Here is a 57,671-nt window from a genome sequence, read left to right on the forward strand (position 1 = left end):
GCCTCGCCGCCGGTGGTGCCGCCGGTCTGGTTCTCGTTTTCCTCGCCGCCGGTGGTGTCGCCGGTCTGGTTCTCGTTTTCCTCGTTGCCGGTGGTGTTGTTGGGCTGGTTCTTGTTTTCCTCGCCGCCGCCCTTGGTGTCGCCGAGGTAGACCATGTCATTGTTTTCGCTGTCTTCTGATGGGGGCGTGGCCGACATGGATTTGGCGGGAGATTTTGCGGGGGTGGTGCCTTCAGAAGAGCCGCCGCCGGGGGCGGGGGTATCCTCTGAGCGCTTGCCGCCCTTGATGACGATCTCGCCGTTGTCGAAAACATCTTGGCCGTCGCCTTGCTTGACCTTGGTGCCGCTTTCGTCTTTGGTGATGGTGATGTTACCATCGCCTATGTAATAGACATCCGCATACGCCGGTGCGGCCATGCCGGCCACCATTGCGGCTGTCAGCGCCAGCGCCGTCACCCGGTGAGACGCGGGTCGGGGGGGGGTCGGCACCCGCAGCGGATGCCCCAGAACGCGCATTGCAAGCTTGCGATAAGAAATCATAGAAACCTCCTCTGAAAAGTGTGAGTTTTGCACAGAAGCTCCCAACAAAGCGGCAGGAGCTTGTGGAAGAAGCATAAATGTTGAATCTGATTTATTCTACCACATTCCGGCCATAATGTGAACAAATCTGCGTGAATCGCCGTTTTTTGTGCGTGAATCGCCCCTCGGATGTCTTGAAACGCCCCGCAGATGTCTTGAAACGCCCTGACGACAGCGCTGCATGGGCCGACAGCGGGGCCGGGGGGCAGACAAAGATATTGACAAGCGGGGAGGTTTCTGGTATTCTACTAAAGTACCCTGTGCAAACGATACTCGCTGGTGTGGCGCAATGGCAGCGCAACTGATTTGTAATCAGTGGGTTGCAGGTTCAACTCCTGTCACCAGCTCCAAAAAGTCCTACGATATACCGCTGAAAGGCGGCGTGTGTCGTGGGGCTTTTGCTTTTATGTCTCCGACTGCATCGCCGCCATTCAGAAAAATCATGCCGCCCGGCGGGGCGCGGGTATTGAAATCGGCTCATCACGCGATTATAATTGGTTCAGCTAAGCAAAGAATGTCCAAATGAAAGGGGATACCATGCCCGAATTTTCCACCATGCTGGACCTGCAGGCGCAGATGATGCTTCTGCTGGCCATCGGCGTTTTTCTGGCAAAGAAAAAGCTCATCACCGACCAGGGCCGCGCCTGTCTGACCGACCTGCTGCTCTTCATCATCCTGCCTGCAAACATCATCCAGTCGTTCCGCATCGAGTTCAACGCGGAAATTTTCCGCAGTACCCGGGACATCCTCATCCTGTCGATTTTATTGCAGGTGCTCTACGGCGTCGTCTGCGCGGTGTGCTACAACCGCTACCCCTTCGCGCGGAAGGCCGTCATGCAGTACGGCACGGTCTGCTCCAACGCGGGCTTCCTCGGAAGCCCGCTGGCGGAGGGGCTCTTCGGCGGGGTAGGGCTGCTGCTGACGTCGTTCTACCTCATCCCCCAGCGCATCGTGATGTGGTCGGTGGGGGTGTCCTACTTCATGCAGGATGCCGCCCCCGCTACGCCCGAGGAAAAGAAAAAGCACCGCCTCGCAGTGCTCCGCAAGACCATCACCCACCCCTGCATCGCGTCGGTGTTCGTGGGCATGGTCATCATGCTGACCCAGTGGCAGCTGCCCACCTTCCTCGGCAAGGCCGTCCAGTGTACCAGCAACTGCAACATGACCATGTCGATGTTCCTCATCGGGGCCATCATCGGCAGCCGCGACCTTCACCCGCTGCTGGACAAGGACGCCATCATCTACTGCATCATCCGGCTCTTCCTGATGCCGCTGGTGGTGCTGGTGGGATGCCGCGCGGCCCATGTGGGCCAGCTGGCCACCGGCGTGGCCGTCGTTCTGGCCGGTATGCCGATGGGCGGCACCACCACCATCCTCGCCGAGAAGTACGGCGCAGACTCCACCTTCGCCAGCAAGTGTACGGCCATCTCCACGGTGCTGTCGCTCATCACGACGCCGCTGTGGTGTTTGGTGGTGTAATAAAAAGCAAGCGTCCTCGGAAAAAATCCCGGGGACGCTTTTGTATAATTGGCAGGCTGTCCTTTGTACAACCTCTCAGTCTGCTTCGCAGACAAGGCCGGGTTGCGGCTCCCAGCGTCTGCTGCGCTGCCGCTTGCATCCTGCTGGCCGCGGCCCCAACAGCGACTCCCTGTTTCCGCCGCTGGCGGCGGTCGTCGCCGTTGCCCCTAGTAGGGGAGCCTCTGGCGAAGAGGCGAAGCTTCACGAAATGCCAAGGCCTCCCCTCGGTAGGGGAGGTGGCATCGCGCAGCGATGACGGAGAGGTTTAATCCACTGCTACATACCCCGCCTTCTCGATGCACCTGCGTCCCTCGTCGGTATCCAGCCAGTCGTAGACCTTCCGCTGGGGGCTGTCGGGGGCGGCGTCCGCGTGGACGACTGCGTAGAACTCGTTGCAGAGCGGGTAGCTCTCATCGGCGATGGTGTCATTGCCGGGGGTCATGCCGTCCACGGCCAGCAGACGGAGGCCGGGCTTCGAGTACATCTGGTCGATGTAGTAGTAGACCGAAAAGCCAATGGCGTTGGCGGAGTTGTTGTACTCGGCGATGCTGTCCACGAGGCCGCCCATGTCGGCGGGGGCAAGCTCGGTGGGCGCGGCCATCAGCTGGCCGTCGCCCTTGTCGATGAGCAGCTTTTTGAAGAGGGTCTGACTGCCTGAGTCCACGCCCCGCTGGAACGCCACGATGGGGGAGTCCGCGCCGCCCACGTCTTTCCAGTTGGTGATGCGGCCCGCATAAATATCCCGCAGCTGCTGCTGGGTCAGGCTCTGGACGGGATTCTCTTCGTTGACGATGAACACCAGCGCGTCCCGGCCGATGGCTTTCTGCTCAAGCTTTGCGTCGGCCTCGGCCAGCTCTTCCTTGACGTACTCGGGGGCCTCGTAGACGATGAGCAGCTGTGCGCCGTAGTCCTCGCTGTCGCTGCGGGACCAGAGGCCGAAGTTCTCCCAGGCATAGGCCGTGGTGCTGACGGTGATGCTGGTCTGGGCCTCGAGAAGGTCCATGCCGGTGACATCGGCCTTCATCTGGGCCATCAGGGGGATGCAGGCCGTGGAGCCGTCGAGGCGGGGGAACTCGTCCTCGGTCAGGAAGGGGACGGGCGTGTCCGCATCGGGGACAGACGCCGCCGGAGAGTCGGCGGGGGAGTCCGCCGTGCCGGTATTGCAGGCAGTGAGCATCGCCGCCCCGAAGCCGAGGCCCATCACCCGCAGGAAGCTGCGGCGGGAAATCATCTCTTTCATATCAAAAACCTCCGTGTCAGTACAGGTAGCCCCCGCCAGCGTCGTCGCTGGGGGAGGAGAAGATGCTTTCGCGGTAGAGCCACTGGCCGGTGGAGTCCATCAGGCCGTAGTCGAAGCCCTGCCGCGCGATAAAGCAGTCGTCGGGCAGGTCGTCCGGGATGTAGCAGCTGCCGAGGCGGCGGAGAAGCACATTGCCCTCCATGTCCAGCACGTCGGAAAGGTTCGACGAGTCGCTGTTGTCCCGGTGGGCCGTGAGCAGAGGGCCGTTGGCGGTGTTGGTGAGGTAGGAAGCGTAGGTGTACTGCTGGGCCTCACCGGCGGACGACCAAAGCAGACCCTCTCCGCCATAGGTCTGGATGGCGAGGATGTCGTAGTTTTCGTCGTTGTACTGCAGCAGGGCGTAGCCGTCGGGCAGGGCCGTCACGCTGATGTACTGTGCTTCTTCAACGGGCGCTGCCTCCACGTCGGTCAGCAGCGCACCGGTGGTGCCGTCGTAGACTTTGAGGATGTTGTCCGTCGTCAGCACAGCGACGTTGCCGGAGCGGTAGTCGGTGTCGTACCGCTGGACGGCGGTCTTTTCGCCGCTGTCGAGATCGATGAGGGTGTAGGGGCTGTCCGGGTCATCGCTGCCGGAGAGGACGACGCAGCCGGGGGTGTAAGTGTTCACGGCCCGGTCGAAGCGGCCCAGCTCCACGGCCTCGCCACCGTTCAAATCGTAGAGGATGGAGCGGCTGTCCTGACGGCTCTGGAGGCAGGCGACGCCAACGCCGCAGGCAGAGACGGCGCTGTCGTCTTCGCCGGTGAGCAGTTCGCCGGTGGTGACGTTGTAGAGGGCTTCGCGGGCGATGCCCCAGTCTGCGCCGCGGAACCAGCTCAAATCGAGCCAGTCGGCAAAGCCGCCGCAGTACGATGCGAGGGAGCTGGCTGTGCAGCCGTCCTCCCGCATCAGCACATTGCCCTCCCGGTCGGTGACGAGGACGTATTGGTGGAGCGGCTGGTCGGGGTCGTCGTAGGCGTAAGTAAGGCCCTCGGGCAGGTCGTAGCAGTTGAAGACGAGGCGCTGGCCGCCCTCGTCCACCACGAGACAGTCGAGCGCTGTTTCGGGTACGGGAAGCTGGGCGCCTGTGGCGAGGTCGTACACCCGAGTGCCGCCGGTGGTGCCGTTCTCGAAAGCCCAGACGTCGGCGTCATCCCGCAGGATGAGCAGCCCGCCCGAGAGGGTGGCGTTCACGGCGTAGGGAAAGTTCATGACGGCATTGCCGTCGGCGTCGTAAAGGGTGGAAGTGCGCTCCTCCGTGCCGGGGGTGGAGTGGGCCACGAGGTAGTGGCCCGTCTCGCCGGTGAGGGTGTCCTTCAGCAGCTGGATGCTGTCGGAGCTGCTGGCTTTGTAGAGCACCCTGCCGCCCCGGAGGATGGTGCCGCCGCCGTTCCCGGCGTAAGAATAGAGGTAGTGGAGCGAGTCATCGCTGAGCCATGCGTCGCTGTAATACTGCGGAGCCTGCGAGGACGCCGTCCCCTCGTGCCGGGGCGACGCCGCAGGCAGCAGCGAACAGCTCGTCAGCAGCCCGCCCGCCAGCACGAGGCAGGCGGCGCGGCGGCTGAGTCGAAGCAGAGTGGTCTTCATAGAAACACCTCACAGTCTCCCAGAATTTGACTTTCCCATCTATAGTATATACGAAAGACCCGGACATTTCATTGCAGAAATGTGACCGGGCCTGGTTACAGTTTTATGACAAGCTTATTCTTCGTCTCCCTGTTCCTTCAATTCCTTCAGGAAGGGCAGCAGGAAAGGCACCGAGATGCAGAAGGTGAGGCCATCAGCGATGGGCTGACACAGCTCGATGCCGCTCAGGCCCCAGATGCGGGGCAGGGTGAGGATGAGCGGGATGAAGCAGACGCCCTGACGGCAGCAGGCGAGGAAGGTGGCCCGGCCCGACTTGCCGATGGACTGGAACATCATATTCGTCACGATGATGACGGGCTGTAAGAACATGGCGACGCACTGATACCGCAGGGCGGGCAGAGCCACGGCGGTGACCTCGGGGTCATCGCGGAAGAGGCGGATGAGGGGCTCGGCGTTGAACCAGCAGAGGGAGTTGAGCACCGCCATAAAGACGAAAGCCGTCGAGATGGTGAAGATGGCCGCTTTCCGCACCCGGGCAAAGCGGCGGGCGCCGTAGTTGAAGGCCGCTACAGGCTGCAGGCCCTGTCCGACGCCGATAGCCACCGACAGCACGAACTGGAAGATGCGGGACACGATGCTCATGCCGGCCACGGCAGCGTCGCCGTAGTTGCGGGCGGCGACGTTCAGCAGCATGCTGCCGATGCTGTTCAGGCCCTGACGGCCGAAGCTGGGCGCACCGTTGAAGAAGATCTGCCCGAAGTCCCGGGCGCTGCGGGTGACCTGGGTGATGCGGAATCGGCTGACGGTCTTGCCGCGCAGGAACATGGAAAGCAGGATGCAGAAGCTGATGCTCTGGCTCAGGGCGGTGGCCGTGCCTGCGCCGCCGGTCCCCATGCCGAGGCCGAAGATGAAGACGGGGTCCAGCACGATGTTGAGCACACCGCCGGTGACGAGGCCGATCATGGCGAAGCTGGCCTTGCCCTCGTAGCGGAGGATGTTGTTCATCACGAGGCTCGACATCATGAGCGGGGCCGCGATGAGGATGGGCCGCGCGTAGGCGCAGGCGTGGGGCAGGATGGTGTCGGTGCTGCCCAGCAGCATCATGAAGTCGGGCAGGGCAGCGAGACCGAGAACGGCCAGCACTGCGCCGAAGGTCAGCGCCGTGAAGAAGCTGGTGGAGGCGAACTTTGTGGCCGCATGGGTGTCCTGACTGCCGAGGCTGCGGCTGATGATGCCGCCCGCGCCGTGGCCCAGCATGAAGCCGAGGGCCTGAATGATGGCCATCAGGCTCGACACGACGCCCACCGCGCCTGATGCGCTGGTGGACAGCTGGCCCACAAAGAAGGTGTCGGCCAGATTGTAGATGCTGGTGATGAGCATACTCAGGATGGTGGGGGCCGCGAGGCCGAGAATGAGCTTCGGCACGGGGGTCTGGGTCATTTTCTCGAACTGGAGCCTGCTGCGCTCCAGCTCGGCGGCGTCGGATGCGGTGCGGGGGGAAGACGGCATGAAGTGATACCTCACTTTCGGAAATCAAAGAAAATACCGCTCTTTGTGCAAAGAACGGGTAAAATGCAGATATATAATAAGTATAGCGCAGATCGGGGGAAATGTCGAGACAGCAGTGCGGGCAGGCACGGTGGAAGCTTTCTCCTCAGATACGGTGACCGGGTTGCGGCTCCCAGCGTCTGCCGCGCTGTCGCTTGCATCCTGCTGGCCGCGGCCCCAACAGCTCCTCCCTGTTTCCGCCGCTGGCGGCGGTCGTCGCCGTTGCCTCAAAAAGTTAGGGTATTGAGTGCAAAAGCTGGAGAAAATGGAATGCCTTTTGGCAAATTTGCCAAAGAAAGGTCGAATTGCTTGTAGAAAATCACGTCAAGTGGTATAATTTACGGAAAGAAACAAAAGCGCGAAGACAAAAAACAGCGCAGAGAAGAGTTCCGGGGAGATCCTGCCCCGGGATACGGAGGGAAATCTTATGAAATCTGTGGCACAGACTATCATTGAAGCAGACCGCTTCTACACCATCGCCGCCAAGACCGGCAGCGTCATTCAGGCTGTGGAGAGCGTCAAGGACGGCGGCAACATCCGTCTGGGCAAGTACGAGCGCAAGCCCGAGCAGGAGTGGGCTTTCGTCCGCGAGGGCGACGGCGTTTACCGTATCCGCAACCGCGCTTCCGGCAAGCTCATCGACCTGATGATGACCGGCACCGCAAACGGCACCTGGCTCCACCTGTGGGAGGACGTGGGCGGCACTTCCCAGATGTGGAAGATGGAGCCCACCCCGGCCGGCACCGTCCGCCTGCGCTCCATGTGGGCTGCCGGCAAGTGCATCGACACTGTGGGCATGGGTACTGCAGACGGCGCTGTGCTCCAGATCTGGCAGGAGACTGCCGGCGAGGACCAGCTGTGGACCATCTCCGAGGTGAAGGACCGCGCAAAGCACGCCCCCAAGGCGGAGGAAAAGCCCGCTGAGGTCAAGGCTGAGGCCGCTGCTCCCGCCGAGGAAAAGCCAGTTGAGGAAAAGGCTGCACCTGCTGTGAAGAAGACCACCAGAAAGCCTGCGGCAAAGAAGACCGCCGCCAAGACTGCTGCGAAGTCCGCTGCGGCAAAGGCTGAAGCCGCACCCGCCAAGGCCGAGGAAAAGCCCGCCGAGGCCGCTCCTGCTGCAAAGCCTGCCCGTAAGACCGCCACTCGTAAGAAGACCACGAAGGCCAGCAAGTAAGCACGGCTACATAGCATCATAGCAAAAAGAGCACCCGCTCTCCACAGTGATGTGGAAAGCGGGTGCTCTTGGGTTTAGGGTCAGGTTTGCCTTCGTACAACCTCTCAGTGCCCCATCTTGCCCTTCTTGAACTTCAGCGCCGCTGCGATAAAGCCCTTGAACAGGGGATGTGCGCGGTTGGGGCGGCTCTTGAACTCGGGGTGGAACTGTGCGCCGAGGTGGAAGTCACGGCCCGGCAGCTCCACGGTCTCCACGAGGCGGCCATCGGGGCTGGTGCCGGAGATGACCAGACCGGCGTCCTGCATCTCCTGACGGTAGTCGTTGTTGAACTCGTAGCGGTGGCGGTGGCGCTCCCAGATCTCGCTCTGGCCGTAGCACTCGGCCATCTTGGTGCCGGGCAGGACGGTGCAGGGATACTTGCCCAGACGCATGGTGCCGCCCTTGGGGATGTTGCCCTGCTGGTCGGCCATCAGGTCGATGACGTTGTGATGACCCTCGGGGGTGAACTCGCTGGAGTTGGCGTCAGCGTAGCCAAGAACATGGCGGGCGAACTCCATGACCATGATCTGCATACCGAGGCAGATGCCGAAGTAGGGAACATTATTCTCGCGGGCGTACTGTGCAGCCTGTATCATGCCTTCGATGCCGCGGTCGCCGAAGCCGCCGGGGACGATGATGCCGTCCACGTCCGCAAAGGCTTCCTTGCAGGCTGCCTGGTCGGGCAGGTCCTCGCTCTCGACCCACTTGATCTCCACCTGACTGTCGTTCTCGAAGCCGGCGTGGTAGAGGCTTTCCATGACGGACAGATAGGCGTCATGCAGCTTGACGTACTTGCCCACGAGGGCGATGGTGCAGGTCTTGCTGCGGGTGGCGATCCGGGCCAGCATCTCTTTCCACTCGGTGAGGTCGGCGGGGGGAACATCCAGATGCAGCTGCTTGACCACCACGTCGTCGAGGCCGCCGGTGTGGAGCATCAGCGGACACTGGTAGAGGCTGGGCATGGTCAGGTTCTCGATGACGCACTCCGGCTTGACGTTGCAGAAGGTGCTGATCTTCCGGCGGATGTCGCTGCCCACGCTGCCGTCGGCGCGCAGGATGATGATGTCGGGGCTGACGCCCATGCCCTGCAGCTCCTTGACGGAGTGCTGTGCGGGTTTGGACTTGTACTCATCGGAGCCGGAGATGTAAGGCACCAGCACCACATGGATGAAGCAGCAGTTCTCCTTGCCCTGCTCGAGACCCACCTGACGGATGGCCTCGAGGAAGGGCTGGCTCTCGATGTCGCCGGTGGTGCCGCCGATCTCGGTAATGACCACATCGGCCTCGGTGGAAGAGGCCAGATTGTAGATATAGCTCTTGATCTCGTTGGTGATGTGGGGGATGATCTGAACGGTCTGGCCGAGGTAAGCGCCCTGACGCTCCTTGTTCAGCACGTTCCAGTAGACCTTGCCGGTGGTGAGGTTCGAATACTTATTCAGATTCTCGTCGATAAAGCGCTCGTAATGGCCCAGGTCCAGGTCGGTCTCGGTACCGTCGTCGGTGACGAAGACCTCGCCGTGCTGCAGGGGGCTCATGGTACCCGGGTCCACGTTCACGTAGGGGTCCAGCTTCTGGCTGGCCACCTTGAGGCCGCGGCACTTCAGCAGTCGGCCCAGAGAGGCGGCGGTGATGCCTTTGCCCAGACCGGAGACGACGCCGCCGGTCACGAAAATAAACTTTGCCATAATGGTTCTCCTCTAATTTACAGATATTCTTTTCCGTGAATATCACGATAAGCAAATATTTTCCCTCAGTGGGGGCGCAATACGAATTATTGCGCGGGGTCGTAGGAGTCCAGTATCTCCTGCGCGACCTCGGCGCGGTCGCGCCGGGTGTCCATCGCTTTTTTCTCGATGTAGCGGTGCGCCTCGGCCTCGGTCATATGGCCCAGCTCGATGAGGCAGCACTTGGCGCGGCTCACCAGCCGCACCTGCGCCAGCTTTTCCTGCATCCGCTGATTCTCCTGCCGCAAAAGCAGGAGGCGGTGGTTGCTGGCGGCGGCCATGTGGATGGCCTGCAAAAAGAAGGTGTTGGAGAAGGGCTTTGTGACCAGCAGAACACCTTCTTCGCTCAGCGGGGTCAGAAGCTGCTCGGCGGCTGCGGCCTTGGCCAGAAATATCACACCGGCATCCGTTTTCTCCACGGCGTCGGCGCACAGCTCGTGGCCGAACTCATCCGGCAGCGGCGAGTTGACCACGATGAGCTCAAAGCCGGATTCCAGCATCCTCCGCCGCGCCTCCGCCGCACTTGGTACGATGATAGGCCGCGCATAGCCCAGCTCCGTCAGGCGTGCGGAGATATATTCGTTGGAGCTTGCGCCCGCGCTTACGATCAGGGCACGTCCCATTCGGCTCACTCCTTTCCTATGTCATTCTGCATCAGATGGCATTGAAGTAGTGGACGCGCTCATATTCGGCGGGGTCGGAGGCGTTCTTGAGCGCCTCGCAGCGGCGCAGAGCCTCGGCATAGTAGCGGCGGCTCAGCTCGTCGGGCAGGAATTTGTGAAGGAACTCGCTGTTCTGGGCCACCTCGACGGCCTCTTCCAGCGAGGCGGGCAGGGTCTCGAGGCCGAGACCGGCGGCTTCGCCCGGGATGAAGAGGTTGCGGTTAACAGGGGCAGACAGCTCCATCCGGTTCTCGATGCCGTCGAGGCCTGCTGCCAGCACGAGGCCGATGGCGAGGTAGGGGTTGCAGGCGGGGTCGGGGCTGCGCAGCTCCATGCGGCAGTTGTCGCCCTTCACCTGCGGGATGCGGACCAGCTGGCTGCGGTTCTGGCGGCTCCAGCTCACGTAGCGGGGAGCCTCGTCGCAGCCGAAGCGGAGGTAGCTGTTGGGCAGGGGATTCGTGAAGGCCGTCAGCTCCCGGCTGTGGCGGAGGATGCCCGCCATGAAGCTGCCGGGGATGCTGTCGGGGGCGATGTCGCCCTCAAAGAGGTTCTTGCCGTCCATGGTCAGCGAGAGGTTGATGTGGAGGCCGCTGCCGGCCTGGTCGGGCAGCGGCTTCGGCAGGAAGCTGGAGTGGAAGCCGTTGCTGGCCGCCACGGCCCGGACGATCTGCTTGAACAGGAAGATGTTGTCGGCGGTCTTGAGGGGGCCGGCGTAGTGGAAGTCAATTTCATTCTGGCCGTGGCCGTTCTCGTGGTGGCTGTGCTGGGGGGCGAGGCCCATCTGCTCCATGGTCAGGCAGATGTCCCGGCGGATGTTCTCGCCGGCGTCCAACGGCGCTACGTCGAAATAGCCGCCTGCGTCGATGGGGATGCGGGTGGGACGGCCCCGGTCGTCGTTCTCGAAGAGATAAAACTCACACTCGGTGCCGACGTTGCAGCGCAGGCCCAGCTGCTTGAACCGGCGGTTGATGTCCCGCAGGAAGCCGCGGCAGTTGCCGCCGAAGGGGGTGTTGTCCGGCTTTTCCACGTCGCAGAAGAACTGCATCACCCGGCCCTCAGCCGTGCGCCAGGGCAGGATGGTCATGGTGGACAGGTCGGGCCGGAGGAGCAGGTCGCTCTCCTCCACGTGCATGAAGCCTGCGATGGCGCTGCCGTCGAAGCAGACGCCATCTTCCAGCGCCTTGGGAAGGTCGCTTGCCAGCACGGCGATGTTCTTCTGGAAGCCGAAGATGTCACAGAACGCGAAGCGGACAAATTTTACGTTGTTGTCCTCGACGAAATCGAGGATGTCCTGCTGTGTCGTATAACTCATAGGTGTGTGTCCTCTGAAAAGTATGTCTTCTTAAAAAACGCCCAAAGGCCTGCCTCTGTACAGAGGCAGGTCTTCAGGCTGGTGTAAGAAATAGGAAAAGGAGAATGGCTCAGATAAGCGCCTCAGCCTGTGGTGCTTTATTCTACGCTGGTATGTGAAGATCAGACGTAGTAGAGCATCTTGCTGTAGCTGGGCAGAGGCCAGTAGTCCTCGCCGCAGATGGTCTCGGCGTCGTCGGCGGCGGCGCGGAGGGCGTCCATCTTGGGCAGAACGTCGTCGTGGAAGGCGACGGCCTTTGCGCTCTCGTCGGAGAGGGCCTTTGCGGCATCGACGGCGGCCTGCAGCTCGTCCACAGCGTCGCTCATGGCGTCGGCGTCGGCGGACAGGCGGGTCAGTGCCTTCGTCTCGCTGCGGACGCTCAGGCTCTCGCTGACGGCCAGCTTGGAGGCGGCGGTGTTGGCGACCTCACTCATGTAGGCGTTGACGGCGGGCAGCAGCTGCTTGCGGGCCATCTCCAGCATGGTCAGGGCCTCGATGTTGATGATCTTGGAGTAGTGCTCCATCTCAACTTCGTAGCGGCTCTCCATCTCGACCTTGGTCAGGACACCGAAGTCCTCCATCAGGGCGATGTTCTTCGGCTCGATGAGGGCGGGCAGAGCGGCGGGTGTGTTCTTCTTGTTGGGCAGACCGCGCTTTGCTGCTTCCTCTTCCCACTCGGCAGTGTAGCCGTTGCCGTTGAAGATGACGCGGCGATGGTCGCGGATGGTGCGCTTGACGAGGGCGATGGCGGCGCTGGTGAAGTCGTCGGCCTTCTCCAGCTCGTCAGCGTAGCCCTTCAGCTCCTTGGCGACGGCGGTGTTCAGGATGGTGTTGCAGTCGCTCAGGTTCTCGGCGGAGCCGGGCATACGGAACTCAAACTTGTTGCCGGTGAAGGCAAAGGGAGAAGTACGGTTGCGGTCGGTGGTGTCCTTGCTGAACTTGGGCAGGACATCGACGCCGAGGTCCATCTTCATCTTGACGGGGCCGGCGTAGGGAGAATCGGAAGCGATGGCGTCGATGACGGCTTCCAGCTCTTCGCCCACGAAGATGGAGATGATGGCCGGAGGTGCCTCGTTAGCGCCCAGACGGTGGTCGTTGCCGGGGGTGGCGACGGAGGTACGGAGCAGGTCGGCGTACTCATCGACAGCCTTGATGACGGCGGCCAGGAAGACCAGGAACTGCAGGTTCTCCATGGGGGTGTCGCCCGGGTCCAGCAGGTTCTCGTGGGTGGTGGACATGGACCAGTTGTTGTGCTTGCCGCTGCCGTTGACGCCCTCGAAAGGCTTCTCGTGCTGCAGGCAGACCAGACCGTACTTGGGGGCCAGCTTCTTCATCATCTCCATCGTCAGCAGGTTGTGGTCGATGGCGACGTTGGTGGTGTCAAAGATGGGGGCCAGCTCATGCTGGCAGGGAGCTACTTCGTTGTGCTTGGTCTTGGCGGGGACGCCCAGCTTCCACAGCTCTTCGTCCAGCTCCTTCATGAAAGCGGAGACCTCGGGGCGGATGACGCCGAAGTAGTGCTCTTCCAGCTCCTGACCCTTGGCGGACGGTGCGCCGAAGAGGGTGCGGCCGGTGAGGATGAGGTCCTGACGGGCCTCGTAGTCTTCCTTTTTAATAAGGAAGTATTCCTGCTCAGGGCCGACGGTGGTGGAGACGTAATCCACGTCCTTGCCGAAGAGCTTCAGGACGCGGATGGCCTGATTGGACAGCGCGTTCATGGAGCGCAGCAGGGGAGTCTTCTTGTCCAGCGCCTCGCCGGTGTAGCTGACGAATGCAGTGGGGATGCAGAGAACGTCGTCCTTCACAAAAGCGAAGCTGGTGGGGTCCCATGCGGTGTAGCCGCGGGCCTCACAGGTGGCGCGCAGGCCGCCGGAGGGGAAGGAAGAGGCGTCGGGCTCGCCGCGCACCAGCTCCTTGCCGTTGAACTCCATGATGGCGGTGCCGTCGCCCACGGGGGAGACGAAGCCATCATGCTTCTCGCTGGTAATGCCGGTCAGCGGCTGGAACCAGTGGGTGTAGTGGGTGGCACCCAGCTCCATAGCCCAGCGCTTCATGACGCTGGCCACGACGTTTGCCACCTCGATATCCAGAGGTGCGCCCTTGTGCAGGGTCTTCTCGAGGCTCTTGTAGGTAGCGCTGGGAAGGCGCTCCTTCATGACGTGCTCGTTGAACACCTTGCTGCCGTAGATCTCCATAACATTTGCTGCCATAAATCCTACTCCTTACTTGAATTGAAATACTTCAGCTGGTCGCGGATTTTCACGCGGAAAGAGGCGGGCTCTCCCGCGAAGTATCGGGTTAAACGAAACGACGCTGCGAGTCAGGAGGTGACTCACAGCGTCGTTGCTGTCTATGCGATGATTATAGCCGAACGGGGCGAAAAACGCAATAGACAGATTTGACGATTCTGCACAAACTGACTCCCGATTTTTTGGAGTATTGCGCGGATGGTATGACTATTAGATGACCTGAAACAGGAAAAACTTCAGATAGTTCGTCTCCGGCACGCCCCAGAGGATGGGGTGGTCGGGGGCCTGCTGGCGCACTTCGATTTGGCGCAGCTGGCGGTGAGCGTCCTTTGCGGCGGAGCGCAGCATCTTGATGAACAGCTCCTCGGTGGCAAAATGAGAGCAGCTTGCCGTGGCGAGGTAGCCGCCCCGGGGCAGGAGCTTCATGGCCCGGTAGTTGATCTCCTTGTAGCCCCGCATGGCGTTTTCCACCGTGCGGCGGGCTTTGGTGAAAGCAGGCGGGTCGAGGATGATGAAATCGTAGGGATGGCCTTCTTTTTCGAGGCGGGGCAGAAGTTCGAAGGTATCCTCGCAGAGGAAGTCCATGTTGGTCAGGCCGTTGCGCTCCGCGTTCCGCTGGGCCATGGCGATGGCGTCGGCGCTGATGTCCGCTGCCGTGACCCGGGCTGCGCCGCCGCTGGCTGCGTTGAGGGCAAAGCTGCCGGTGTGGGTGAAGCAGTCCAGCACGGTGTGGCCGGCGGCGAGGCGGGCGACCGCCCGGCGGTTGTACTTCTGGTCGAGGAAGAAGCCGGTCTTCTGGCCGTTCTCGAAATCGACGTGGTAGTAGACGCCGTTCTCGCAGATCTCGGTCTGGGTGGAGGCGGGGTAGTTTTCACCCGGCAGCTCGAACCAGCCCTTGCTCTGCTCGAGGCCCTCTTTGGCACGCAGGGCCTCGTCGTTCCGCTCGTAGATGCCGTCGATGGTCTGGCCGTCGGCCCGCAGGACTTCGGCGAGGAGGGGGAAGAGGACAGGCTTCAGCTTCTCCATGCCGACGCTGAGGGTCTGGGTGACGAGGATGTTGTTGAAGCGGTCCACGGTCAGGCCGGGGAACTGGTCGGCCTCGCCGAAGATGACCCGGCAGGCCGAGAGGTCGGCAGGCTCGAGGACGGTCTTGCGGTAGGCCCAGGCGTACTCGACGCGGCGGCGCCAGAAGCTGGCGTCGAAGGTGTCGTTGGCGTTGCGGGAGATGAGGCGGACGCGGATCTTGCTCTTGAGAGAGACGAAGCCGGTGCCGAGGTAAGCGCCCTTCGGGCTCACCACGTCGGCGAGGGTTCCGTTCTCAGGCTCTGTCTCCGGGAACTCGAGGATGTCGTTCTCGTACACCCACGGATGCCCGCCCACGAGGCTGGCCTCGGCTTTTTTGTTTACTTTATAAATAGGATAGCTGCGTTCTGATTTCATGGTTGCTCCTTAATAATTGAGGATGAACCTCTCCGTCAGCGCTGACGGAGAGGTTGTCCTTTGGCTAACTCACCATTTATAATACCATAAAAATATGTTAGAATAAATACAAAAACCACCGAAAGGAAGGAAAACATCATGGAGATCGAGCGCAAGTGGATGGTGAACGGCTGGCCGGAGGGCCTGCCGCTGAAAGAGGAGTTTGCCATGCGGCAGGGCTACATCAGCGTGCGGCCCACCGTCCGCATCCGGGAAGAGGCCCTGACGGGCGGCAAGACCCACTACGTCCTCTGCTTCAAGTCGGGCAGCGGGCTGGCGAGGGAAGAAATCGAGCGGGACATCGACCCTGCGCTTTTCAATGACCTCGAGACGAAGATCATCGGCAGGCCCCTTATCCCGAAGCTCCGCCGCAGCTACCTGCTGCCGGACGGTGCGGTGCTGGAAGTGAATCATGTGGATGAGGGCCAGCCGACGGAGTTCTGGTACGCCGAGGTGGAGTACCCCACGGTAGAGGCAGCCCGCAGCTGGCAGCCTGCCGCCGTGGGCCTCGCGGACTACCTGAACGACGAAGTCACCGACCAGCCCGGCCAGAGCATGGGGGCCTATTGGGAGCAGACCCGGGGTTGAACCGACGAAAGTTGTGGAAAAACCTTGAAGATTATGATATGATGGTCGTATCACTCATACTGCGGCCCCGGACGGGCCGGGAAAGAAGGAAACAACTACGAAACGACCCAAATTCACGCTGTCTGTGCAGTACAATTCGCCGGTCATCCTGACATTTTTCCTCCTCTCACTGGGGGTGCTGTTCCTGGGCCAGTACACCGGCGGCTGGACGACCACCCATCTGTTCAGCGTTTACCGTTCCTCGCTGAAAGACCCGCTGTTTTACATCCGGCTCTTCGGCCATGTGCTGGGCCACGGCAGCTGGGACCATTTCCTGAATAATATGCTGCTTCTCCTCGTCGTCGGCCCGCCGATGGAAGAAAAGTACGGCAGCCTGCCCCTGCTCAAAGGCATCCTGCTCACGGCCCTCATCTCAGGCATTCTGCAGTGTGCGTTGTTCCCCCGCACGGCGCTGCTGGGCGCGTCGGGCATCGTCTTCATGCTCATCATGCTGGCATCCCTGTCCGGCTTCTCGGGCGGCATCCCCGTCACCATGCTGCTGGTGGCGGCGCTCTATCTGGGCCAGCAGGTCTATGACATCATCTTTGTGCGGGACAACGTGGCCAACTTCATGCACATCGTCGGCGGCGTCTGTGGCACAGTGTTCGGCTACGTCAATGCGGGGCCGCGGCGAAAGAGAAGGAAATAAACCTCTCAGTCTCGCTATCGCTCGACAGCTCCCCTATCGAGGGGAGCCTCTGGCGAAGAGATAAAGCTTTCCGAAATGCCAAAGCCTCCCCTCGTTAGGAGCAACAACGACGACCGCCGCCAGTGGCGGAAACAGGGAGTCGCTGTTGGGGCCGCGGCCAGCAAGACGCAAGCAAAGCGCTGCGGATGCTGGGTGCCGCAACCCGGGCAGTGGCACGGCGTCAGCCGTGACGGAGAGGTTAAAAGGCAAGCTGCGCCTTGGCTAAGAACAATCAAATTTTATCATTCGCGCGGTTTTGTCGCTTGCTTTTTGATGGGCAGCGCTCTATTATATCATTTGTACAAATATTTCCCTTCGAATTTTCACAAAATCACCAAATGTAGTTTATCGGACGGAGGTTGTTTATGAGACGACTGCGCAGCCCATCCCCGGGGATGAAACTGCAAAAAAATCACGACAAAGGAGGACGGACGCTTTGAACGAACACGAAAAACCACAGATAGACTTCATGCACAAGCTTGCGCGCCAGATCGTAGAACGCCGCAACCTTGTGTTCCTGTTTGTCATTCTGGCTGCAATCTTCACGGTGTTCTCGGTGCGGTGGGTCAAGGTCGAGACCGACATGACCACCTACCTGCCCAAGACCTCGGAGACCCGCATGGGCCTTGACATCATGGACGAGCAGTTCACGACCTACGGCTCTGCCGACGTCATGGTGGCCAACATCACGCCCGCTGAGGCCGATGAGCTTTCCGACAGGCTCACCGAGCTCAAGGGCGTCCAGATGCTGGACTACGACGACACGACCGACCATTATAATAAGGACGCGGTGTCGGCCCTTTACTCCATCACCTTCGACTACCCCGAGGACGATGACCAGTGCCTCGAGGCCCTCGACCGGGTGAAGGAATACCTCGCCGACTACGACATCTACGTCTCCACCTCGCTGGGTAACACCCAGCAGGAGACCATTGATGCCGAGGTGAGGGTCATCATGGTGTACGTTGCCGTCATCATCGTCATCGTCCTGCTCCTGACGTCCCAGACCTACGCCGAGGTGCCTGTCCTCATCCTCACCTTCGTGGTGGGCATGATCCTGAATATGGGTACAAACTTCATGCTCGGCACCATCTCCTTCGTGTCCAACTCAGTCACGAACATCCTGCAGCTGGCGCTGTCGCTGGACTACGCCATCATCTTCTGCAACCACTTCAAGGAAGAACACCAAACCATGCCTCTGAAGGAGGCCGTCATCGAGTCCCTGAGCAAGAGCATCCCCGAGATCAGCTCCAGCTCCCTGACCACCGTCGGCGGCCTTGTGGCTATGCTGTTCATGCAGTTCCGCATCGGCTCCGATATGGCCATCTGCCTCATCAAGTCCATCCTCTTTGCGATGCTCTCGGTGTTCGTGGTCATGCCCGGCCTGCTGATGCTCTTCGGACCCTACATGGATAAGACCAAGCACAGGAACTTCGTGCCGGAGATCCCCTTCGTGGGCCGCTTTGCATGGCGCACCCGCAAGGTCATCCCTGTCATTTTCCTGGTGGTCATCCTCATCGGTTACCACTTCTCGAACCTTTGTCCCTACGCCTACGGCTACGATGTCATCAAGGTGCCGAAGATGAACGAATCCCTCATCGCGGACCAGATGATCGAAGAAAACTTCACCAAGTCGAACCTCGTGGCACTCGTCTACCCCAAGAACGACGATTACAGCATCGAGAAAAAGATGCTGGAGGAGCTGGAAAGCTGCGATGAGATAGACTCCACCAAGGGTCTGTCCAACATCGAGGCCCAGGACGGCTATATGCTGGAAGACGAGCTCACCGCCCGCCAGTTCTCCGAGATGGCCGACCTGGACTACGAGGCCGCCCAGATGATCTACACCGCCTACGCCATCGAGAACGAGGAGTACGGCCAGGTCATCGGCAACTTCGCCTCCTATAAAGTGCCGCTCGTGGATATGTTCCTCTACGTCTGCGATGAGGCCGACACCGGCATCGTCTCCCTCTCTCAGGAAGACCTGGACGACCTCCACGACGCCCGCGACCAGATGGAGAGCGCACTGGCCCAGCTGCAGGGCGACGACTACAACCGCGTCCTCATCTACCTGAGCCCCTCTCTGGAACCCGGCCAGACTACTTATGAGTTCACCGACACCATCCGCTCCATCGCCCGGAAGTATTACCCGGACGGCGAGCTCTACATGGCCGGTGACGCCACCAACGAGTACGATTTCCAGAAGTCCTTCGCCATCGACAATGTCGTCGTCAACGTCGTGTCCATCTTCATCGTCCTGCTGGTGCTGCTGTTCACCTTCCAGTCCGTCGGTATGCCCATCCTGCTCATCGTGGTCATCCAGGGCGCTATCTGGATAAACTTCTCGTTCCCGTATTTCATGGGGACCAACCTCTACTTCATGGGCTACCTCATCGTCAGCTCCATCCAGATGGGCGCGAACATCGACTACGCGATCGTCATCGCCACCCGTTTCAACGAGCTGAAGGATAAGATGGAGCACAAGCAGGCCATGATAGAGACCATCAACTTCGCGTTCCCGACCATCCTGACTTCCGGCACCATCATGACCGTGTCCGGCATCCTCATCGGCCAGATGACTTCCGACGCCTGCATCGTGGGCATCGGCCAGTGTCTGGGCCGAGGCACCATCATCTCCATCATCCTCGTCCTCTTCGTCCTGCCTCAGATCCTGCTCATCGGCACCCGCATCGTGGACCGTACCTCCTTTGCTGTGCCGAAGCTGGTGGCCCGCAGCAGCGGCAATGGCCGTATGCGCGTCAACGGCATCGTGCAGGGCGAGATCCACGGCTCTGTGGCCGGTACGATGAACGCCATCGTGGACGGCGACGTCCAGCTGACCGTCATCTCGGGCAACGTCTCTCAGGAACTGGACGACAATAAACAACAGGAGGTGCAGAATGAAGACCAGTAACCATCTGCTGCGCCGCCTGACGGCTGCGCTTCTGGCCGCTGTGCTGGCGCTGAGCATCGCACTGCCGGTGTTCGCGTCTGACGACGGCGATACCATTTACATCAACAGCGTCTCGGACCTGCTTTCGCTGGCCAAGAGCTGTGCCTACGACCAGTGGTCGGTGGGCAAGACGGTTATTCTACAGAAAGACCTCTCCCTCGAGGGGATGCTGTGGGAGCCCATCCCGTCCTTCAGCGGACAGTTCAAGGGCAATGGCCACACCATCTCGGACCTGACCATTACGGGCCAGTATTCCCCGGCGGGCCTCTTCGGCATCGTGGAGGAACAGGGCTCCATCGAATCCCTGAGCGTGCGGGGCATCGTGTCTGTCTCTGACTCTGCCGACACCACCACCGGCGGCATCGTAGGCATCAACCACGGTACCCTCATCAACTGCCAGTTCACCGGCGTCGTCACCGGCGACAGCGAGGTGGGCGGCATCGTGGGCCGCAACGAGTCCGAAGGCACCATCGACCACAGCACTGCCCGCGCCATCGTCACCGGCAAATCTTCCACCGGCGGCATTGCAGGCTACAACCTCGGCGCCATCACCGGCTGCACCAACGTGGGCAGCATCAACACCGAATATCAGGAAGCCTCTCTCGACACCGACGGCTTCACCGCCAAGATGGTGGACCAGATCAACAACAAGATGGCCGCCGCCGATGACGACGCCACCAATTCCGTCACCAACGTCGCCACCGACACCGGCGGCATCGCAGGCCGCTCCTCCGGCATGATCCTGACCAGCGTCAACACCGGAACTGTCGGCTACGAGCATGTTGGCTACAACGTGGGCGGCATTGTGGGCCGCACCGACGGCCTCGTATCCGGCTGTGTCAATCAGGGCCATGTTCTGGGCCGCAAGGACGTGGGCGGCATCGCCGGTCAGGCGGAACCCTATCGCGAACTCGACCTCTCCAAGGACACCATCAAGCGTCTCCGTTCGGAGCTGGATGTTCTGCGCGGCCTTGTCGATGACACCACCGGCGTCGTCGAGAACTCCACCACCAGCATCTCCAATTCCTTCAGCGCCATGACCAGCCAGATGGATACCGCCATTGCAGCGGCACGCCAGCTGGACGATCAGGCCAGCGACTACGGCGACGAGGTGGCTGACGAGATCGACCGCGCCTCCACTCTGCTGGCCGATACCCTCACCAAACTCGAACCCGTCATGGACACCGGCGAAGATGCCATGACCAAGCTGACCGACGCCACCGGAAACCTCAAGTGGGCCATGCGCGAGATGGCCGCTGAGATGCTGATGGCATCCAGCGCCCTCAGCAAGACCAGCGACGGTCTGGGCAAGGTGAGCGACGCGGCCGAGGATGGCCGTGACGGTATGTCGGCTATCTCTGAGGGTATCAAACAGCTGTTGGAGTCTGTTGATACCGGCGATGACAGCGCTGCCTCGCAGGCCATCTCCGGCATCCTCTCCGCATACGACTCCCTGTCCTCGGACAAGAAGTCCGACAAGAACCTCAAGACCGGCATTGAGCTGCTGAAGGTGGCCAACTCCGTGGCCAGCGTCTTCACGCTGGGCAGCGGCATGGCCCCGGCAATGAAGGCCGTCACCGCAGGCATGGGCCTGCTGCGCACGGCGTCCCTCCTGTCCAACGACAGTGACATTGCCCGTGCTACTTCCCAAATCGCAAGTGCTATCGGCACCATCTCTACCATTGCCACCCAGATGGGCGGCATCGTGGGCAGCGCTGCCAAGTCCGTCTCGGCCTCCGACCACCCCGAGCTGGCTGCGGCTCTGACCAAAGCCTCTGACGCGCTGGACGGCATGGGCAGCATCACCGACGGCATAATGGACAACATCAAGGACTGGGTCGGCAATAACGGCGGCGGCAGCATCAAGGATGGTCTCGATCAGCTGAGCGATGCTTCCGACAAGCTGAGCGACGCCATGGATGACCTGAGCGACTCCCTCGACCTGCTCAAGACCGACGCCGCCCTCACCAGCGCAACGCTGGCGCATACCTCTGTGGCTCTGGGCCAGATGCAGGACGGCCTCGGCGGCCTGACCGATATGATGGGCCAGACCCGCGACATCCTCCACTGGCTCAACCAGCAGGACCCCATCAAGGTGCCTCGTCCCTCGGCAGAGCTGACCAACACCAAGGACTCCCTCTTTGATGCTGTCAGCTCCATCAACGACAAGATGAACGACATCAACAGCACCATGCGCACCGCCAGCAACCAGCTGACCGACAAGATGCGCGCCGTGACCGCACAGGTCAGCGTCGTGTCCAACCTGATGCTGGACGCCGTGGAAGAGATCAGCGACCCGGGCAGCAAGACCATCTACGAGGATGAGTCGGAAGACCTCATCGCTTCCCAGTCCGACGGCAAGATCGAGAACAGCATCAACCGCGGCACCATCGACGCCGACATGAACGTGGGCGGCATCGCCGGTACTATGGGCGTCGAGAACCTGCTGGACCCCGAGGAGGACAACAAGGACGAGGGTACCTCGCTGCTGCGCACCTCCTATACCGTCAGCGCCGTCCTCACCGGCAACATCAACGAGGGCAGCATCACCGCCAAGAAGGATATGGTTGGCGGCATCGTCGGCCAGGAGGAACTGGGCCTTGTGACGGCCTGCGAGTCCTACGGCGACGTCACCGGCGTCAATCAGGTGGGCGGCGTTGCCGGTGCGGCCAGCGCCAAGCTCCGCAGCAACTGGGCAAAATGCGCCCTCAGCGGTGAAAAGTACATCGGCGGCATCGTCGGTCAGGGTACCGACAGCGACCTCACCGACGGCAGCCTCATCGCCATCAACAACCGCGCCATCGTCTCTGTGCTGGAAGGCCAGCAGTACGTAGGTGCTGTCTCCGGCGGACAGGACGGCGACTTCTATGGCAACCTCTTCGTCTCCGACGATCTGCAGGGCATTGACCGCCTGAGCCGCGTCGGTCAGGCAGAGCCGGTCACCTATGAGACCCTGCTGGCTCAGGAGAATGTGCCGGACTCCTTCCGCAAGCTGACCCTGACCTTCAAGGCCGACGGCCACATCATCAAGAAGATCAGCTTTGACTACGGTGCGTCCTTCACGCTGGACGACTACCCCGAGATCCCCCAGAAGAATGGATACTACGCCGAGTGGAGCACACCCGTCCTCGACCAGCTCCACACCGACACCGTGGTCAATGTGGAGTACACGCCCTACATCCCGTCTCTGAGCAGCAGCGTCACCCGCGAGAACGGACGTCCCGTTTTCTTCGTGGACGGCTTCTTCGGCGGTTCCAACGCCGTGCAGGTCACCCAGCAGGACATCACAGCCGATGTCCACGGTGTGACAGAGCAGTGGCTGCTGGAGTTCACCGATGACGGCAATGAGACCCACCAGATCCGTTATCTGACCCCCGGCAAGGCCAAGGGCAAGGTCTACGTCAAGCAGGCCGACGGCAGCTGGCATAAGGTGGAGACGGGCAGCTTCGGCAGCTACACCACCTTCACCACTACCGGCACCGAGGTCGAAGTGGCTTTCGTCCCTGCAAAGCTCCCCATCTGGGCCTTCTGCGCCGGCGGCGCAGCCCTGCTGGTGCTGCTCCTTCTGCTGGCAAAGCGCATCAAGTCGAAGCGCGGCCCCAAGGGCGAAAAGCCCCGCAGGGAGAAGAAGAGCAAACAGCCCGAGACGGCGGACACCCCCGCCGATGAGCTGGATACCCCCATCTCTGAGACGGATATGCAGTAAGTTATAAGAAAAGCAGGAGCTCCATCCGAATGGATGGGGCTCCTGCTTTGTTTGTAGGTTAGGCTCGTCTTCGTACAACCTCTCAGTCTCGCTGCCGCTCGACAGCTCCCCTAGTAGGGGAGCCTCTGGCGAAGAGGCGAGGCTTCACGAAATGCCAAAGCCTCCCCTCGATAGGAGCAACAACGACGACCGCCGCCAGTGGCGGAAACAGGGAGTCGCTGTTGGGGCCGCGGCCAGCAAGACGCAAGCAAAGCGCTGCGGCTGCTGGGTGCCGCAACCCGGGCAGTGGCACGGCGTCAGCCGTGACGGAGAGGTTATTCCTCCGTCTCCTTCACATCGTTCAGGAACGCCTCTATCTTATCAATCTGGTTCTCCGCCACGGCGCGGCCCGTCTCGTAGACCCGGCGCAGCTGGGCGGGGTCGCGCTCCATAGCGCCGATCTCCAGCGGGATGGGCGGGCGGATGACATAGTCCTTGCCCGATGCCTCCTGCATGGCGATGTAGGAGAGGGCCTCGTTGTATCGCTCGTGACGGTCGGCCACCGCTGCCACGAAGGCCGGATAGCGCAGATACCGCGCACGGATGGCGGGCAGCATGGGGTTCTTCTTTTTCACGAAGCCCTTGGGCTGGGTCAGGATGATGAGGTTCCGCTTGTAACCCAGGCTCTCGAAGAAGCGGACGGGGATGGAGTCGGCCACGCCGCCGTCCAGCAGGGAGTAGTGGCCGATCCTGACGGCTTTCGCCGCCAGCGGCATGGACGCCGAAGCCTCCATCCAGCGCACGTCCTCGGCGTCGCCGCTGCGGCACTTGTGGTAGATAGGGTCGCCGGTGTGCAGGTCGGTGCAGACGACAAAGAAGTCCATGGGCGAAGCGCGGAAGGCCTCTTCATCGAAGGGATCCAGCTTTTCCGGCACCTCGTGGTAGCAGAAATCCTCGCTGTAGAGGTTGCCGGTGCGCAGCAGATTGCGGAAGCTGGCGTAGCGCTTGTCGTTGCAATATTCGGTGTTATAGCGGATGACACGGCCGATCTGGTGCGACTTGAAGTTGCAGCCGAACACCGCGCCCGCCGACACGCCGATGGTGCCGTCGGTGGTGAGGCCGTGCTCCATCAGGACATCCAGAACGCCTGCGGTGAACATCCCCCGCATGGCACCGCCCTCTAATACTAACCCTGTCTTCATATACTGACTCCTTTTCCCGGTGCGGCCCTCGTCGGCCGCAGCAAGCCGTTTCCGGTTGCTACCAGTATACTCGATTTTGCGCAGAAAACAAGAGACAACTGCACAAATCGCCCGCCCTGAGACACAGACCGTACCGCAAAAGTCGTACTTATAATCGAAAGGGCTGAAAAAACCGGAGAGAACGAGTCAAATTTGGGCAGAAAAAGCCTTGCCAACCGGGAAAGTATCCGGTATACTGATATGAAATATTGACCGTTTTGTGACAGGAAAATTGGGAGGAAGAGACGAACTATGAAAATGCTGGAAGACCGCATCCGCAAAGACGGCATCGTCCGTGAGGGCAACGTGCTCAAGGTGGACAGCTTCATCAACCATCAGATGGACATTCCGCTGTTCCGCGAGATGGCAAAGGAGTGGAAGCGCCTGTTCGATGGCAAGCCCATCAACAAGGTGCTCACCATCGAGGCCAGCGGCATCGGCATCGCGGCTGTGGTGGCCAGCGAGTTCAACGTGCCGGTGGTGTTCGCCAAAAAGTCTATGAGCATCAACCTGGACTACGACAACTACGAGACGAAGATCCAGTCCTTCACCCACAAGAAAATTTATAATGTCATCGTCTCCAAGAAGTTCCTCACCCCCGAGGACCACGTTCTCATCATCGACGACTTCCTGGCCAACGGCTGCGCCCTGCTGGGTCTGCTGGAGCTGACCGAGAAGGCTGGTGCCACTGTCGAGGGCATCGGCATCGCCGTCGAGAAGGGCTTCCAGCAGGGCGGCGACCTCATCCGTAGCAAGGGCATCCAGCTGGAGAGCCTCGCTATCGTCGAGTCCATGGACAACGCCACCGGCGAGATCGTGTTCCGCGACCAGCCGCAGCAGAGCTGAAAAATATCGACCTTCCAAGACCGCCGTCCAGCGGTCTTTTCTTTTGCCCATTTTTACGCCCCGTCGAAGCTGTCGCCGTCCTCGGGAAGGTCGGCGGAAGTCTCAGCGTCGGAAGCAGGCGTATCCGGGACAGCGGCGCGGGGGATACCTTCATAGACCAGCGTCTGCTCGAGGACCTCGGCACAGACCGGGGCCGAGAGGCTGCCGCCCGCTGTCGTCCAGCTGTGGGGCTCGTCGAGGCAGACGAGACACAAAAACTGGGGGTCGTCGATGGGAGCCACGGCCACAAAGCTGGCGATGCGGGCCTTCTCGTCGGCGCTGTCCAGCTTCTGGCTGGTGCCGCTCTTGCCGCCTACCCGGTAGCCCGCGATCCGGGCGTTCCGGCCGCCGCCGTAGAGGACGACGGCTTCCATCATCTCCCGCATGGTGCGTGAGGTCTCCTCTTTCAACACCTGCCGCTTGCAGACGGGGGAGAGGTGGTCGATGACTTCGCCCTCCGGGCCGAGGATGTCTGAGACGACGTAGGGCTGCATCAGCCGCCCGCCGTTGACCACGGCGCAGACCGCCGACGCCATCTCGAGGTAAGAGATCTTGCTGCTCTGCCCGAAGGCGCAGGACGCCAGCTCCACCGGCCCCATCCGGTCGGCGGTGTAGTAGAGGCTCTTTTTCGGCTCGGCGGGCAGGTCGATGCCGGTGGGCGCGCGGAGGCCGAAGGCCGCAAAGTAGTCGCAGAACGCCTCTTTGCCCAGCCTTGCGCCGATTTGGATGAAGCTCTGGTTGCAGGAGTTCTCAAGGGCCTGAGTGACGGTCTGCGCGCCGTGGCGCTTGTGGTTGGCGCAGTGGAAGCGGGTGCCGGCCACCGAGATGCTCTCGCCGCAGTAGAAGCTGGAATTTTTGCTCACAGCCCCGGTGTCCAGCGCCGCCGCGCAGGTGATGAGCTTGAAGACGCTGCCCGGCTCGTAGAGGTCGCTGACGGCCTTGTTCCGCCACTGGGTCTGCTGGGCCAGCTGCAATGCCGCCGCCCGCTCGTCGCCGGAAAGCCCCTCTACGGCCTTCCGGGCGGCCTTGTCGGCCAGCACACGGGGCTGGTTGGGGTCGTAGGCGGGGGTGGTGGACATGGCCAGCACGGCCCCGGTGTTCACGTCCATGACGATGCCCACGGCACGGGCTGCGACGTGGTGTTCCTTTACCGCGTAGCCCAGCGCGTTCTCGAGGTAGTGCTGGATGCTGGCGTCGATGGTGAGCCGCAGGCCGTCCCCCTCGGTGGGGAAACGCTCGGTCTCATAGCTCTGCTCGAGGGTGTAGCCCCAGGCGTTCACCGCCGTGAGGACGACGCCGTTTTCGCCGGTGAGCAGGTCGTCATACTTCAGTTCGAGGCCCGAGACGCCCGCGTTGTCCACATTGGTGAACCCCAGCACCGAGGCCAGAAACTCCCCCTGCGGGTACCAGCGCTTCGAGTCCTGATTGATACGGATGCCGGTGATGCCGTTTGCCTCGCAGAAGTCCCGCACGGCGTCGGCCATGACTCGGTCTACCCGGTAGCGCAGGAGGCAGTCGTTGGAGTGGCGGTCGCTGAATTTCTCGAGAAGCTTCCCTTCGTCCAGCTCCAGGATCTCCGCCAGCCCCTTGGCCGCGAGGGCGAGTTTATCTTCCGGCATCTCCCGGGGCGAGGCCCGGAGGGTCCAGCAGCTGCTGTTGGCCGCCAGAAGGACGCCGTCGGCGCTATAAATGCGGCCCCGGTCGGCGGGGACGACGGTGTCCCGCAGCTGCTGACCCAGGGCGCGGTCGGTGTACCAGCCGCCGCCCAGCACCTGCAAAAATAAAAGCCGCACCGCCAGACCGCAGCAGACCAGACAGAACACCCCCGCCACCAGCCTTGCCCGGGCGCGGAACGCCCGTTCCGGCAGGGTGCGCAGGGCGTCGGCGGGTTTTGGCGATTCGGACATGAGACAGCACCTCCCTTCCTGCAATCATATGCGCGAGACCCCGTGACTAGCCGTCCGCCCCGGTGCGTACACTAAAGGGAAGGGGGGAGAGGATGAAGAAGAGGATCCTGCGTCCGCTGCCCGGCATGGACCTGCCGTTTCTGATACTTGTGCTCACGCTGGTGGGCTTCGGGCTGGTGATGCTGGCCAGCGCGTCCAGCGCCGTGGCGCTCTACCGGCGGGGCGACGCCTGGGCCTATCTGCGGCCTCAGCTGCTCTACGCGGCGCTGGGACTCTGCGGGATGTGGCTGGCCAGCCGGGTAGATTACCATATCTTCCATAAGCTGGCGTGGCCGCTGCTGGGGCTGTCACTGATATTGCTGGCGGCGGTGCTCTTCATGCCCGAGTACAACGGCTGCAAGCGGTGGCTGGTCATCCCGGGGTTCGGCACCCTGCAGCCCAGCGAGATCGCAAAGTTTGCGGTGGTGCTGGTTTTTTCCCACATCATTGCACTGAATCACGACCGAATGAAGGATTTCAGCGTGGGTGTCCTGCCCTTTGCGCTGGTGCTGGGGGTGGTGGCGGCCCTGATGCTGCTGGAGCCGCACCTGTCCGGCACCGTCCTCATCCTCGGCATCGGCGCAGTGCTGATGTTCGTGGGTGGTACGGGTCTGCGGTGGTTTTTGCTGGCGGGCGCGGGAGGCGTCGGGGCCATTGGTGCGGCGGTGGCCGTCATGCCCGACCTCGTCCCCTACGCCGCCGACCGGCTCCGCTCCTGGCTCGATCCCTTCGCCGACCCGCTGGGCGATGGCCACCAGACCATCCAGAGCCTCTATGCCATCGGCTCCGGCGGGGCCACCGGCCTCGGTCTGGGGGAAAGCCGCCAGAAGCATCTTTTCGTCCCCGAGCCTCAGAACGACTTCATTTTCTCCATCGTCTGCGAGGAACTGGGCTTCGTGGGGGCCTGCGCAGTGGTGGGGCTGTTCGTGCTGCTGCTCTGCCGGGGCATCACCATCGCAGCCCACGCGCCCGACCGGTTCGGGGCGCTGCTGGTGGTGGGATTCGTGGTGCAGGTGGCCCTGCAGGCGGTGCTGAACGTGGCTGTCGTCACCAACACCATCCCCAACACCGGCATCTCGCTGCCCTTTTTCTCCTCCGGCGGCACCAGCCTCATGATGCTGCTGGGGGAGATGGGGGTGGTGCTGGGGGTATCACGTGGGAGCTGAGCCGACCGCCGCCAGCGGCGGAAACAGGGAGGCGAAGCTCGGGCCGCGGCCAGCAGGATGCGAGGCCCGCACCAAGGGCCGAAGCAGACGCTGGGAGCCGCAACCCGGAGAGATGTAGAGGAAAGGCGCTGCTCTGTACAACCTCTCAGTCTCACTTCGTTCGACAGCTCCCCTAGTAGGGGAGCCTCTGGCGAAGAGGCAAAGCGCTACGGAATGCCAAAGCCTCCCCTACTAGGGGAGGTGGCACGGCGAAGCCGTGACGGAGAGGGTAAGGTTGCTGCCGGGCAGCACGCCTAGATAGACTCACAAACACATTCACAAACTCAAATCGTGACATCCGCCCCTGCTTTTGCATATTGTGGGGTATCTTTTGCGGAATGGGGGCAGCGGATATGACACAGCAGAGCGGGCGGATTTGGGTGATGGGCGGACGGCCGCTGAACGGCACAGCGGCAATACCTGCGGCGAAAAACAGCGTACTTCCGCTCCTTGCGGCGGCGCTTCTCTGCCGGGGACCGGTGCGGCTGCGGGCCGTGCCGAGGCTGTCGGACGTGGAATGCAGCCTCGGGCTGCTGCGGGGCGCGGGGTGCGCCGCCCACTGGCAGGGGGCAGACATCGTGGTGGCCGGGATGCCCTCAAACAGCACTCTTCCGGGAGAAACCGCAGCACAAATGCGGGCCTCCATCCTCTTCTGTGCGCCGCTGCTGGCGCGGCTGGGCCGGGCTGAGACTTCGCTGCCCGGCGGGTGCAATATCGGCGCCCGGCCCATCGACTTACATCTGGAAGGTCTGGCCCGGATGGGGGCAAAGGAGCTGGACGCCGGGGCGGGAAAGCTGGTGCTGGCCGCGCCGGGGGGACTCCACGGGACAGACTTCACCCTCCGCTTCCCCAGCGTGGGGGCAACGGAGACATTGCTGCTGGCCGCTGCCTGCGCCCGAGGCACCACCGTCCTGCGGGGCGCGGCGCGGGAGCCGGAGATCTCTGACCTTGCCGACTTCCTGAACCGCTGCGGCGGGCGTATCGAGGGCGCGGGGACTTCGACGATTCACATCGAGGGGCGGCGGGCGCTTTCCGGCTGCGATTTTTCGCCTCTGCCGGATCGCATCTTCGCCTCCACACTGGCCTGCGCCGCCGCTGCTGCCGGAGGGCGGGTGGAACTCACCGGATGCCCGCCCGCGCTCTATGCGCCGGTGCTGGAAATTCTGGAACAAATGGGCTGCGCCGTGGAGCGGGGCGCAGACCGGGCCGAGGTGGCACGTTTCGGGCGGCTGTACGGGGCGGGCCGGGTCTTCACCGGGGTGTACCCAGGTCTCGCCACCGACGCTGCGCCCCTGCTGGCCGCTGCCATGCTCTGTGCCGAGGGGGAGAGCAGCATCGAGGACGTCGTCTTCGAACGGCGATTCGGCTGTGCGGAGGGCTTCGAGCGGCTGGGCGGGCGGGTAAATCGGTCAGGCCGGGTGCTCTCTGTCGGTCCGCTGCCGGAAAGCGGCCTCCACGGCGCCACCCTCACTGCGCCTGACCTGCGGGGCGGCGCGGCACTGGTGGTGGCGGCTTTGTCGGCACGGGGGAAGAGCCTCGTGGAAGAGACTCGTCATATCGACCGGGGCTATGCCGGCCTGTGCGAAGTTCTGGCCTCTTTAGGGGGACGAATTGGCAGAGAAATGCCGCCCCTTGACGCCGCTGTGAAAAAAATACCATCGAAAAAGCAAATTTATCTTGCATTCGGGGCCAAAAGATGATACGATACTGTTATATAGTAGCAGTAATGTTGAGTTCTATCCTGCGCCAAGGCGCGGTCTACGATAAAATCCGATGGAGGACAATGATATGGCACTCATGCTCGACGAAGAAATGGACGAAAACGTAACGACGATAAAGGTCATCGGCGTGGGCGGCGGCGGCGGCAACGCCGTCAACCGCATGGTCAGCGACGGCCTGCAGGGCGTCGAATTTATCGCAATGAATACCGACCAGCAGGCACTGGCAAAGAACCATGCCGCCACCAAGGTGCAGCTGGGTTCCAAGCTTACCAAGGGCCGCGGTGCAGGTGCTGACCCCGAGATCGGCCAGCGCGCTGCCGAGGAGAGCAAGGACGAGATCGCAAACGCTCTGAAGGGCTCCCAGATGGTCTTTATCACCGCCGGTATGGGCGGCGGCACCGGCACCGGTGCTGCTCCTGTGGTGGCCGAGGTGGCCCACGATCTGGGCATCCTGACCGTGGGCATCGTTACCAAGCCTTTCTCTTTTGAGGGCAAGCGGAAGATGGGTCTGGCTGAGCAGGGCATTGCAAATCTGCTGATGCACGTGGACAGCCTCATCGTCATCCCCAACGAGCGCCTGAAGATGATCAGTCAGGAGAAGATCACCCTGATGAACGCCTTCCAGGCCGCTGATAACGTGCTACGTCAGGGCGTCGAGTCCATCTCCGCCCTGATCAATGTGCCGGCCTTCATCAATCTGGACTTCGCCGACGTGCGCTCCATCATGAAGGACGCCGGCTACGCTCACATGGGCGTCGGCAGCGCCAAGGGCGCCGGCAAGGCTGAGAACGCTGCCAAGGCCGCTATCTCCTCTCCGCTGCTGGAGACCAGCATCGCCGGCGCACACGGCGTCATCATCAACATCACTTCCAGCCCCGACATCGGTCTGGAGGATGTCGAGACTGCCGCCGGCCTCATCACCCAGAGCGCACATCCCGATGCGAACATCATCTGGGGTACTGCCTTCGACGAGAACCTCTCCGATGAGATGCGCGTTACCGTCGTGGCTACCGGCTTCGACAACAAGGCCGCTGACGGCCTGCGCAGCACGCTGGGTACTGCTGCCGCCGGTACTGCTCCCGGCGTGACGGCTTCTGCTCCGTCCGCTGTCTTCAGCGCCGAGGTCAACACTCCTTCCGTCGCTTCCGGCAATGCTTCTGCCGCCAAGCCCGTGGAAGAGGAGAACAGCGACACCAGCTACTACGACGACCTGCTGGCGATCCTGAACAAGCGTAGATAAGCGCAAGAATAGAGAACCCCTTGCGCAGAAAAAGCGGAAGGAGGCCGTACCGTGGAGCAGCAACAGACGAAGCTGCCGCTGGAGTGGCTGAGCAGCCGCCGGACGCCGGAGCTGCATCGGTTGGAACAGCTCTGCCGGGAGACTGCCCGGGAGCATCGCTGCGCCCAGCGCAGACTGCAGGAGGTGGAAGAGGCGATGGCATCCGAACGGGAGAAGTCATGCCCTGAGGCTCTGCCCGCTGCGTCCGGGCCGACCCAGCTCGAGCAGCTGAGCCGGAAGCTCAACGCGGCCAACGCCGAGCTTCGCCGCTATGAGACACGGATGTTCGCCTACGAGCGCACCATGCTGGCCCTGCGGAAGGAGAACGCCGAGCTGACCGCCCGGTGTGAGGAGCTGCGGAGCGAGCTGGACAAAATATCCACCGCCCCGCTGCGGCTGGATGTTCCGTCCGCACTGCCCACTGTCCCGTTCCCGGAGACGGCAGCACAGACACCGCCTGCTGCGGACCGTCAACCGAAAACAAAGCTGGAACACCTCGGCGACGAAGTCCTGGCCGAGCTTTCGAAACTGATGCCGTAGGAAAAGTAAGAGTTAAAAAGACCACCTGTCAAAAGACAGGTGGTCTTTTTTGTATCATTCGCCCCGTTGTTCCAGCAAATAGGTCGCCTCGAGGTCGGCGATGTGGAGCTTGACGGCGAGAGGGTACTTCTCGAAGGCACCCGACATGGCAAAGCTGCCGCCCCGGACAGCGTCGTCGAAGCCGCCCATGTGCCAGCGGATGGCCACGGCCTCTTCCACCTTCAGCTTCATGAACCGCTCGATGAGGAAGACGCTCTTCTCGCCATGGCCGTAAGGGAACATGTCCTCCACGCTGTAGCTGGGGATTTTCTCCCACTGACCCGTCGCCTCGTTCTTCACGTTGCGGGTGCCTTTTTTGTAGAAGTTGGCCTTGCACAGGTCGTGGAGCAGTGCGCAGATGGCGAAGGTCTCTTCGCTGTCCTCGTCCGGCGTGAAGAAGGTGCCGTGGAGCACGCGGTAGACGTTCAGGCTGTGTGCACACAGCCCGCCATCGCAGGCCCCATGGAAGCGGGTGGACGCCGGCGCGGAGAAGAAGTCCGTCTTGCTGTCCATCCAGTCCAGCAGCTTCTCGCTGCCGGGCCGGGTGATGTGGGTGCGGAATATCTCCAGAAATTCCTCGCGGTCCGTCATCTTACAGCTCCATATCCTCGAGGATGCCCTTCAGGATGGCCAGCTCGTCGTGGCTCAGGGAGATGCCTTTGCCCATGCGGGTGCCGTCCGGGGACCAGTCGCGGATGTCGTACTTGGGTTCGCCTTCGTTCCAGCTGATGAGGTTGAGCTGGCGCTCCCAGCCGCGGGGACGCTCTCCGAGGACTGCGATGCGCTCAACGATCTCGTATTTGATTTCTGCCATAGTGAATTACCTGCCTTTGCTTTGTTTGCTACCATAATAAAAGAAGCGCGCGAAGATTTCAACAGGTAATTGGAAAATAATTTCTGAATTTTACATCTCTTTCAACCGTAAGGCGCTTCTTCGCGCCACTCTACCAGCTGTAAAACGCCGCTTTCATCCTCCTCCGGCGCCGGGTGGGGGCTTTTGGTGTGCTGCTGGGGGCCAAACAGCCCCTGCCCGTACTGGGTCATCACCCCGGGGGAGCGGCCCGCCAGAAACTCGGCGGCGTTCTTCTGCCGACAGGCCGCAGGGGTGCCGTCGGTCATGGGGATGCTGCAGTCCGGACGGGGCTGCGGGACTTCCGGCGGCGGGAGCTGCACATCCGGGCCGTCCGGCTGCGACGGCGGCTGCTGGGAGCCGCGACCCGGTTTTGGCGGTTCCGTGACGGGCGGCTGACCGGGTTCCGCGCCCAAAGGCGGACTGACCATGCTGCTCGTCTCCTCCGGCGGGCCGCTCGGCCCGGGCGCATCCTCAAGCTCATGGCGGATGAAGGGCGTCAGAGATTCCATAAAAAACACCTCCGCACCTAGGGTGTGCGGAGGCGGGGGAGAATATGCGGGGGAAAAATTCATGCAATCTTTTCTACGCCTTTTCGACTGCTTTCTCAAAAAAGTTGACTTTTTGACCCAAACAAACTGCATTGAGTTGCAGATACCGAAGAAAAATACAAAACAGGAAGAGAAGGGAAGCGGTCACACAATGACCTCCACCGTGCTCCCCCCGCTGCGGGCCTTTTTTACGACCACCTGTTTGTCGATGCGCTCCTTGAGCGCGGCAACGTGGGAGATGATGCCCACGAGGCGGTCGCCCTCGGTGAGGCCGGCGAGGACCCGAATGGCCTGCTCAAGGCTTTCGTCGTCCAGCGAGCCGAAGCCTTCATCGAGGAAGAGGGTGTCCAGCCGGATGCCGCCCGCCGCGCTCTGAACCTCGTCCGAGAGGCCCAGAGCCAGCGCCAGTGAGGCTTTGAAGCTCTCACCGCCCGAGAGGGTCTTGACGCTGCGGCGGGTGCCGTTGTAGTGGTCGATGACGCCGAGGTCGAGGCCGGACTGGCTGCGCTGGTTCTCGGCACCCACCCGCTCCAGCTCGTACTGCCCGGCGGTCATCTGCATGAGGCGGGTGTTGGCGTGGACGAGGATGGCGTCGAGGTAGTTCATCTGGATGTAAGCCTCGAGGCGGATCTTCTGTTTGCTGCTGAGGGTGCCGCCCGCCGTGGAGGCGAGGGCGTTCACCCACTGCCAGCGGCGTTCCAGCTCCGCCCGGGCGGCGGCGTGCTGACGGTAGAGGTCAGCGGCCTTCCGGTTGGGCAGGAGGCGGGCCGTCAGGGCCTTTTCCTGAGCCGCGAGAGCGGTGCGCCGGGCCGTCAGAGCGTCCCGCTGGGATTCGAGGGCGGGCAGGTCGGCGGCTTCGCCCGCTTCCATCTGCTGGGCCGTCAGGGCCGTGACTGCGGCCTCGGCAGCGGCGTAGTCCTGCCGGGCCCGGGCCAGAGCCGACGCAGCGGCATCCATCCCGGCCCGGAGGGCGCAGCGCTCGTTTTCCAGCCCGGCCAGCGCCCGGCGGGCTTCTTCCCGGTCGGCGGCGGGCAGAGCGGCCCGGGCCTCGGCACACTGGGCCTCCAGAGCCTTGGCGGAGGCAGACTGCCGGGCGGCTTCCTCAGCGGAAGCCCGTGCCTCGGCCTCGAGGGCAGAGCGCTGGGCGGTCTTTTTCTGCCGCTCGTCCTCCTGCCGGGCCTTGGCGGCGAGGGCGGCGGCATTCTGCTTCTGAGCCTTGTCGAGGGCTTCCTGTGCGGCGTGCAGGGCTTCGCTTTCTTCGGCCAGAGCCGTCTTCAGAAGCGAGACAGTCAGCTTCACCGGCCCCTCCGGTGAGGTGAACCGCTCCGGCAGCAGGGCCTCGGCGTCCCGGCGGAGGGTGGCTTTGGCCTCCCGGTCTGCGGCCACGGCCTTGGCGGCGGCCGCACTGGCTTCCTGTGCGGCGCGGTCGGCCTCGTCGGCGGACTGTCTGGCCGCGTCTACCCGGGCCTGAGTGGGGGCTTCGGCGGGCAGAACGGCCCGCTTCGGGTGATGGGTGCTGCCGCAGACGGGGCAGGGGGTGCCGTCCGTCAGCCCTTCGGCCAGCAGGCCCGCCTGCGCGTTGAGAAAGGCCCGCTCGAGGTGGTCGCGGAGGGCGTGGGCGCGCTCCTTTGCGCCGTCGGCGAGAAGATAACGCTCTTGCGCCTGCCGTGAGGCCTGCCCCCGGCGCTGCCCCTCGGCGAGGCTCTGGGCCAGCTGCGCGAGGGCCGTTTCCCGCCGGGTCAGCTGTTCGGCCCGGGCCTCAAGGCTCACGTTCTCGGCCTCCGCGCCCCCAAGGGCGGCGAGGCTCTGCTCCAAAGCGGTCAGTTCTCCGTCCAGCTGCCCGAGGGCGGCGCGGCGCTTTTCAGCTCTGGCGTTCTCGAGGGCGGCGGCGTCCCGGGCGGCAGAAAGCTTCTTTTCGAGGCTGTCCAGCCCGTCGAAGGCCGCGAGGTTGGATTTTGCCCGCTCGAGCTTTCCGGCCAGAGCGTCCAGCGCGGCGGAATCCCCGGCGTGGCGGGCCGCTTCGGCCTCGGCGGCGTCCAGAACGGGCCGCAGAGCGTCCTGCCGGGCCTGCGCGGCGGTCAGCTCGAGGCGGAGCTTCTCGGCCTGTTCGGCCCGGCCCAGCGTCTGCTGGAGCTTGTCCAGCTTTGCCTCGGCCTCAGTCCGGGCGGCGGTGGCGGCGCTCAGCGCCTGCTCCTGCCCGGCCAGCAGGGCGTCCAGAAGGGGCAGCACCGCTTCCGGCGACGCCTGCCCGCCCGCCTCGCAGAGGGGGGCCAGCTCGTCCAGAACGGCTTCGTCGGCGTCCCCTTCGGCCCAGCTCAGGCCGGAGAGCAGCTGCCCGATGCGGACGCTCTGCTCTTCCCGCTGGCGGGTGAGGGCGGCGTTCTCGGCCTGCAGCCGCTCCTGGAGACGCTGGTAGGGCTGGGTGCGGAACAGCTTGCGGAAGATCTTGCTCCGCTCCTCGGTGGAAGCGTTGAGCAGCCGGGTGAACTGCCCCTGAGCGATCATGGCGATTTGGGAGAACTGGTTGTAATCCAGCCCGATGATGTCCACCACGGCGGCGGTGACGTCCTTAGCCCGGGTGACGGGCGGGCGGCCGTCGGCGTAGGTGAGGCAGGCGTCGGCCTTTTCGGTAGTGAAGCCCTCGCCCCGGGCTTTCGGGCGGAGGTATTCGGGATTGCGGCGGACGGTGCAGCGCTGCCCCCGCACCTCAAATTCCAGCTCCACGAAGGTGGGGGTGCCGGGCTCGGCGTACTTGCTGCGGAGCATGGCCCCTTCCCGGACGCCGCCGCTGGAATGGTCGTAGAGGGCGTAGGTGATGGCGTCGAAGAGGGTGGTCTTGCCCGCGCCGGTGTCGCCGGTGACGAGGTAGAGCCCGCCTCTGCCCAGCTGGGCGAGGTCCAGAACGGTCTCGGCGGCATAAGGCCCGAAGGCCGACAGGGTCAGTTTCAGGGGCCTCATGCTTCGTCCTCCTTCCAGATGTCCTCGATGAGCGATTGGCAGAACGCCGCCTGTTCGTCGGAGAGGGGCTGGCCGTTCTGGGCCTCGTAAAAGGCCGCAAAATGCTCGAGGGGCGTCTTGCTCTCGGCCCGGGCAGCGGCGTCGGGCGTCTCAGCGGCCCGGGTGCGGCGGTTGTCGTAGTCCAGCCGCATGAGGTTCGGGTAGATGACCCGCAGCCGGGCCAGCGCGTCGGGAACGTCCTGCTCGTCGGTGAGGGTGATGTGAAGGTAGTCGTCCGTCGGCGTGCCGTCGTAGGCCCGGCGGTCGGTGAGCTCCATGTAACTGCCCCGCAGCTCCCGCAGGTCGTGCCGGGGGGTGAGAGGCGCGGCCTCGAAGCGGACGCTGCCCTTTTCGCCCAGGGTGACGAAGAGAGCGGCTTTGTGCTGAAGGGCCTCGGAGAAGGAATATTTGAGGGGACTGCCTGCGTAGCGGACGGTGTCCCGTCCCACCTTCTGGGGACTGTGGAGGTGGCCCAGAGCCACATAGTCGAAGCCCTCGAAGAGGGAGACGTCGATGCTGTCCACCCCGCCCACGCTGGGCTCTTCGCTCTCGCAGACCGCAGCCCCGGCCACGAACTGGTGGGCCACCAGCACGTTCCGGCGGGCGGGGTCGGGTGCGCAGGCGTTCAGCACGCAGCCGATGGCGTCGTTGTAGCTCTCGATCTTCTCGTCCGGGAAGACGTGCCGCACGGCGGCGGGCTTCAAAAAGGGCAGGAGCCAGACGTCCACCGGGCCGTATTCGTCCGTCAAAGTGATGGGCGCGGGCGGTGCGGCAAAGACCGGGCTGACGTACACCCGGCTCCCCGCCAGAAGCTGTGCGCCGAAGGCGATGCGGTCTGCCGAGTCGTGGTTGCCGCTGACGGCAAAAACGGGCAGTCCCCGCGCCGCAAGCTCGGTGAGGAACCAGTCCAGCAGCCGCACCGCCTCGGCGGGCGGCACGGGCTTGTCGTAGAGGTCGCCTGCCAGCAGAACGCCGTCCACGGGCCGGGCATCCAGCAGGGAGAGGACCTGCTCTAAAATGTAGCGCTGGTCGTCCAGCATGGAGAATTCGCAGACCCGCTTGCCCAGATGCAGGTCGGAGAGGTGAAGGAAACGCATGGGGACACCGCCTTTCGTTGGGATGATTTTATTATAGGAGAGTTGGGGGCGTTTGTCGAGGGGGTGTAAATTTTCTATGCAATGCTTGACTTTTGCGCGGGATGGCATATAATAAACTCAGGAATGTGAATACTCCATTGGTTTCACCCCAATGGAAAAGCCCCCAAGGAGCCGCGAACTCCCAGGGGGCTTTCCTTTTAATTAGGCTTTGCGGTTCTCATCGTATCTGTCAAGCCATTTGCAGATGAACCGCGACGTTACATCTGCTGCGACAGACACCAAGAATGTGAATATATACTCCATTGCTTCACCCCCTCTCCCGTGGATTACGGGGTGAACCGCAAAGCAAGTATATCATAAATTCTGACAAAAAGATATGTCAAATCGAAAAGAGCCTCCCCTTTCGGGAGGCTCTTCCGTCTTCACGTCACGCGGCAGGGAACATCTTTTCCCAGGTGTCCTTGCCCACGGAGCCGTCGGAGGTCAGGCTGTGGCGGGTCTGGTAGCGCTTGACGGCGGCGACGGTGCTGGCACCGAACCTGCCGTCGGTGGTGAGCCGCTCGCCCTCGGCGTTGAGCTTCTGCTGCACCAGCCGGACGCAGCCACCCACGCTGCCGCTCCGCAGCACGATGCCGGGGTAGGGGACGATGAGGCCGTGCTTGGCCGTGTAGCGGGCGTAGAGCACGTTCCAGGTGTTCGCGCCCACTTTGCCGTCCTCTTTGAGGCCGTACCGGAGCTGGAACTCCAGGACAGCCTTCTCGGCGTTTGCGCCGAACTTTCCGTCCACGGTGAGGGCAGCGTGCCAGGTGCAGCTGTCCCGGATGCCGTTGAGCCAGGTCTGCACAAGGGCCACGTCCGGGCCGGAGCTGCCGCGCTGGATAAGCGAGTAGTAAGCAGGAATTGCCATAGTGTTGTCACACTCCTTCCGCGCTCATCCTATGCGGCGTGCCGATGGCCTGTTCACCCGGCCAGCACCACGTCCTCCCGGGGCGCGGTGAGGCCGCCCCACCACTCCACGAACCGGAACCGGACGATATACTCCCCGCAGACAAGGTCATTTTCGGCAGGCGTGTCGTACCCGCCGCAGGCTGACCGGCAGAGACCCGGGTAGAGCACGCACCACCAGTTCCGGCCTGCCCGCCGCGTCCCGATGTCCAGCCGCACCGCGTCGTACCGCCCGGCGGGCAGAGCCCCGCCGTCATAGCGCCGGGTGGGAAAGTACATATTCACGAGGCAGGCTTTCACCGGTGCGCGGATGCCGAGAGAGGCCAGTGTCTGGCGGGCCGTCAGCTCGAAGCGGACGAGGTTTTCCGCCGCCCACGCCCGGGCATCGGCCCGGCTGTCCGCCGGGCAGGCTTCGTCGGTGAGGACCAGCACGGCGTCCCGGACAGCCAGCTTCGCGCTCTGGTCGCGCACGGAGTCGGTGTCGGCCCGGATGTGGAGCCGCAGGGTGTCGGCGGCAAGCTGGTCGGCGGTGGTGAGCTGGCTCTGCGCCCAGCCTGCCTCCAGCGACAGTAGAAGACAGAACAGCAGCGAGGCGCACAGCGCCCCCATTTCGCGGCGGGATAACATAAAAAACAGGCCCCCTCATGGAAAGTTTATCCAGAGGATGGGCCTGTTTTTAGAAAATTATTCTTTAATTCTTCAGCGACTGCATCGGGGCGGGGAGTCTGCCGCCGCGGTTGATGAAGACGGAGGGGTCACGCTGGTTGACCGGCATGATGGGGCCGTAGCCCAGCAGGCCGCCGAAGTCCAGCACTTCGCCCGCCTTGCGGCCGATGGCCGGGATGACGCGGACGGCGGTGGTCTTGCTGTTGACCATGCCGATGGCGGCTTCGTCGGCGATGAGGGCGCTGATGACGGCAGGGGTGGTGTCGCCGGGGATGATGACCATGTCGATGCCCACAGAGCAGACAGCCGTCATGGCCTCCAGCTTTTCAATGGTGAGACAGCCGCACTCGGCGGCGTGGATCATGCCGTCGTCCTCGCTGACGGGGATGAAAGCGCCCGACAGGCCGCCAACGTGGTTGGAGGCCATGACGCCGCCCTTCTTGACAGCGTCGTTGAGCAGGGCAAGGCAGGCAGTGGTGCCGCAGCAGCCGCAGGTCTCAAGGCCCATTTCCTCGAGGATGTTGGCCACGCTGTCGCCCACAGCGGGGGTGGGGGCCAGCGACAGGTCGATGATGCCGGCGGGTACGCCCAGCTCTTTGGAGGCGAGGTTTGCCACCAGCTGACCCACGCGGGTGATCTTGAAGGCGGTGCGCTTCACCAGCTCGGCCACCTGGTCGATGGGGGCATCCTTGGGCAGCCGGGCCAGCGCGGCGCGGACCGCGCCGGGGCCGGAGACGCCGACGTGGATCTCGCAGTCGGGCTCACCGGGGCCGTGGAAGGCACCCGCCATAAAGGGATTGTCCTCGGGCGCGTTGCAGAAGACCACCAGCTTTGCTGCGCCGATGCACTGACGGTCAGCGGTGAGCTCGCTGGCCTTCTTGACGGCCTCGCCCATCAGCTTGATGGCGTCCATGTTCAGGCCCGCCTTGGTGGCACCGATGTTCACCGAGCTGCAGACGATGTCCGTCTCGGCCAGTGCGCGGGGGATGGACTCGATGAGGCGCAGGTCGCCCGCCGAGAAGCCCTTGTGGACGAGGGCGGTGTAGCCGCCCACGAAGTTGACGCCCACCTTCTTGCCGGCGGCGTCCAGCGTCTTGGCAAAGTCCACCGGGTCGGCGTCCGGGCAGGCACCCAGCAGCATGGCGATGGGGGTGACGCTGATGCGCTTGTTGATGATGGGGATGCCGTACTCGGCGCTGATGTGCTCCACAGCCGGAACGAGCCGGGCGGCGCGGGTGGTGATCTTGTTATAGATTTTTTCGCAGGCTTTCCTGGGGTCCGGGTCGATGCAGTCCAGCAGACTGATGCCCATGGTGACGGTGCGCACGTCCAGATTGTCCTGCGTGAACATCTCGATGGTCTCGAGGATGTCGCCGGTGTTCATCATGCTCATAGTAGTTTGCTCCTTAAATCGTGTGCATCGCGTCGAAAACTTCCTGGCGGGTGAGGTTGATCTGCATCCCCATCTCAGTGGCCAGAGCGTCCATCTTCTGGTGCAGCTCCTCGTGGGAGACGCTGCACTTGGAGATGTCCACCAGCATAATCATGGCGAACATGCCCTGCAGGATGCTCTGGGTGACGTCCTCGATGTTGATGTTCAGCTCACAGCAAAGGCCCGAGACACGGGCGACGACGCCCACGGTGTCGTGGCCGATGACGGTAATGAATGCTTTCATAATTCCTACCCCTTCTATATAAATGTTGACAAAACGAAAGGCTCTCCCCTAGGGAGAGGCTTACTCACCTCAAGTATAGCAGATTTCACGAAAAATGAACACTCTTTTTGGAAAAAAGAGCAGGGGAAAAGGGAAAAAGAATGTCTATCTCCGGCAGAACTTGCAAAAACCAGATGCAAACTGCCGGGCAGTGTGCTATACTTATCTACAAATATCGCCACAGGCTGAACAAAGGAGAGACAACGATGGAACAGCTTCTGAAGATCCTTGAAGACAATGCCCGGATGTCGGTGGAGGACATCGCGGCCATGCTGAATAAATCCCCCGCCGAGGTGGCGGCTATGATAGATCTGGCCCGGGCGCAGGGCATCATCAAGGGCTACAAGACCCTCGTGGACTGGGAGAAGGCCGGCGTGAACCGGGTGGAAGCCGTCATCGAGCTGAACGTCAGCCCCAAGAAGAGCCGCGGCTTTGACGAAATTGCTGCCACCATCGCCTCCTTTGACGAGGTGGAGAGCGTGCTGCTGATGAGCGGCGGCTACGACCTGCAGCTGGTCATCAAGGGCCAGACCTTCCAGGAAATCGCCCTCTTTGTGGCAAAGCGGCTGTCGCCGCTGGACGATGTGCTGTCCACGGCCACCCATTTCGTGCTCCGCACCTACAAAAAAGAGGGTCGTCTGTATCAGGACGAAGAAATCGATGAAAGAGAGTGCACCGTGCTGTGATGGATTACGATAAACTGATCGCGCCTGCCGCTGCGGCCATGCGCCCCTCCGGCATCCGCAAATTCTTCGACCTCGCCGCCGAGATGCCCGAGTGCATCAGCCTCGGCGTCGGCGAGCCCGACTTCAAGACCCCCTGGGCCGTCCGTGAGGCGGGCATTGAAAGCCTCGAGCATGGCCGCACCCGCTATACTTCCAACGCGGGCCTGAAAGAGTTGCGGGCCGAGATCGCCCGCTACCTCGACCGCCGGATGGGCCTGAAATACGACCCGGCAAAGGAAGTTCTCGTCACCGTCGGAGGCAGTGAGGCCATCGACATGTGCATCCGCGCTCTGGTGCAGTCCGGCGATGAGGTCATCATCCCGGAGCCGTGCTTCGTCTGCTACGAGCCCATCACCACCCTGTCTGGCGGTGTGCCGGTCCATGTGGCCTGCCGTCAGGAGGATGAGTTCCGTCTCCGGGCCGACGCCCTGAAAGCCGCTATCACCCCGAAGACCAAGCTCCTCATCATGCCCTTCCCCAACAACCCTACCGGCGCGGTGATGGAGCGGGAAGACCTTGAGGCCATCGCGGAAGTCCTGCGCGGCACCAACATCATGGTACTGTCGGATGAGATCTACGCGGAGCTGAACTATGGCTTGCAGAACCACGTTTCCATCGCCACGCTGCCCGGCATGGCCGAGCGGACGGTGGTGGTCAACGGCTTCTCCAAGACCTACGCCATGACGGGCTGGCGGCTGGGCTATGCCTGCGGCCCCGCGCCCATCATCAAGATCATGACCAAGATCCACCAGAGCGCTATCATGAGCGCCCCCACCACCAGCCAATACGCCGCCATCACGGCCCTCAAGGACTGCGACGGCGAGATCGAGCGGATGCGCAACGAGTATAATATGCGCCGCCGCCTCGTGGTGAAGAGCTTCAACGATATGGGCCTGAGCTGTTTTGAGCCGCGGGGCGCGTTCTATGCTTTCCCCTGCATCAAGTCCAGCGGCATGAGCAGCGAGGAATTCTGCACAAAGCTTTTGGAGCAGAAGCATGTCGCCATCATCCCGGGCAACGCCTTTGGCGCGTCCGGCGAGGGATACGCCCGTGTGTCCTACGCCTACAGCGTGGAGCACCTGATGGAGGCTATCCGCCGCATCCGGGAGTTTTTGAACGAGAACTGCAAGTGAGGAGGAAAAATGATGCGCGATCGTGTGACAGTCCTGGCCCCGGCCAAGCTGAATCTGGCGCTGGACGTGGTGGGCATCCTGCCCGGCGGCTACCATGCGCTGGATATGACCATGCAGGCCATCTCGCTTTACGAGCGGGTGGTCATCCGCCGCAGTCCTTACCTCGATCTGACCCTGCCCGGCAGCAATGTCAAGCCCGGCCCGGGCAACACCGCCATCAAGGCGGCACTGGCTTTTTTCCACTATACGGGCCTGCTGGCGGGTGCAGACATCACCATCTATAAGAACGTCCCCGTCCGGGCCGGTATGGCTGGCGGCAGCGCCGACGCTGCTGCTGTTCTGGTGGGTCTGAACGAGCTGTACGGCGCCCGTCTGTCCATGAGCGAGCTTTGCGCTCTGGGTGCCGGTATCGGCGCAGACGTGCCGTTTGCCCTCATGGGCGGCACCTGCCGGGTGCAGGGCCTCGGTGACCTCATCAAGGCGCTGCCGCCCATGCCCGAGTGCTGGTTCACAGTGGTGATGCCAGACTATGGCGTCTCGACGCCGGAGGCTTTTGCGGCCTACGATAAGGTGGGCAGCAGCGTCCATCCCGACTGCGCCGCCCAGGAAGCCGCCATCCGGGCGGGCGACCTGGACGCTGTCTGCGCCGCTGCCGGAAACGCCCTCGAGGAGTGCAGCGGGGCCAAGGACAACGAGGCCATCAAGGCTGCCCTCCGGGAGAATGGGGCCGTCACCGCCCTTATGACCGGCAGCGGCGCGGCGGTCTTCGGCGTGTTCCGCACCGAAGCCGAGGCCAAAGCCGCCGCTGACGCCCTCCGCGCCCGCTGGCCGCAGGTTTATACCGCCCAGCCTGTCAGGGGAGGGGCGGAGGTGCAGATACTGCGGAAGAGATGAAGCCTCGCCTTCGTACAACCTCTCAGTCGGGCTTGCGCCCGCCAGCTCCCCTTGTAGGGGAGCCTCTGGCGAAGAGATCAAGTTTCTCGCTATGCCAAGGCCTCCCCTCGATAGGAGCAACAACGACGACCGCCGCCAGTGGCGGAAACAGGGAGTCGCTGTTGGGGCCGCGGCCAGCGCGTTAGCGCTGACGGAGAGGTTATTCCTATAAAATGCATAACCCTCCTTCCCGTCGGGCATACTGCCCAAAGGAAGGAGGGTCTTTTTGTGCAGACCTTTTATAAAATCTGTCTCATCCTCATGATCGTCGGCGGCATCAACTGGGGCCTTGTGGGCCTGTTCCAGTTCGACTTCGTCGGCTGGCTGCTGGGCGGCAGCGCGTCCATCTGGTCACGCATCGTGTTCACGCTGGTGGGCGTGGCCGCTATCTGCGGTATCCCGGGCCTGTTTACAGACGAGACCGGGGAGTAGAGACAAAAGAAAAAGGCTCTCATGCCGGCAGGAAATACGGCACGAGAGCCTTTTTAATACCTATAAAGAATCCCGCCCGGACGTCTGCGGCAATCAAACCTACCCTTGCGGACAGGTGGGTGCTCTGTCTCCGGTTTCGCGCTTCCTCATCGAGCCTTCATGGTCGACCCATGACGGGGAGGTCTGCAATCCACCGACGAACTCCAAGCTCCCGTTGAATGATTAGTAGGATCATATAAACCGCAACAAATCGTGCCGGGCAGGAAGTCTTTGCTGAGAAATCACTCGATCTCGAACTGGTCGCTCAGACGCTTCTCGAACAGCTTGCTGACTTCCAGCAGGGTCTCATCGTCCTCGACCACATCGAGATACTCGCCCTCGTCGTCCTCGCCGACGCTCAGGATGACCAGCTGGGCGTCCTCGTCCAGGTCTTCCTCATTCTCGGCGTATTCGACAACGGCCAGGTAATGCACGCCCTTATGGTCCAGAGCGTCGATCACTTCAAACGTGACCTCATTGCCGTCCTCGTCCTCGAGGGTCATCAGGTCGGGCTGATATTCCTCTTCGGTCTCAGCGGCGGACTTGTTCATATCTTCTGCCATAAGTCACGTTCTCCTGTCAAATATCTAAAAAATGGGATGACTGTCACACCTTGCCCGCTCTGCTCCCTCTGAGCTGTGGGTTCCGGGTACGCCTATAGTGTAGCGTTTTTTTGCCCGCTCGTCAAGATGTTTTTCGCATAGAAATCCAATAACAAATTTTCACGCTTTTCCCTCTCGCTTCCCGGGCCGGAATGTGATATACTATAGCGATAGCTTTTGAAAAGCCATCTTTGCTATAATATATGGACAGGGAGGCCCGATCATGAGAGCCTTGAAAAAAATAATGGCGGCACTGGCCCTGACGGCAGTTCTGGCCGGGTGCAGTGCGGACAATATCCTCTCCAGCATCCAGGGCGGGAAGGCCGACACGGTGCAGACGGTCAACCGCCCGGCTGTGGAGTCGGCAGAGCTGCAGTTCACCCACCCGGCGGCGGGGGACACCATCGCGGTGTTCGATACCTCGGCAGGCGTGTTCAAAGCAGTGCTTTTTTCCACCGAGGCCCCGCAGGCCGTGCAGAACTTCACGACATTGGCCCAGCAGGGCTTTTACAACGGACTGACCGTCACCCGGGTGGAGAAGGACTTCGTGGTGGAGGCCGGGCAGGGCGCGGACGGCAGAGGCACCACCATCTGGAACGGGAACCGTTTCTCCGCCGAGACCACCGATAAGCTCCATCACTATTCCGGCGCACTCTGTGCCGCAGCGGACGCCTCCGGCGACTGCGCCAGCGTCTTCTATGTCATGGAGACTCTGCCGGGCAGCAGTTCGGTGACGCAGGAGCTCATCGACCAGATGAACGCCGCCGGCTGGCGGGCCGACGTGGTGAGCGCCTATCAGACGGCGGGCGGCGCACCCTACCTCGACTACACCGACACTGTTTTCGGGCAGGTGTACGAAGGGATGGAAGTGGTGGACACCATCGCCCAGACCGGCGTGGACGAAACTCAGCGCCCGACGGAGGCTGTCACCATCAACAGCGTGACCATCACGAAATTTGAATAAGAAGCTGTTTTTCCGCCCTCCGGGCGGTGGGACGGCTGCAAAAAATCACCCGCCAACTGGCGGGTGATCTGCGTTTATGGGGAAATCAGACGAGATGCGGGGAAAATCGGGAAGAAATCAGAGATTCCTGCCCACCCGCAGGGAGATGGCAACATAAGTCTGGCCGCGAATGGTCCGGGCCACTACGCCTGCCTTGGTATAGTTGCCGTTCAGGGCAAAATCCAAGGCTTCGTTTTGATCGTTGCCTTTGATTTGATCGATGATCTTCTGCAGCGTGGTATCGTTGTAGTCATATTTGGCGACCAGAGTGAGGGTGGCGTTCTTATTGTCGTTGTCCCACTTGGCATCCACCTTGTTGAAGAACTGGTATCCGAGAACATCGCCCTTCAGCTCAAGCTCCTTATCCAGAGCGTCCAGACGGGCGTTTGCAACAGTACGCATCCCATCGTCATTGGCCAGGGCCACGGTGCGGCCTTTGTTGATGGCCCCCATCACCTCGGCTTCGGCTTGGGCCTCCGGGCCGGAAGAGCCGCCGCCACCGCTGCAGGCGGTCAGGAGCAGAAGGGTCAGTGCACCGGCCAGAAGCAGGGCAGCCAGCTTTCTCAGTTTTGTCATGTGGGTCGCCTCCAATCGTTTTTGTTTTGGTGAGTCCAGTTGTTTTTTCTCATGAAGAAGCGTCCTCTCCGGCCATCTGGTCAGGGGGTTCTTCTACCCTCATTTTATCGGAGAAGAGCCGGTGCTGTCAAGCCGGAAAACTATACAAATTCGGCTCAGGAAAATTGTGAAAACAAACCGAAAAACGACGATTTTCTGCAGACTTTGCAACAAACTGTCCGGACTTCGCAAAGAAACTTTGCCACAGGGGCGGCGGGGGCGTTCAGACCTCCCCTGGATGCTCCTTCCGCCACTGGATGTAGTCGTCCAGAATGACAGTCGCGCTCACCGAGTCGAGGATGCTTTTCCGTTTTGCGCCGAAGGTGCCGCTCTCGTCGAGGAGGTCAGCAGCAGCGCAGGTGGTCTGGCGCTCGTCCCACATCCGGACGGGCAGGCCGCTCCAGATCTCAACGGTTTTGGCCAGCTTGCGGCTCTTGCGGGCGCGCTCGCCCTCGGTGCCGTCCATGTTCAGCGGCAGGCCGATGACGATGAGCTCGGCTTCGATTTCTTTTGCCACCTCGCAGACCCTGGCGGCGACTTTGTCCCGGGCCTTGACGGTGATCTGAGGGGTGATGGGGGAAGTCAGGAACTCGGTGCGGTCGCAGGTGGCGAGGCCGGTGCGGCTGTCGCCGTAATCTACTGCTAAAATTTTCATGCAGGTGTCCTCTTTCTGAGATGATTTTTTCTTCATTGTACCACAGAATAGATGTCGCTGCAATTTTGTGGTACAATGATAGAAAAATGAGGGCAAGCCGCCCACGATAGAAAACTGACCCAACGGAGAGATTCACCATGTTAAAACTACTTTTAGGCGGCTCCGGCAGCGGAAAGACCACCCTGCTGTACCAGCGCATCCGGGCGCGGGCCGAGGCGGGGGAGAAGAGCATCCTGCTGGTGCCGGAGCAGTTCACCTCGTCCACCGAGGGCCGCATCCACCGGGAGATGGGCGACGCGCTGAGCGGACTGGTGGAGAGCTTTTCCTTCACCAGCCTCGCCGAGCATATCCTGTCGGCGGAGGGCGGCTCTGCCGTCCAGACCCTCAGCGACGCGGGCCGGGCCGTGCTGGTGCGCCGTGCCCTCGAGGAACTGCAGGACAACGTCCATTACTATTACCGCCACCGCCGCTCGGCCGCCTTCTGCCAGATGGCCGCCGAGACCATCGACGAGCTCAAGAGCGCGGGTCTCTCGGGCCAGCAGCTCTATGAGCTGGCGCAGGACTGCGGCACCGACAGCGCCAAACTCAGCGAACTGGCCCTCATCTTTCAGGGCTACGAGACCCTGCTGGCCAGGACAGGCATGGACCCCTCCGACCGGCTGGAGCTGGCCGCATCCCGCCTCGAGGCCGCACTGGCCCGGGGCGAACTGCCGGAGTTCCTGCGGGACAGGGCCGTCTTTATCGACGAGTTCGACACCTTCAACGCCCCGAAAAAGCGGCTGATGGGCGCTCTGCTGGCCTCACTGCCCGCCGTGACGGTGGCCCTCTGCGACGACGGCACCCCTCTCGTGCCGGGGGAAATGAGCCTTTTCTCCGGCGCGAAGCAGGTGGCGGCGCAGCTGCGCCAGCTGGCCCGCCGGAACGGCACTGCGGTGGCCGTGCCGGAACTGCTGCGCCGGGACATGCGCCACGCCGACGCCCCCGGCCTTGCCGCTGCGGCTCAGCTGCTGGCCACGGGCCGGTGTGACCCGCCTCCGGCCTGCCCGGAGATAAAGCTTTTCGCCGCTCCCAGCCGGGAGGAAGAAGCCCGCGCCGCCGCTGCCGCCATCCGCCGCCTCATGCGGCAGGGCGTCCGCTGCGGGAAAGTGGCGGTGGTCTGCCGCGACATCTCGAAATACCGCGCCGCCGTCAAGTACGAGTTCCGGATGGCGGACATCCCCCTCTACTGCGATGAGCCGACGACTCCCGAGTTCAGCGCCCCGGCCACGGCGGTACGGTGTCTGCTGGCTCTCGCCCGGGGTGCAGAGCTGACGGAACAGCTTACCACCCTGGCCAAGACCGGCCTCTGCGCCCTCACCGAGGAAGAGGTCTGCGCCCTCGAGAACTACGCCTACACCTGGTCGCCGAATGCGGCAGCGTGGCGCGCACCCTTCGAGAAGAACCCCCGGGGCTTCGGCGATGTGGAGCCCACCGACGAGGACAAAGAAAACCTTGCCCGGGCCGAAAAGGCCCGCGCCCTTCTCATCACCGCCGCCGACGGCCTGCGCGCGAAGCTCCGCTCTGCCAACGCCGAGCAGATGAGCCGCGCCCTTTACTTCTGCCTGAAGGAGCTGGGCGCGGAGGACGCTCAGGCCGCGCAGGTGGAGGCCATCCGGGCCGAGCGGGGCATCCCCGCCGCCGAGGAAGCCGCCCGGGAGTGGAACGTGGTCATGGGCCTGCTGGATGAGATGGCAGGCCTGCTGGGCGGCCAGAGCGTCACCATCCCCGAGTACGAGGAGCTGTTCGGGCTGCTGCTGCGCTCGTCGGACCTCGGCCACATCCCCCAGACGCTGGACGCCGTGGTGCTGGCCAGCGCAGGCAAGATGCGCCTTGACGCACCGGACTATGTCTTTGTGCTGGGCCTCTCCGAGGGCGAATTCCCCGCCGCGCCCGGCGAGACGGGCCTGCTGACCCACGCCGACCGCGACGCCCTGATGGCGCAGGAGATCGAGCTTCCGGACTGCTTCGAGAACCGGGTGGTCCGCGAGCAGGTCTGCTTTTATAAGGCCCTCACCGCCCCGGCCAGGGGCCTCTGGCTCAGCTGGCCGAAGGGGCAGGGCCAGACCCTCTGCGCCGCCCTCGAGCCCATCGTGGACGTGCTGAGACCGGGTGCGCCGGAACTCGACCTGACCGACCTTGCCGCCACTGCCGCCGACGGCCTCGACGTGCTGGGCGGCGGCTGGCCCCTGACGGAGATCGAACGCGCCAGCCTCACCGAGGCCCTTCATGCCCCCGGCGGGGCAGAACCCGAGGGCCTCGCCCTCCTGCGCCGGATGGCGGGCCGCAGCCCCCGTCAGGTCAGCGACCTCGAGGCGCTGGAAACGCTGCTGGGCCGGCGGCTCCGCATCTCGCCCAGTCAGCTCGAAAAATACTACACCTGCCGGTACGGCTATTTCCTGCAGTACGTGCTGGGTCTGCGGCCCCGGAAGCGGGCGGAGCTTTCCGCCGACCAGAGCGGCACCCTCATGCACTGGGTGCTCCAGATGGCCCTCGACCCCCACCCCGGCCCTGACAACCCCTGCGCTGGCTTACAGCCCTTCCTTGACCTCGACGACGAGGCCATGGCGGCGCTGGCCGGGCTTCTCGTAGATGAGTATGCAAAGCGCTACCTCCCCGAGGACACGGCCCGCTTTGCCTATCTGCTCTCCCGCCTCAAAAAGAGCATGACGGGCCTGCTTTGCTACCTGCGGGACGAGCAGCGCCAGTCCAGCTTCAAACCGGTGGCCTGTGAGCTGAAGATCGGCCCCGGCGAGGACGCCGTGCGGGGCCAGACCTACCGCCTCTCGGATGGCCGGACGGTGCAGCTCATCGGCACCGTGGACCGCGCCGACGAGTGGATCGAGGACGACGGCACCCGCTGGGTGCGGGTGGTGGACTATAAGACCGGCACGAAAAAGCTCGACCTGCGGGAAGTCTACTGCGGCCTCGACTGTCAGATGCTGCTCTACCTGTTCAGCCTGACCCGGGACGCCGACGGACGATTCACCGGGGCAGAGCCTGCGGGTGTGCTGTACCTGCTGGCCGACCCGGCCCCCGAGACGACCACCCGGGGCAAAGCCGCCCAGAGCATGGAATACAAGCTGGACGGCCTCGTCCGGGACGAGCAGAAAGTCTTCGACGCCATGGACGCCGAGGAGACGGGGCGGTATCTGCCCTTCAGCTTCCGCAACGGTGTACCCAGCCCCTACCAGAAAGAGAAACGTGCCGACAAGGCCAAGCTCTCCCGCATCCAGCTCCATCTGGACGACCTTGTGACCCAGATGGGCGAACAGCTCTACGGCGGCTGCATCGCCGCCGAGCCGCTGGTCACGGGCCGCAGCCCCTGCCGGTGGTGCGACTACGGCTTCATCTGCTGCCATGAGGACGGCATCGGAGAGCGGGCGCTGGACGCCCCTGCAAAGCCTTTTGAACCGGAAGAGAAAAAGGAGGAAGACCAGTGAGCGAGACAAAATGGACCCCGGCCCAGCGTGCCGCCATCGATGACCGGGGCGGTGCGCTGCTGGTGAGCGCCGCCGCCGGCAGTGGCAAGACCGCCGTGCTGACGGAACGGGCCGTCCGGCTCATCACCGACCCGGAACATCCCGTGGACGCCGACCGGCTCCTCATCGTCACCTTCACCAACGCCGCCGCCGCAGAGCTCCGCGCCCGCATCGGGCAGACGCTGCTCCGCCGCAGTCAGGCAGAGCCGGGCAACACGGCCCTCCGCCGCCAGCGGATGCTGTTGCAGAGAGCCCCCATCTGCACCATCGACGCCTTCTGCCTCGACCTGCTCCACAAGCACTTTCAGGCGCTGGACATCCCGCCGGACTTCACCCCTGCCGACCCCGGCAGCGTGGAGATGCTGCGGAACGCGGCCCTCTCCGAGACGCTGGAAGCGGCCTATCAGGATGCGGACTTCTGCGCCTTTGCCGACCTCTACGGCAAGGGCCGCACCGACAAGGCGGCGGGGGAGGCTGTTTTGCAGGTCTATGACTTCCTCCGCGCCCTGCCGAACTACGATAAAAAGCTGGACGAGATGCTGGCCCCGTGGCAGGACGAGAACGGCTTTGCCCGCACCTGCTGGCATGATATTCTGATGCAGGAGGCCGCCCGCTCTGCCCGGGCCGCGAAGGAGCTGCTCTGCGCCGCGCTGAACGACTGCAAGGAGGACTTCGTGACTGCGCAGGCCGACGCCGAGGCCAGCAAAAAGACACCTGCCGCCAAGGAAAAGGCTGTGGCGGCAGTGAACGAGAAGTTCGCCGAACCCCTCGAGAGGCTGGAAAACTCCGCCGCCCTGCTGGGCGAAGTGGAGCGTCTGGCCGGGGCGGGGGAATGGACGCCCCTCTACGACAGGCTGACGCCCTACGTCCTCGGCATGGAACAGGCCCCCGGCCTCAAAAATATGAAAAAGCGGCTCACCGGTGAGCACAAGGACGCCGTCAAGACCCGGGCCGACGAGGCCGCAAAGCTCTTTGAGAAAATCGAAGACCTCATCAGTTGCAGTCTCGACGAAGCCGAGCTTGACCGGAAAGCCGCCGAACCCTGCCTCCGCGCCCTCTTTGCCGCCGTGCGGGACTTTGACGCCCGCTTTGCGGCCCGGAAGCGGGAGAGAAGATTGCTGGAATTCAGCGACTTCGAGCATCTGGCCCTGCGGCTCCTGCGGGACGCCGACGGCCAGCCCACCGAGCTGTGTCAGGGCATCCGGCAGGGCTACGCCGCCGTCATGGTGGATGAGTATCAGGACACGAATGCCCTGCAGGACGCCCTTTACCGCTGTCTGGCCAGCCCTGCAGGGGATGACCTCTTCCTCGTGGGCGACTTAAAGCAGAGCATCTACCGCTTCCGTCAGGCGGACCCCAGCATCTTCCGGGAAAAGCTGGAGAGCTGGCCCCTCCTGCCCGGCGGCGAGGCCCGCCCCCGGCCCGAAGACGGCAGGCCCGGCGAGAACGCCATGCTGGCGCTGGACGCCAACTTCCGCTCTGCCCCGCAGGTGGTGGCGGGCATCAACTTTATCTTCGAACAGCTCATGACGCCTGCTCTGGGCGACACGGCCTACGGCGACGGACAGCGCCTCGTCTGCGGCGCACCCGGCGAGTACGAGGGCAGTGTGGAGGCCCACTTCCTGCCCGACGATGCCGCCGAGACGGACGCACAGTATATCGCCGACCGCATCGAGGCGATGGTGGCCTCCGGCGAGCCGGTGCGGGACGGCGGCACCACCCGCCCGGTGCAGTACGAGGACTGCTGTGTCCTGCTGGCGGCGAGAGGCGACTTCCCGGCCTACGCCGAGGCCCTGACGGCCCGGGGTATCCCGGTCTACGCCGACGCCCGGGAGAACCTGCTGGACGCGCCCCACATCCGCCCCCTCATCGCTCTGCTGCGGGTCATCGACAATCCCGCGCAGGACATCTATCTCGCTGCCGCCATGCTGGGACCGATGTTCGGCTTTACGGACGACGACCTCGTCCGTCTCCGGGCCGGGGCGCAGACACCCGATAAGCACACCCGCATCAGCCTCTACGGCGCAGTTTTACAGGCCGTCCAGAGCGGGGCGGAGGATGATTTCACCCGCCGGGTGCAGGCGTTCTACCAGCGTCTGACGGCCCTGCGCCGGATGGCCCGGAGCGTGCCGGTGGAGGAACTGCTGGAAGAAATTTTTGTTTCCACCGGCTACCTCGCCGCCCTCGGTGCCATGGAGAACGGCCAGCGCCGCCGGGAGGACGCGCGGCGTTTCGCCTCCTTCTGCGCCGGGGCGGGCGCGGGCGGCATCTCGGCCCTCGTCCGTGCTATCGACGCGGCCACGCTGGCGGGCTCCACCGGGCAGGAGACTGCCCCCGGCGGGGCGCGGCCCGGCTGCGTCACCATCATGACCATCCACCGCTCCAAGGGCTTGCAGTTCCCGGTGGTGTTCGTGGCCGACACGGCCCGGCAGTTCAACGCCGCCGACACCCGCCAGCCTGTCCTGCTCCACCGCGTCTGCGGCGCGGGCCTCCGTCTCCGTCCCGAGGGCGGCGAGGGGGCCTATAAGACGGCGGCCTACACCGCCCTCTCCACGGTCCATGCCGCCGAGATGCGGAGCGAGCAGATGCGGCTTTTGTATGTGGCCCTCACCCGGGCGCAGGATAAGCTGATCTTGACGGTCCCGCTGGGCATCGGCCGGACGTCCAACCCCTTCGCCAAAGCCGCCGCCTTCCTCGCCGCCGGGGCGGGGGAGACCCTGAACGCTCAGGCGGGCAGCTTCGCCGACTGGCTGCGGGCGGCGCTCCTCGTCCACCCCAACGGCGGGCCTCTCCGCCGTCTGGCGGGGAACCTCGAGCTGCCCTTTGCGGACACCAGAAGCACCATCGCCCTCACAGTGCAGGCCGATGTCCTCCCGCCCGAAGAAGCCCCCGCCGAGGCGGAAGAGCCGCCCCGGCCCGAGGCCGACCCGGCCCTTGTGGAGACGCTGCGGCAGGGCTTCGGCTGGCGGTATCCGGCGGCAGCGCTGGCAGACATCCCGGCCAAGGTCAGCGTGACCAGCCTCGTCCACGCTGCTGAGCAGACCACCCTTGAGCGCCCGGGCTTCCTCTCGAAGGACGGCCTCACCGCCGCCGAGATGGGTACGGCTCTCCATGCCTTCCTCGAGCACGCCGACTTCGGGGCGCTGGCCGCTGTGCGGGACGCAGAGGACGACGCCGTTCTGGATGCCGTCCGCGCCGAGCGGGAGCGTCAGGCGGCGGCGCAGCTCACGCCCCCCGCCATTGCCGGGAAGCTGGATGTCTATAAGATACTCCGCTTTGTGCGCAGCGAGGCGTTCCGCCGCATCTGCGGGGCAGAGGATGTGCTGCGGGAGCTAGCTTTTATCACGTCGCTGCCTGCCGCCGAGGTCATGGCTGCCCAGGGCCGCGCCCTGCCCGACGGCCCTGCCGCCGACGCCGAGGTGCTGGTGCAGGGCATCGCGGACATCGTCCTCATCTACCCCGACCACCTCGAGCTTCTGGACTACAAGACGGACCGCCGCAAGACTCCTGCCGACTTCGTCCGCGCCTACCGCGCTCAGCTGGAGCTTTACGCAAAGGCCATTGATAAGCGCTTCGCCCCCCGGCGGGTGACTTATAAAGGGATATATTCGCTGGAGCTGGGAGAATTGATACAGGTATAATAAGAAGACAAAACCTTGCGGAATGCCAAGGCCTCCCCTCGATAGGGGAGGTGGCATCGCGTAAGCGATGACGGAGAGGTTGGATCTGGCGGTGGCCTGCGGGCAGGCTGTCCTTCGTCCAACCTCTCAGTCTGCTTCGCAGACAGCTCCCCTAGTAGGGGAGCCTCTGGCAAAGAGGCAAGGTTTTAAGGTGCAACGGAAAAGCAAACATAAAATTTCAAATTCCCGCATAAAAATGCTTGACAGCCTCCCCGGGGTGTGGTAGAATATTCGAGTAAAGAAAGCAGCTACGGCCTGTGCCGCGCTCGCCTTGAGGGGTAAGGATCCCCGGGCTATACCCTGAACCGATTCGTCTTGAAGACCGAATCGCGCTTTTGAGTGAATTTCGCGCGGCTGTCCCGAAACTGGGGCGGCCGCGTTTTCTATGCCAAAAAACGCAACACTATGGACTATTGTTTGGAGGTGCATTCATTATCGCTACCGCTGGAAAGTCGAAGGAACTGGAGATCAACGGTCAGATCCGTGACCGTGAGGTTCGCCTGATCGGAGCCGACGGCGAGCAGAAGGGCGTGGTCAGCATTCAGGTGGCCATGCGCGCTGCTGAGGACGCCGGACTTGATCTGGTCAAGATCGCCCCGCAGGCTGTCCCGCCTGTGTGCAAGGTGCTGGATTACGGCAAGTACCGCTTTGAACAGCAGAAGAAGGAGAAGGAAGCCAAGAAGAACCAGAAGGTGGTCGAAGTCAAAGAGACCCGCCTCTCGCTCAACATTGACACCAACGACTTCAACACCAAGCTGAACCAGACGGCCAAGTTCCTGGCCGCTGGCCACAAGGTAAAGGCCTCGATCCGTTTCCGCGGCCGTGAGATGGCGCACAGCGCACTCGGTGCTGACGTGCTGAAGCGCTTTGCTGAGGCCCTGCCTCAGGCAAGCATGGATAAGCCGCCGGTCCTCGAGGGCCGCACGATGTCCATTCTGCTGATCCCGAAACCCAATAAGGACTAATTTTAGGAGGATACTAAAATGGCTAAGATGAAACTGAAGACGCACTCCGGCGCTAAGAAGCGCTTTAAGCTGACCAAGAACGGCAAGATCAAGCGCGGCCATGCATTCCGCAGCCACATCCTGACCAAGAAGACCACCAAGCTGACCCGTGGTTACCGTCAGCCCAGCTACGTTGATAAGACCAACGCAGCTACCATCAAGAGCATGCTGCCCTACGCCTAAGAGCGAGCCGCAGGCAAACACATTCTACTGAGATAACTAAAGGAGATATAAAAAATGGCACGTATTAAGGGCGCAACCATGACTCACAAACGTCGCAAGAAGATGCTGAAGCTGGCCAAGGGCTTCTACGGCTGCAAGAGCAAGCACTTTAAGATGGCTAAGCAGCAGGTCATGAAGAGCGGCAACTACGCTCTGGCTGGCCGCCGCATGAAGAAGCGCCAGTTCCGCAACCTGTGGATCTGCCGCATCAACAATGCTGTCCGTCCTCTGGGCATGAACTACTCCAGCTTCATGGCTGGCCTGAAGAAGGCTGGCATCGAGCTGAACCGCAAGATGCTCAGCGAGATGGCCATCAACGATCCCAAGAGCTTCGCAGCTCTGGTCGAGACCGTGAAGAACGCCTAATAGACCTTAAAAAAGACGCCCGCGCGTATCAAATACGCGGGCGTCCTTTTTGTATGTTTTGGTAGTTGGAGGAAAGACGGATGGAGAAGATCACCAGCCGGGAAAACGCAAAAGTCAAATACGCCTGCCGTCTGGCGTCCAGCGGGGCGTTCCGCCGGGCCGAGGGCCGCTTTCTGGCCGAGGGGCGGAAGCTCTGCCCCGAGCTTTGCCGGGGCGTAGAGCTGGAGACCCTCTTCTGCACCGAGTCGGCGCTGGAAAAATGCCCGGAGCTTTCGGAATTGCCGGGCGAACACTACCTTGTGGAAGACCATGTGGCCGATAAGCTGGCCGACGTGGGGACCCATCAGGGCGTGTTCGGCGTCTTCCGCACCCCGGTGCATGCCTTAGAAGAGGTGAAGACCGGCGGGCGCTACCTCGCCCTCGAGCGGGTGCAGGACCCCGGCAACGTGGGGACGCTGCTCCGCTCTGCGGCGGCCTTCGGCTTTGACGGCGTGCTGCTCAGCGACGGCTGCGCCAGCGTCTTTGCGCCCAAGACCCTTCGGGCCTCCATGGGCGCAGCGGTGCGCATCCCCGTCATCGAGGCGGGGAAGATGCCCGAGGCCATCGCCCTGCTGCGGGAGAAGGGCATCACCTGCCTTGCCGCCGCCCTCTACCAGTCCCAGCCCCTGAGTGCGGCGGCGTCCAGCTACCCGGACGGCGTCTGCGTCGTCATCGGCAGCGAGGGTCAGGGCCTCACCGATGAGACCATCGCCGCCTGCACCGGCACTGTCCGCATCCCCATGACCGACCGGGTCGAGAGCCTGAACGCCGGCATCGCGGGCAGCATCCTGCTCTGGCATTTCCGGGAGGAAAGCCTGTGACGCGGGCCGGGGAGGGGCAGCTGAGCCTTTTCCCGCCCGACCCGGCCCCCGACCCGCTCCTGTGCTGGCTCTGGCTGGCGGGGACGCTGGGCGCGGGCAGTCAGCGGGCCGGAGCCGTGCTGGACGCCTTCGGCGGGGCGCAGGAGGCATGGGAGGCCCGAGACACCGATGCCTTCGCCGCCGCTGCAGGACCTGCCGCCGTCCAGCGCGCCTGCCTGCCGGATAACACACCCGAGCACTACCGGGCCTTTGCGCGGCGGTGCGCGGCCCGGCGCATCCGCATCCTGCCCTATGACGACCCGGACTATCCGCTGGCCTTCTCCCGCATCTCCGATATGCCGCTGGTGCTCTACTGCACCGGCGACCCCCGCTGGCTCAATGAGCCTGCCGCCGTGGGAATGGTGGGGACCCGGAAGCCCACCGAATACGGTCTGCGGGCCGCAGAGGATATTGGGCGGGGCCTCGCCCGGGCGGGGGCCGTCATCGTGAGCGGTCTGGCCGACGGACTGGACAGCGCCGGACACCGGGCGGCGGTAGGGGAGAACTGCCCCACCATCGCGGTGATGGGCGTCCCCATCGACCGGACCTACCCCGCCGCCAACCGGGAACTCCGCCGGGCCATCGAGAGGCGGGGCTGCGTCATCAGCGAGTACCCGCCCGAAAGTGAGCCGGTGGGGGCCGTGGGATTTTTGCAGCGCAACCGCCTCATCGCGGCCCTCTCCGGGGCGCTGGTGGTGGTGGAGGCCAAGGAAAAGAGCGGCACTATGTCCACCGTGGGCCACGCAGAGCGGTACGGTAAGCCGGTGTTCGCCGTTCCGGGCAGCATTTTTTCGCCCGCCTCGGCGGGGACGAATGCCCTTCTGCGGGACGGACGCGCAAAAGCGGTCTGTACAGCGGCGGATTTATTTGGTACACTGGGGCTGCAGACCGCAAGACCGGCCCCGGCACCCCGGGAGACGCCCCGGCCCCTGAGTGAAAATGAGCGGCTGGTGCTCTCCTGTCTCGGCGCGAAGGCGCAGGGCGTGGAGGAGCTGGGCGTCAAGAGCGGCCTGCCCACGGCGGCGCTGC

The 57,671-nt window shown here is 63.0% G+C and carries 46 protein-coding genes, 1 tRNA gene and 1 other RNA gene (1 of these 48 running past the window's edge); 24 read left to right on the forward strand and 24 right to left on the reverse strand.

The window, feature by feature from the left end:
- Window positions 1–539, reverse strand: a 539-nt coding sequence (locus tag J3349_RS03710; protein WP_207676472.1) for a hypothetical protein, incomplete at its 3' end; no start/stop codon positions are given.
- Window positions 540–853: 314 nt separating this feature from the next.
- On the opposite strand from J3349_RS03710, the gene J3349_RS03715 reads away from it, so the two are divergent.
- Both J3349_RS03715 and J3349_RS03720 read left to right on the forward strand, forming a co-directional pair.
- Window positions 854–928 (forward strand) — tRNA-Thr (locus tag J3349_RS03715).
- 172 nt (window positions 929–1,100) lie between these two features.
- Window positions 1,101–2,057, forward strand: a complete 957-nt coding sequence (locus J3349_RS03720; protein ID WP_207676473.1) for an AEC family transporter — start codon at window positions 1,101–1,103, stop codon at window positions 2,055–2,057.
- Between the two features lie 304 nt (window positions 2,058–2,361).
- Here J3349_RS03720 and J3349_RS03725 read toward each other — a convergent pair whose 3' ends face one another.
- The 3 genes from J3349_RS03725 to J3349_RS03735 form a co-directional block, all read right to left on the reverse strand.
- Entirely contained in the window at window positions 2,362–3,336 is a 975-nt protein-coding gene (locus J3349_RS03725) for a substrate-binding domain-containing protein (RefSeq protein ID WP_207676474.1), read from the reverse strand.
- 16 nt (window positions 3,337–3,352) lie between these two features.
- The gene (locus J3349_RS03730; protein WP_207676475.1) at window positions 3,353–4,960 is read right to left on the reverse strand and encodes a DUF5046 domain-containing protein; all 1,608 of its coding nucleotides are present in this window, start codon (window positions 4,958–4,960) and stop codon (window positions 3,353–3,355) included.
- A 114-nt stretch (window positions 4,961–5,074) separates the two neighbouring features.
- On the reverse strand, window positions 5,075–6,469 hold the full coding sequence (locus tag J3349_RS03735; RefSeq protein ID WP_207676476.1) for an MATE family efflux transporter: 1,395 nt from the start codon (window positions 6,467–6,469) through the stop codon (window positions 5,075–5,077).
- 466 nt (window positions 6,470–6,935) lie between these two features.
- On the opposite strand from J3349_RS03735, the gene J3349_RS03740 reads away from it, so the two are divergent.
- Window positions 6,936–7,682 carry an RICIN domain-containing protein gene (locus J3349_RS03740; protein WP_207676477.1) on the forward strand — a complete coding sequence of 249 codons (747 nt, stop codon included), beginning with the start codon at window positions 6,936–6,938 and terminating at the stop codon, window positions 7,680–7,682.
- A 104-nt stretch (window positions 7,683–7,786) separates the two neighbouring features.
- On the opposite strand, the gene J3349_RS03745 is transcribed toward J3349_RS03740, so the two are convergent.
- The 5 genes from J3349_RS03745 to J3349_RS03765 form a co-directional block, all read right to left on the reverse strand.
- Window positions 7,787–9,406: a CTP synthase gene (locus J3349_RS03745; RefSeq protein ID WP_207676478.1), complete on the reverse strand. Its 1,620-nt coding sequence runs from the start codon at window positions 9,404–9,406 to the stop codon at window positions 7,787–7,789.
- An 86-nt stretch (window positions 9,407–9,492) separates the two neighbouring features.
- A complete protein-coding gene (locus tag J3349_RS03750; protein WP_207676479.1) occupies window positions 9,493–10,068 on the reverse strand; it encodes an ANTAR domain-containing protein in 576 nt (191 codons plus the stop codon).
- Between the two features lie 31 nt (window positions 10,069–10,099).
- Complete coding sequence (locus J3349_RS03755; RefSeq protein ID WP_207676480.1) at window positions 10,100–11,419, reverse strand: glutamine synthetase family protein; 1,320 nt, start codon at window positions 11,417–11,419, stop codon at window positions 10,100–10,102.
- Window positions 11,420–11,580: 161 nt separating this feature from the next.
- Entirely contained in the window at window positions 11,581–13,668 is a 2,088-nt protein-coding gene (locus J3349_RS03760) for a glutamine synthetase III (protein WP_158398831.1), read from the reverse strand.
- A gap of 249 nt (window positions 13,669–13,917) precedes the next feature.
- Window positions 13,918–15,147 carry a class I SAM-dependent rRNA methyltransferase gene (locus J3349_RS03765; RefSeq protein ID WP_207676481.1) on the reverse strand — a complete coding sequence of 410 codons (1,230 nt, stop codon included), beginning with the start codon at window positions 15,145–15,147 and terminating at the stop codon, window positions 13,918–13,920.
- A 138-nt stretch (window positions 15,148–15,285) separates the two neighbouring features.
- Between J3349_RS03765 and J3349_RS03770 the strand changes: the two genes are divergently transcribed.
- From J3349_RS03770 to J3349_RS03785, 4 genes are all read left to right on the forward strand, one after another.
- The gene (locus tag J3349_RS03770) at window positions 15,286–15,774 is read left to right on the forward strand and encodes a CYTH domain-containing protein (protein ID WP_207676482.1); all 489 of its coding nucleotides are present in this window, start codon (window positions 15,286–15,288) and stop codon (window positions 15,772–15,774) included.
- Window positions 15,775–15,892: 118 nt separating this feature from the next.
- Window positions 15,893–16,462, forward strand: coding sequence for a rhomboid family intramembrane serine protease (locus J3349_RS03775; RefSeq protein WP_207676638.1), 570 nt, complete (start codon window positions 15,893–15,895; stop codon window positions 16,460–16,462).
- 475 nt (window positions 16,463–16,937) lie between these two features.
- Window positions 16,938–19,415: an MMPL family transporter gene (locus J3349_RS03780; protein ID WP_158396675.1), complete on the forward strand. Its 2,478-nt coding sequence runs from the start codon at window positions 16,938–16,940 to the stop codon at window positions 19,413–19,415.
- Window positions 19,402–23,160, forward strand: coding sequence for a hypothetical protein (locus J3349_RS03785; protein ID WP_207676483.1), 3,759 nt, complete (start codon window positions 19,402–19,404; stop codon window positions 23,158–23,160). The genes J3349_RS03780 and J3349_RS03785 overlap by 14 nt, the downstream gene beginning before the upstream one ends.
- Before the next feature lie 314 nt (window positions 23,161–23,474).
- On the opposite strand, the gene J3349_RS03790 is transcribed toward J3349_RS03785, so the two are convergent.
- Complete coding sequence (locus J3349_RS03790; protein ID WP_158396678.1) at window positions 23,475–24,341, reverse strand: patatin family protein; 867 nt, start codon at window positions 24,339–24,341, stop codon at window positions 23,475–23,477.
- 291 nt (window positions 24,342–24,632) lie between these two features.
- Here J3349_RS03790 and J3349_RS03795 point away from each other — a divergent pair, with 291 nt between their 5' ends.
- Window positions 24,633–25,226 (forward strand): xanthine phosphoribosyltransferase, encoded by a 594-nt coding sequence (locus J3349_RS03795; RefSeq protein ID WP_158396680.1) that lies wholly within the window; start codon window positions 24,633–24,635, stop codon window positions 25,224–25,226.
- A gap of 53 nt (window positions 25,227–25,279) precedes the next feature.
- Here J3349_RS03795 and J3349_RS03800 read toward each other — a convergent pair whose 3' ends face one another.
- Entirely contained in the window at window positions 25,280–27,172 is a 1,893-nt protein-coding gene (locus J3349_RS03800; protein WP_207676484.1) for a penicillin-binding transpeptidase domain-containing protein, read from the reverse strand.
- Window positions 27,173–27,264: 92 nt separating this feature from the next.
- Between J3349_RS03800 and J3349_RS03805 the strand changes: the two genes are divergently transcribed.
- The 4 genes from J3349_RS03805 to J3349_RS03820 all read left to right on the forward strand — a co-directional run bounded on the left by J3349_RS03805 (window position 27,265) and on the right by J3349_RS03820 (window position 31,956).
- Window positions 27,265–28,377 (forward strand): putative peptidoglycan glycosyltransferase FtsW, encoded by a 1,113-nt coding sequence (locus J3349_RS03805; RefSeq protein ID WP_207676485.1) that lies wholly within the window; start codon window positions 27,265–27,267, stop codon window positions 28,375–28,377.
- 392 nt (window positions 28,378–28,769) lie between these two features.
- Complete coding sequence (locus tag J3349_RS03810; RefSeq protein ID WP_242699490.1) at window positions 28,770–30,116, forward strand: UDP-N-acetylglucosamine 1-carboxyvinyltransferase; 1,347 nt, start codon at window positions 28,770–28,772, stop codon at window positions 30,114–30,116.
- An 88-nt stretch (window positions 30,117–30,204) separates the two neighbouring features.
- Window positions 30,205–31,377, forward strand: coding sequence for a cell division protein FtsZ (gene ftsZ / locus J3349_RS03815; protein ID WP_158396686.1), 1,173 nt, complete (start codon window positions 30,205–30,207; stop codon window positions 31,375–31,377).
- Between the two features lie 51 nt (window positions 31,378–31,428).
- A complete protein-coding gene (locus tag J3349_RS03820) occupies window positions 31,429–31,956 on the forward strand; it encodes a hypothetical protein (RefSeq protein WP_207676486.1) in 528 nt (175 codons plus the stop codon).
- A gap of 54 nt (window positions 31,957–32,010) precedes the next feature.
- Here the strand turns inward: J3349_RS03820 and J3349_RS03825 are convergent, their stop codons facing one another.
- From J3349_RS03825 to J3349_RS03865, 9 genes are all read right to left on the reverse strand, one after another.
- Window positions 32,011–32,586: an HD domain-containing protein gene (locus J3349_RS03825; protein WP_207676487.1), complete on the reverse strand. Its 576-nt coding sequence runs from the start codon at window positions 32,584–32,586 to the stop codon at window positions 32,011–32,013.
- Between the two features lies 1 nt (window position 32,587).
- Window positions 32,588–32,809: a PC4/YdbC family ssDNA-binding protein gene (locus tag J3349_RS03830; protein ID WP_015563648.1), complete on the reverse strand. Its 222-nt coding sequence runs from the start codon at window positions 32,807–32,809 to the stop codon at window positions 32,588–32,590.
- 101 nt (window positions 32,810–32,910) lie between these two features.
- Window positions 32,911–33,357 carry a hypothetical protein gene (locus tag J3349_RS03835; protein WP_207676488.1) on the reverse strand — a complete coding sequence of 149 codons (447 nt, stop codon included), beginning with the start codon at window positions 33,355–33,357 and terminating at the stop codon, window positions 32,911–32,913.
- Window positions 33,358–33,540: 183 nt separating this feature from the next.
- Entirely contained in the window at window positions 33,541–36,354 is a 2,814-nt protein-coding gene (locus J3349_RS03840) for an SMC family ATPase (protein WP_207676489.1), read from the reverse strand.
- Entirely contained in the window at window positions 36,351–37,490 is a 1,140-nt protein-coding gene (locus J3349_RS03845; protein WP_207676490.1) for an exonuclease SbcCD subunit D, read from the reverse strand. Before J3349_RS03845 ends, J3349_RS03840 begins: the two co-directional genes overlap by 4 nt.
- A 427-nt stretch (window positions 37,491–37,917) precedes the next feature.
- Window positions 37,918–38,397 (reverse strand): peptidoglycan-binding protein, encoded by a 480-nt coding sequence (locus tag J3349_RS03850; protein ID WP_207676491.1) that lies wholly within the window; start codon window positions 38,395–38,397, stop codon window positions 37,918–37,920.
- A gap of 53 nt (window positions 38,398–38,450) precedes the next feature.
- Window positions 38,451–39,062, reverse strand: a complete 612-nt coding sequence (locus J3349_RS03855; protein WP_207676492.1) for a stage II sporulation protein R — start codon at window positions 39,060–39,062, stop codon at window positions 38,451–38,453.
- A gap of 64 nt (window positions 39,063–39,126) precedes the next feature.
- The gene (locus J3349_RS03860; RefSeq protein ID WP_158396702.1) at window positions 39,127–40,494 is read right to left on the reverse strand and encodes a PFL family protein; all 1,368 of its coding nucleotides are present in this window, start codon (window positions 40,492–40,494) and stop codon (window positions 39,127–39,129) included.
- 13 nt (window positions 40,495–40,507) lie between these two features.
- The gene (locus tag J3349_RS03865) at window positions 40,508–40,777 is read right to left on the reverse strand and encodes an ACT domain-containing protein (RefSeq protein WP_207676493.1); all 270 of its coding nucleotides are present in this window, start codon (window positions 40,775–40,777) and stop codon (window positions 40,508–40,510) included.
- Between the two features lie 245 nt (window positions 40,778–41,022).
- Here J3349_RS03865 and J3349_RS03870 point away from each other — a divergent pair, with 245 nt between their 5' ends.
- The 4 genes from J3349_RS03870 (at window position 41,023) to J3349_RS03885 (ending at window position 44,039) form a co-directional block, all read left to right on the forward strand.
- On the forward strand, window positions 41,023–41,502 hold the full coding sequence (locus tag J3349_RS03870) for an Lrp/AsnC family transcriptional regulator (protein WP_015563659.1): 480 nt from the start codon (window positions 41,023–41,025) through the stop codon (window positions 41,500–41,502).
- Window positions 41,502–42,674 (forward strand): aminotransferase class I/II-fold pyridoxal phosphate-dependent enzyme, encoded by a 1,173-nt coding sequence (locus tag J3349_RS03875; protein WP_158396704.1) that lies wholly within the window; start codon window positions 41,502–41,504, stop codon window positions 42,672–42,674. The genes J3349_RS03870 and J3349_RS03875 overlap by 1 nt, the downstream gene beginning before the upstream one ends.
- Window positions 42,675–42,686: 12 nt before the next feature.
- Window positions 42,687–43,568 (forward strand): 4-(cytidine 5'-diphospho)-2-C-methyl-D-erythritol kinase, encoded by an 882-nt coding sequence (gene ispE, locus J3349_RS03880; RefSeq protein ID WP_207676640.1) that lies wholly within the window; start codon window positions 42,687–42,689, stop codon window positions 43,566–43,568.
- Window positions 43,569–43,835: 267 nt separating this feature from the next.
- Window positions 43,836–44,039, forward strand: coding sequence for a DUF378 domain-containing protein (locus J3349_RS03885; protein ID WP_158396707.1), 204 nt, complete (start codon window positions 43,836–43,838; stop codon window positions 44,037–44,039).
- Window positions 44,040–44,104: 65 nt separating this feature from the next.
- Here the strand turns inward: J3349_RS03885 and ssrS are convergent.
- Window positions 44,105–44,308: non-coding RNA, 6S RNA (gene ssrS / locus J3349_RS03890), on the reverse strand.
- Window positions 44,309–44,320: 12 nt separating this feature from the next.
- The gene (locus tag J3349_RS03895; RefSeq protein ID WP_015563662.1) at window positions 44,321–44,641 is read right to left on the reverse strand and encodes a DUF1292 domain-containing protein; all 321 of its coding nucleotides are present in this window, start codon (window positions 44,639–44,641) and stop codon (window positions 44,321–44,323) included.
- 262 nt (window positions 44,642–44,903) lie between these two features.
- Between J3349_RS03895 and J3349_RS03900 the strand changes: the two genes are divergently transcribed.
- Complete coding sequence (locus J3349_RS03900; RefSeq protein WP_242699492.1) at window positions 44,904–45,644, forward strand: peptidylprolyl isomerase; 741 nt, start codon at window positions 44,904–44,906, stop codon at window positions 45,642–45,644.
- Window positions 45,645–45,761: 117 nt separating this feature from the next.
- Here the strand turns inward: J3349_RS03900 and J3349_RS03905 are convergent, their stop codons facing one another.
- Complete coding sequence (locus J3349_RS03905; RefSeq protein ID WP_207676494.1) at window positions 45,762–46,259, reverse strand: hypothetical protein; 498 nt, start codon at window positions 46,257–46,259, stop codon at window positions 45,762–45,764.
- A gap of 262 nt (window positions 46,260–46,521) precedes the next feature.
- Window positions 46,522–46,953, reverse strand: coding sequence for a Holliday junction resolvase RuvX (gene ruvX / locus J3349_RS03910; RefSeq protein WP_015563665.1), 432 nt, complete (start codon window positions 46,951–46,953; stop codon window positions 46,522–46,524).
- A gap of 137 nt (window positions 46,954–47,090) precedes the next feature.
- Between ruvX and J3349_RS03915 the strand changes: the two genes are divergently transcribed.
- The 7 genes from J3349_RS03915 to dprA all read left to right on the forward strand — a co-directional run.
- Window positions 47,091–50,432 (forward strand): PD-(D/E)XK nuclease family protein, encoded by a 3,342-nt coding sequence (locus tag J3349_RS03915; protein ID WP_207676495.1) that lies wholly within the window; start codon window positions 47,091–47,093, stop codon window positions 50,430–50,432.
- The gene (locus J3349_RS14255) at window positions 50,429–54,112 is read left to right on the forward strand and encodes a UvrD-helicase domain-containing protein (protein WP_207676496.1); all 3,684 of its coding nucleotides are present in this window, start codon (window positions 50,429–50,431) and stop codon (window positions 54,110–54,112) included. Before J3349_RS03915 ends, J3349_RS14255 begins: the two co-directional genes overlap by 4 nt.
- 452 nt (window positions 54,113–54,564) lie before the next feature.
- Window positions 54,565–55,116, forward strand: coding sequence for a translation initiation factor IF-3 (infC, locus tag J3349_RS03925; protein WP_149793865.1), 552 nt, complete (start codon window positions 54,565–54,567; stop codon window positions 55,114–55,116).
- Window positions 55,117–55,134: 18 nt separating this feature from the next.
- Window positions 55,135–55,338, forward strand: a complete 204-nt coding sequence (rpmI, locus tag J3349_RS03930; protein ID WP_005928215.1) for a 50S ribosomal protein L35 — start codon at window positions 55,135–55,137, stop codon at window positions 55,336–55,338.
- 54 nt (window positions 55,339–55,392) lie between these two features.
- Complete coding sequence (gene rplT, locus J3349_RS03935) at window positions 55,393–55,743, forward strand: 50S ribosomal protein L20 (protein ID WP_015563667.1); 351 nt, start codon at window positions 55,393–55,395, stop codon at window positions 55,741–55,743.
- An 80-nt stretch (window positions 55,744–55,823) separates the two neighbouring features.
- The gene (locus J3349_RS03940) at window positions 55,824–56,603 is read left to right on the forward strand and encodes an RNA methyltransferase (protein WP_207676497.1); all 780 of its coding nucleotides are present in this window, start codon (window positions 55,824–55,826) and stop codon (window positions 56,601–56,603) included.
- On the forward strand, window positions 56,600–57,671 hold the 5' portion of the coding sequence (gene dprA, locus J3349_RS03945) for a DNA-processing protein DprA (protein WP_207676498.1). 89 nt of this gene lie beyond the right edge of the window; the window shows 1,072 of its 1,161 coding nt (coding positions 1–1,072); the start codon lies at window positions 56,600–56,602; its stop codon lies beyond the right edge, outside the window. Before J3349_RS03940 ends, dprA begins: the two co-directional genes overlap by 4 nt.

It is taken from the genome of Faecalibacterium sp. Marseille-P9590 (assembly GCF_017377665.1).
In the GTDB taxonomy this organism is placed as follows: domain Bacteria; phylum Bacillota; class Clostridia; order Oscillospirales; family Ruminococcaceae; genus Faecalibacterium.

Excerpts from the sequence above, each read along its gene's own strand:
- J3349_RS03720 (WP_207676473.1), top strand. The coding sequence starts at position 1,101 with ATGAAAGGGGATACCATGCCCGAATTTTCCACCATGCTGGACCTGCAG.
- J3349_RS03725 (WP_207676474.1), bottom strand. The coding sequence starts at position 3,336 with ATGAAAGAGATGATTTCCCGCCGCAGCTTCCTGCGGGTGATGGGCCTC.
- J3349_RS03730 (WP_207676475.1), bottom strand. The coding sequence starts at position 4,960 with ATGAAGACCACTCTGCTTCGACTCAGCCGCCGCGCCGCCTGCCTCGTG.
- J3349_RS03735 (WP_207676476.1), bottom strand. The coding sequence starts at position 6,469 with ATGCCGTCTTCCCCCCGCACCGCATCCGACGCCGCCGAGCTGGAGCGC.
- J3349_RS03740 (WP_207676477.1), top strand. The coding sequence starts at position 6,936 with ATGAAATCTGTGGCACAGACTATCATTGAAGCAGACCGCTTCTACACC.
- J3349_RS03745 (WP_207676478.1), bottom strand. The coding sequence starts at position 9,406 with ATGGCAAAGTTTATTTTCGTGACCGGCGGCGTCGTCTCCGGTCTGGGC.
- J3349_RS03750 (WP_207676479.1), bottom strand. The coding sequence starts at position 10,068 with ATGGGACGTGCCCTGATCGTAAGCGCGGGCGCAAGCTCCAACGAATAT.
- J3349_RS03755 (WP_207676480.1), bottom strand. The coding sequence starts at position 11,419 with ATGAGTTATACGACACAGCAGGACATCCTCGATTTCGTCGAGGACAAC.
- J3349_RS03760 (WP_158398831.1), bottom strand. The coding sequence starts at position 13,668 with ATGGCAGCAAATGTTATGGAGATCTACGGCAGCAAGGTGTTCAACGAG.
- J3349_RS03765 (WP_207676481.1), bottom strand. The coding sequence starts at position 15,147 with ATGAAATCAGAACGCAGCTATCCTATTTATAAAGTAAACAAAAAAGCC.
- J3349_RS03770 (WP_207676482.1), top strand. The coding sequence starts at position 15,286 with ATGGAGATCGAGCGCAAGTGGATGGTGAACGGCTGGCCGGAGGGCCTG.
- J3349_RS03785 (WP_207676483.1), top strand. The coding sequence starts at position 19,402 with ATGAAGACCAGTAACCATCTGCTGCGCCGCCTGACGGCTGCGCTTCTG.
- J3349_RS03790 (WP_158396678.1), bottom strand. The coding sequence starts at position 24,341 with ATGAAGACAGGGTTAGTATTAGAGGGCGGTGCCATGCGGGGGATGTTC.
- J3349_RS03795 (WP_158396680.1), top strand. The coding sequence starts at position 24,633 with ATGAAAATGCTGGAAGACCGCATCCGCAAAGACGGCATCGTCCGTGAG.
- J3349_RS03800 (WP_207676484.1), bottom strand. The coding sequence starts at position 27,172 with ATGTCCGAATCGCCAAAACCCGCCGACGCCCTGCGCACCCTGCCGGAA.
- J3349_RS03805 (WP_207676485.1), top strand. The coding sequence starts at position 27,265 with ATGAAGAAGAGGATCCTGCGTCCGCTGCCCGGCATGGACCTGCCGTTT.
- J3349_RS03810 (WP_242699490.1), top strand. The coding sequence starts at position 28,770 with ATGACACAGCAGAGCGGGCGGATTTGGGTGATGGGCGGACGGCCGCTG.
- ftsZ (WP_158396686.1), top strand. The coding sequence starts at position 30,205 with ATGGCACTCATGCTCGACGAAGAAATGGACGAAAACGTAACGACGATA.
- J3349_RS03825 (WP_207676487.1), bottom strand. The coding sequence starts at position 32,586 with ATGACGGACCGCGAGGAATTTCTGGAGATATTCCGCACCCACATCACC.
- J3349_RS03830 (WP_015563648.1), bottom strand. The coding sequence starts at position 32,809 with ATGGCAGAAATCAAATACGAGATCGTTGAGCGCATCGCAGTCCTCGGA.
- J3349_RS03835 (WP_207676488.1), bottom strand. The coding sequence starts at position 33,357 with ATGGAATCTCTGACGCCCTTCATCCGCCATGAGCTTGAGGATGCGCCC.
- J3349_RS03840 (WP_207676489.1), bottom strand. The coding sequence starts at position 36,354 with ATGAGGCCCCTGAAACTGACCCTGTCGGCCTTCGGGCCTTATGCCGCC.
- J3349_RS03845 (WP_207676490.1), bottom strand. The coding sequence starts at position 37,490 with ATGCGTTTCCTTCACCTCTCCGACCTGCATCTGGGCAAGCGGGTCTGC.
- J3349_RS03850 (WP_207676491.1), bottom strand. The coding sequence starts at position 38,397 with ATGGCAATTCCTGCTTACTACTCGCTTATCCAGCGCGGCAGCTCCGGC.
- J3349_RS03855 (WP_207676492.1), bottom strand. The coding sequence starts at position 39,062 with ATGTTATCCCGCCGCGAAATGGGGGCGCTGTGCGCCTCGCTGCTGTTC.
- J3349_RS03860 (WP_158396702.1), bottom strand. The coding sequence starts at position 40,494 with ATGAGCATGATGAACACCGGCGACATCCTCGAGACCATCGAGATGTTC.
- J3349_RS03865 (WP_207676493.1), bottom strand. The coding sequence starts at position 40,777 with ATGAAAGCATTCATTACCGTCATCGGCCACGACACCGTGGGCGTCGTC.
- J3349_RS03870 (WP_015563659.1), top strand. The coding sequence starts at position 41,023 with ATGGAACAGCTTCTGAAGATCCTTGAAGACAATGCCCGGATGTCGGTG.
- J3349_RS03875 (WP_158396704.1), top strand. The coding sequence starts at position 41,502 with ATGGATTACGATAAACTGATCGCGCCTGCCGCTGCGGCCATGCGCCCC.
- ispE (WP_207676640.1), top strand. The coding sequence starts at position 42,687 with ATGCGCGATCGTGTGACAGTCCTGGCCCCGGCCAAGCTGAATCTGGCG.
- J3349_RS03895 (WP_015563662.1), bottom strand. The coding sequence starts at position 44,641 with ATGGCAGAAGATATGAACAAGTCCGCCGCTGAGACCGAAGAGGAATAT.
- J3349_RS03900 (WP_242699492.1), top strand. The coding sequence starts at position 44,904 with ATGAGAGCCTTGAAAAAAATAATGGCGGCACTGGCCCTGACGGCAGTT.
- J3349_RS03905 (WP_207676494.1), bottom strand. The coding sequence starts at position 46,259 with ATGACAAAACTGAGAAAGCTGGCTGCCCTGCTTCTGGCCGGTGCACTG.
- ruvX (WP_015563665.1), bottom strand. The coding sequence starts at position 46,953 with ATGAAAATTTTAGCAGTAGATTACGGCGACAGCCGCACCGGCCTCGCC.
- J3349_RS03915 (WP_207676495.1), top strand. The coding sequence starts at position 47,091 with ATGTTAAAACTACTTTTAGGCGGCTCCGGCAGCGGAAAGACCACCCTG.
- rpmI (WP_005928215.1), top strand. The coding sequence starts at position 55,135 with ATGGCTAAGATGAAACTGAAGACGCACTCCGGCGCTAAGAAGCGCTTT.
- rplT (WP_015563667.1), top strand. The coding sequence starts at position 55,393 with ATGGCACGTATTAAGGGCGCAACCATGACTCACAAACGTCGCAAGAAG.
- J3349_RS03940 (WP_207676497.1), top strand. The coding sequence starts at position 55,824 with ATGGAGAAGATCACCAGCCGGGAAAACGCAAAAGTCAAATACGCCTGC.